39 protein-coding genes, 1 pseudogene and 2 riboswitches are annotated in these 40,587 nt (G+C 71.2%); of the genes and pseudogenes, 17 read left to right on the forward strand and 23 right to left on the reverse strand.

Translation table 11 applies throughout. The features are described 5' to 3' along the window. The 3 genes from CA984_RS14200 to CA984_RS14210 form a co-directional block, all read left to right on the forward strand. A partial coding sequence (locus tag CA984_RS14200; RefSeq protein ID WP_341351712.1) for an ABC transporter permease occupies positions 1-1,957 on the forward strand: 1,957 nt, incomplete at its 5' end. A 13-nt stretch (positions 1,958-1,970) separates the two neighbouring features. Next, a complete protein-coding gene (locus tag CA984_RS14205) occupies positions 1,971-2,963 on the forward strand; it encodes an ABC transporter substrate-binding protein (RefSeq protein WP_086572107.1) in 993 nt (330 codons plus the stop codon). Between the two features lie 16 nt (positions 2,964-2,979). Next, positions 2,980-3,906, forward strand: coding sequence for an ABC transporter substrate-binding protein (locus CA984_RS14210; RefSeq protein WP_086572109.1), 927 nt, complete (start codon positions 2,980-2,982; stop codon positions 3,904-3,906). 191 nt (positions 3,907-4,097) lie between these two features. On the opposite strand, the gene CA984_RS14215 is transcribed toward CA984_RS14210, so the two are convergent. The 7 genes from CA984_RS14215 to CA984_RS14245 form a co-directional block, all read right to left on the reverse strand. Then, a complete protein-coding gene (locus CA984_RS14215) occupies positions 4,098-4,685 on the reverse strand; it encodes a GTP-binding protein (protein WP_086572111.1) in 588 nt (195 codons plus the stop codon). Continuing rightward, positions 4,666-5,028: a DUF742 domain-containing protein gene (locus CA984_RS14220; RefSeq protein WP_031158931.1), complete on the reverse strand. Its 363-nt coding sequence runs from the start codon at positions 5,026-5,028 to the stop codon at positions 4,666-4,668. The genes CA984_RS14215 and CA984_RS14220 overlap by 20 nt, the downstream gene beginning before the upstream one ends. A 27-nt stretch (positions 5,029-5,055) precedes the next feature. Next, positions 5,056-5,478: a roadblock/LC7 domain-containing protein gene (locus tag CA984_RS14225; RefSeq protein ID WP_086572113.1), complete on the reverse strand. Its 423-nt coding sequence runs from the start codon at positions 5,476-5,478 to the stop codon at positions 5,056-5,058. Further along, on the reverse strand, positions 5,475-8,288 hold the full coding sequence (locus CA984_RS14230; protein ID WP_108724574.1) for a sensor histidine kinase: 2,814 nt from the start codon (positions 8,286-8,288) through the stop codon (positions 5,475-5,477). The genes CA984_RS14225 and CA984_RS14230 overlap by 4 nt, the downstream gene beginning before the upstream one ends. 221 nt (positions 8,289-8,509) lie before the next feature. Continuing rightward, positions 8,510-10,795, reverse strand: coding sequence for a [protein-PII] uridylyltransferase (locus tag CA984_RS14235; RefSeq protein WP_086572117.1), 2,286 nt, complete (start codon positions 10,793-10,795; stop codon positions 8,510-8,512). Between the two features lie 3 nt (positions 10,796-10,798). Continuing rightward, the gene (locus CA984_RS14240; protein WP_012888521.1) at positions 10,799-11,137 is read right to left on the reverse strand and encodes a P-II family nitrogen regulator; all 339 of its coding nucleotides are present in this window, start codon (positions 11,135-11,137) and stop codon (positions 10,799-10,801) included. Continuing rightward, the gene (locus CA984_RS14245) at positions 11,134-12,453 is read right to left on the reverse strand and encodes an ammonium transporter (protein WP_086572119.1); all 1,320 of its coding nucleotides are present in this window, start codon (positions 12,451-12,453) and stop codon (positions 11,134-11,136) included. Before CA984_RS14245 ends, CA984_RS14240 begins: the two co-directional genes overlap by 4 nt. 263 nt (positions 12,454-12,716) lie before the next feature. On the opposite strand from CA984_RS14245, the gene CA984_RS14250 reads away from it, so the two are divergent. Both CA984_RS14250 and CA984_RS14255 read left to right on the forward strand, forming a co-directional pair. After that, on the forward strand, positions 12,717-13,646 hold the full coding sequence (locus CA984_RS14250; RefSeq protein ID WP_086572121.1) for an ABC transporter substrate-binding protein: 930 nt from the start codon (positions 12,717-12,719) through the stop codon (positions 13,644-13,646). Positions 13,647-13,819: 173 nt separating this feature from the next. Next, positions 13,820-14,344, forward strand: coding sequence for an RICIN domain-containing protein (locus tag CA984_RS14255; protein ID WP_086572124.1), 525 nt, complete (start codon positions 13,820-13,822; stop codon positions 14,342-14,344). Between the two features lie 20 nt (positions 14,345-14,364). Here the strand turns inward: CA984_RS14255 and CA984_RS14260 are convergent, their stop codons facing one another. From CA984_RS14260 to CA984_RS14280, 5 genes are all read right to left on the reverse strand, one after another. Continuing rightward, complete coding sequence (locus CA984_RS14260; protein WP_086572126.1) at positions 14,365-15,303, reverse strand: sigma-70 family RNA polymerase sigma factor; 939 nt, start codon at positions 15,301-15,303, stop codon at positions 14,365-14,367. Positions 15,304-15,516: 213 nt separating this feature from the next. After that, complete coding sequence (gene hutI, locus CA984_RS14265) at positions 15,517-16,665, reverse strand: imidazolonepropionase (RefSeq protein ID WP_086572128.1); 1,149 nt, start codon at positions 16,663-16,665, stop codon at positions 15,517-15,519. A 32-nt stretch (positions 16,666-16,697) separates the two neighbouring features. Next, positions 16,698-18,056 carry a formimidoylglutamate deiminase gene (locus CA984_RS14270; RefSeq protein WP_207620863.1) on the reverse strand — a complete coding sequence of 453 codons (1,359 nt, stop codon included), beginning with the start codon at positions 18,054-18,056 and terminating at the stop codon, positions 16,698-16,700. Continuing rightward, entirely contained in the window at positions 18,044-19,207 is a 1,164-nt protein-coding gene (locus CA984_RS14275; protein WP_086572170.1) for an allantoate amidohydrolase, read from the reverse strand. The genes CA984_RS14270 and CA984_RS14275 overlap by 13 nt, the downstream gene beginning before the upstream one ends. Before the next feature lie 60 nt (positions 19,208-19,267). Next, a complete protein-coding gene (locus tag CA984_RS14280; RefSeq protein ID WP_086572172.1) occupies positions 19,268-19,954 on the reverse strand; it encodes an SDR family oxidoreductase in 687 nt (228 codons plus the stop codon). Positions 19,955-20,094: 140 nt separating this feature from the next. Between CA984_RS14280 and CA984_RS14285 the strand changes: the two genes are divergently transcribed. The 3 genes from CA984_RS14285 to CA984_RS14295 all read left to right on the forward strand — a co-directional run bounded on the left by CA984_RS14285 (position 20,095) and on the right by CA984_RS14295 (position 22,464). Further along, positions 20,095-20,625 (forward strand): PadR family transcriptional regulator, encoded by a 531-nt coding sequence (locus tag CA984_RS14285; RefSeq protein ID WP_086572132.1) that lies wholly within the window; start codon positions 20,095-20,097, stop codon positions 20,623-20,625. Between the two features lie 113 nt (positions 20,626-20,738). Continuing rightward, a complete protein-coding gene (locus tag CA984_RS14290) occupies positions 20,739-21,698 on the forward strand; it encodes an ATP-binding cassette domain-containing protein (RefSeq protein WP_207620864.1) in 960 nt (319 codons plus the stop codon). A 16-nt stretch (positions 21,699-21,714) separates the two neighbouring features. Next, on the forward strand, positions 21,715-22,464 hold the full coding sequence (locus CA984_RS14295) for an ABC transporter permease (protein ID WP_086572134.1): 750 nt from the start codon (positions 21,715-21,717) through the stop codon (positions 22,462-22,464). On the opposite strand, the gene CA984_RS14300 is transcribed toward CA984_RS14295, so the two are convergent. The 3 genes from CA984_RS14300 to CA984_RS14310 form a co-directional block, all read right to left on the reverse strand. Continuing rightward, positions 22,461-23,297: a MurR/RpiR family transcriptional regulator gene (locus tag CA984_RS14300; protein WP_242675943.1), complete on the reverse strand. Its 837-nt coding sequence runs from the start codon at positions 23,295-23,297 to the stop codon at positions 22,461-22,463. The genes CA984_RS14295 and CA984_RS14300 overlap by 4 nt on opposite strands. 106 nt (positions 23,298-23,403) lie before the next feature. Further along, a complete protein-coding gene (hutU, locus tag CA984_RS14305; protein ID WP_086572138.1) occupies positions 23,404-25,059 on the reverse strand; it encodes a urocanate hydratase in 1,656 nt (551 codons plus the stop codon). 340 nt (positions 25,060-25,399) lie between these two features. Beyond that, entirely contained in the window at positions 25,400-27,133 is a 1,734-nt protein-coding gene (locus CA984_RS14310) for an ABC transporter ATP-binding protein (RefSeq protein ID WP_207620865.1), read from the reverse strand. Positions 27,134-27,374: 241 nt separating this feature from the next. Here CA984_RS14310 and CA984_RS47875 point away from each other — a divergent pair. Further along, positions 27,375-27,527 (forward strand): annotated as a pseudogene (locus tag CA984_RS47875) (aminoglycoside phosphotransferase family protein); the annotation flags it as partial. A 65-nt stretch (positions 27,528-27,592) separates the two neighbouring features. Then, positions 27,593-27,715, forward strand: a complete 123-nt coding sequence (locus tag CA984_RS48675) for a hypothetical protein (RefSeq protein WP_278249017.1) — start codon at positions 27,593-27,595, stop codon at positions 27,713-27,715. Between the two features lie 77 nt (positions 27,716-27,792). On the opposite strand, the gene CA984_RS14320 is transcribed toward CA984_RS48675, so the two are convergent. The 8 genes from CA984_RS14320 to CA984_RS14355 all read right to left on the reverse strand — a co-directional run bounded on the left by CA984_RS14320 (position 27,793) and on the right by CA984_RS14355 (position 32,748). Next, a complete protein-coding gene (locus CA984_RS14320) occupies positions 27,793-29,007 on the reverse strand; it encodes a beta-ketoacyl-[acyl-carrier-protein] synthase family protein (protein WP_086572143.1) in 1,215 nt (404 codons plus the stop codon). Beyond that, a complete protein-coding gene (locus tag CA984_RS14325; RefSeq protein WP_165781251.1) occupies positions 29,004-29,192 on the reverse strand; it encodes an acyl carrier protein in 189 nt (62 codons plus the stop codon). The genes CA984_RS14320 and CA984_RS14325 overlap by 4 nt, the downstream gene beginning before the upstream one ends. Positions 29,193-29,624: 432 nt before the next feature. After that, on the reverse strand, positions 29,625-29,825 hold the full coding sequence (locus tag CA984_RS46125; protein WP_012888503.1) for a CsbD family protein: 201 nt from the start codon (positions 29,823-29,825) through the stop codon (positions 29,625-29,627). Between the two features lie 61 nt (positions 29,826-29,886). After that, positions 29,887-30,120, reverse strand: a complete 234-nt coding sequence (locus CA984_RS14335; protein ID WP_086572147.1) for a hypothetical protein — start codon at positions 30,118-30,120, stop codon at positions 29,887-29,889. A gap of 54 nt (positions 30,121-30,174) precedes the next feature. Then, complete coding sequence (locus CA984_RS14340; RefSeq protein ID WP_086572149.1) at positions 30,175-30,876, reverse strand: nucleotidyl transferase AbiEii/AbiGii toxin family protein; 702 nt, start codon at positions 30,874-30,876, stop codon at positions 30,175-30,177. Continuing rightward, positions 30,873-31,193 carry a hypothetical protein gene (locus CA984_RS14345; protein ID WP_086572151.1) on the reverse strand — a complete coding sequence of 107 codons (321 nt, stop codon included), beginning with the start codon at positions 31,191-31,193 and terminating at the stop codon, positions 30,873-30,875. Before CA984_RS14345 ends, CA984_RS14340 begins: the two co-directional genes overlap by 4 nt. Before the next feature lie 22 nt (positions 31,194-31,215). Next, positions 31,216-31,968 (reverse strand): hypothetical protein, encoded by a 753-nt coding sequence (locus CA984_RS14350; protein ID WP_242675944.1) that lies wholly within the window; start codon positions 31,966-31,968, stop codon positions 31,216-31,218. A 39-nt stretch (positions 31,969-32,007) separates the two neighbouring features. Then, positions 32,008-32,748, reverse strand: a complete 741-nt coding sequence (locus CA984_RS14355) for a FadR/GntR family transcriptional regulator (RefSeq protein ID WP_423229306.1) — start codon at positions 32,746-32,748, stop codon at positions 32,008-32,010. 64 nt (positions 32,749-32,812) lie between these two features. Here CA984_RS14355 and CA984_RS14360 point away from each other — a divergent pair, with 64 nt between their 5' ends. From CA984_RS14360 to CA984_RS14390, 7 genes are all read left to right on the forward strand, one after another. Beyond that, entirely contained in the window at positions 32,813-34,156 is a 1,344-nt protein-coding gene (locus tag CA984_RS14360) for a glutamine synthetase family protein (protein ID WP_207620866.1), read from the forward strand. Between the two features lie 2 nt (positions 34,157-34,158). Beyond that, positions 34,159-35,505, forward strand: coding sequence for an aldehyde dehydrogenase family protein (locus CA984_RS14365; RefSeq protein WP_086572155.1), 1,347 nt, complete (start codon positions 34,159-34,161; stop codon positions 35,503-35,505). Positions 35,506-35,510: 5 nt separating this feature from the next. Beyond that, positions 35,511-36,275, forward strand: coding sequence for a 3-oxoacyl-ACP reductase (locus CA984_RS14370; RefSeq protein WP_086572157.1), 765 nt, complete (start codon positions 35,511-35,513; stop codon positions 36,273-36,275). A gap of 156 nt (positions 36,276-36,431) precedes the next feature. After that, complete coding sequence (locus tag CA984_RS14375; RefSeq protein WP_086572159.1) at positions 36,432-37,127, forward strand: gamma-glutamyl-gamma-aminobutyrate hydrolase family protein; 696 nt, start codon at positions 36,432-36,434, stop codon at positions 37,125-37,127. 245 nt (positions 37,128-37,372) lie between these two features. Next, a riboswitch (glycine riboswitch) is annotated at positions 37,373-37,471 on the forward strand. Then, a riboswitch (glycine riboswitch) is annotated at positions 37,472-37,566 on the forward strand. A gap of 33 nt (positions 37,567-37,599) precedes the next feature. After that, the gene (gene gcvT, locus CA984_RS14380) at positions 37,600-38,688 is read left to right on the forward strand and encodes a glycine cleavage system aminomethyltransferase GcvT (protein ID WP_086572161.1); all 1,089 of its coding nucleotides are present in this window, start codon (positions 37,600-37,602) and stop codon (positions 38,686-38,688) included. Continuing rightward, positions 38,685-39,074, forward strand: a complete 390-nt coding sequence (gene gcvH, locus CA984_RS14385; RefSeq protein ID WP_031158983.1) for a glycine cleavage system protein GcvH — start codon at positions 38,685-38,687, stop codon at positions 39,072-39,074. The genes gcvT and gcvH overlap by 4 nt, the downstream gene beginning before the upstream one ends. Before the next feature lie 79 nt (positions 39,075-39,153). Beyond that, complete coding sequence (locus tag CA984_RS14390) at positions 39,154-40,530, forward strand: L-serine ammonia-lyase (protein WP_086572166.1); 1,377 nt, start codon at positions 39,154-39,156, stop codon at positions 40,528-40,530. Positions 40,531-40,587 lie beyond the last annotated feature (57 nt).

Genomic DNA, 40,587 nt, shown 5'->3' on the forward strand with positions numbered 1-40,587 from the left:
GAGCCGGCGCATGACCTCGCCGCCCGCCGCGCTCTCCCCCGCCCGGGCGGCCCCGCCCGCCCACCGCTCCCGGAGGCCGCTGCCGCCCTGGCTGGCGCCGCTCACCGGCGCGGCCGTGGCCGTGGCCGCCTACCTGCTCTTCCGGGGCACCGCGCCGCTGCCCCACGACGACGACGCCGCGCAGTTCGGGGCCGTCAACGACGTGCGGGACTGGGTGGACGCCAACCGCAACGAGAGCCCGGTCTTCCTGTTCTTCGTCAACTACGTGCGACTGGCCGTCGGCGGGCTCTACGACGTCCTCCACCTGGTGCTGGACGGCCTCGGCTGGGTGGGGCTGATCGGGGCCGCGGGCGCGCTGGGCCGGTTGGCGGGCGGCCGGCGGACCGCGCTGGTCGCCGTGCTGGGGACCGGTTCGTTCGGGGTGCTGGGGCTGTGGGAGGCGAGCGTCGACACGCTCGCGCTCGTGCTCGCGGCGGTCCTGCTCTCGCTGCTGATCGGCTTGCCCCTGGGCGTGGCCGCGGGCCGTTCGGTACGGCTGCGCCGCCTGCTCACCCCGGTCCTCGACGTCATGCAGATCATGCCGACGTTCGCCTACCTGGCGCCGATGGTGCTGTTCTTCCAGATCGGGCCCGCGTCGGCCGCGATCACCACGATGATCTACTCGATCCCTCCGGCGATCAGGATCACCGCGCTGGCCGTCGAGCAGGTCTCCCCGTCCGCCGTCGAGGCCTCCACCTCGCTCGGCGCCACCCGCCGGCAGACGCTGCGCAAGGTCCACCTCCCGATGGCGCGCGCCACGATCGCGCTGGCGATCAACCAGACGGTCATGATGGCGCTGTCCATGGTGGTGATCGCGGCGCTGATCGCCGCACCGGGGCTGGGCTCGGACATCATCCGCGGGCTCTCCCGGGCCGACGTGGGCGTCATGCTCCCGGCGGGCATCGCCATCGTGGTGATGGCCGTCGTGCTGGACCGGATCACCATGGCCGCCGCGGCGCGCGGGCCGGTGCCGCCCGGTGCCTCCTCCTTCCTGCCCCGGCTCGCCGTCCCGGCGGGGATCCTCCTGGTCACCGGGATCGCGGCCCGCCTCCTGCCCGCCGAGTTCCCCCGGGAGTGGGTGCTCCGCTTCGCCGGACCGGTGAACGAGGCCGTGAACTGGGCCAAGTTCTCCTGGTACGGCGCCACGGAGGCGATCAGGAACGGCGTCACCGAAGCGCTCCTCAACCCCCTGCAGACCGTGCTCACCACCGCCCCCTGGTGGCTGGTCGCGGCGGTCGTGCTCGCGGCCGGGTGGCGGGCCGCGGGGGCGCGCCCGGCGGCCGTCGCGGTGGGCTGCCTGCTCGCCACGGCCCTGCTCGGGCTCTGGCAGCACACCATGGAGACGCTCACCACCGTGCTGGCCGGGGTGGTGCCGGCCCTGGTCGCCGGGCTCGCGCTCGGCGTCGCGGCGGCCCGCTCCCCCCGGTTCGCCGCCGTGCAACGACCGCTGCTCGACACCGCGCAGACCATGCCCGCCTTCGTCTACCTGCTGCCCGCGCTGGCGCTGTTCGGCGCGACCCGGTTCACCGCGATCTTCGCCTCGGTGATCTACGCGGTGCCGCCGGTCGTCCGGCTGGTGGAGGACGGGATCAGGAACGTGTCGCCGGTCGCCGTGGAGGCCGCGCGCTCCTGCGGCTCCACCGACCGGCAGCTGCTGTGGAAGGTGCGGCTGCCGATGGCCCGCCGGGCGATCCTGCTCGCCGCCAACCAGGGAATCGTCATGACGCTCGCCATGGTCGTGGTCGGCGGGCTGGTCGGCGCGGGCGGCCTTGGCTACGACGTCGTCTCCGGATTCTCCCAGCGCACCGACTTCGGCATGGGCTTCGCGGCCGGGGTCGCCACGGTGCTGCTGGGGATCATGCTCGACCGGATCACGCAGGGCGCCGATGGGCGCCCTTCCCCCCGAAAGTCCCCCTAAAGAAGAGGATCGCATGAGGATCGGACGCAGGGTCCGCCTGCTCGCCGGCGTTCTGACACTTGGACTGGCCGCCGCGGGCTGCGGTGGCGCCAAGGTGGAGACCGGCACCGGCACGGCACGGACGTCCACGGGCGCCGCCGGATCATCGGCGCCCGCCGCGGGCGGCACCGTGAGGATCGCCATCAACCCGTGGGCCGGCTACGAGGCCAGCGCCGCGGTGCTCTCCTATCTGCTGGAGAAGGAGCTCGGCTACAAGGTCGAGAAGAAGGAGCTCGCCGAGCAGGTCTCCTGGGAGGGGTTCGAGAGCGGCGACGTCGACCTCATCGTGGAGAACTGGGGCCACGACGATCTGAAGAAGACCTTCATCGAGGAGAAGAAGGTCGCCGTGGAGGCCGGCTCCACCGGCAACAAGGGCGTCATCGGCTGGTACATCCCCAAGTGGATGACGGAGAAGTATCCCGGCATCACCGACTACAAGAACCTGAACAAGTACGCCGCCCTGTTCGCGACCTCGGAGTCGGGCGGCAAGGGTCAGCTTCTCTTCGGCGACCCGTCCTACGTCAGCAACGAAGAAGCGATCATCAAGAATCTGAAGCTGGACTACAAGGTGGTCGTGGGCGGCAGCGAGGCGGCGCTGATCGAGTCCGCCACCCAGGCCCAGCGGCAGAAGAAGCCGCTGCTCTTCTACTTCTGGGACCCGCACTGGCTGTTCGACCGGGTCGACCTGGTCCGCGTCAACCTGCCGCCCCACACCGACGGCTGTGACGCCGACCCCAAGAAGGTCGCCTGCGACTACGCCGAGCTGGATCTCGACAAGATCGCGAGCAAGCGGTTCGCCGACACCGGCGGCAAGGCCTACGAGCTGGTCAAGAACTTCTCCTGGACCAACGAGGCGCAGAACGCGGTGGCCAACGGCATCACCAACGAAGGGCTGAGCCCCGAGGACGCGGCCAGGAAGTGGGTCGAGGCCAACCCGGCCGTCTGGGCCTCCTGGATCCCCGCGTAAACGATCGGCCGATTCCGTGAGAAGACAACTCGCCGGGGTCGCCGCGGCGCTCCTCCTGCTCACCGCGTGCAGCGGTGAGCAGGAGGCGCCCCCGCAGACCGGCGGCACCGTGAAGATCGCCATCAACGGGTGGGCGGGCTACGAGGCCAGCGCGGCCGTCCTCGGCCGGCTCCTGGAACAGGAGCTCGGCTACGAGGTGCGGAGGGTGGAGCTCAACGAGGCCGAATCATGGGAGGGGCTCGAAAAGGGCACGGTGGACGTCATCGTCGAGAACTGGGGCCACGAGGCCGAGAAGAAGACCTACATCGAGGAGAGGAAAGTCGCCGTCTCCGCCGGAAGAAACGGAAACAAAGGGGTGATCGGATGGTATGTCCCTCAGTGGATGGCCGACCGGTACCCGGACATCACCGACTGGCGGAAGCTCAACAAGTATGCCCACCTATTTAAGACTGATAAATCAGGTAATTTCGGTCAGCTCCTCGACGGGGACGCCTCCTACGTCACCAACGACGAGGCGCTGGTCCGCAATCTCGGGCTCGACTACAAGGTCGTCTACGCGGGCAGCGAGAAAGCTCTGATAAGGGCCGCGAAACTGGCGACCCGGCGGCGTACTCCCCTGCTGATGTATTTCTACGAACCGCAGTGGCTGTTCACCCAGATCAAGCTGGCGAAGATCAATCTCCCTCCCTACGCGATCGGCTGCGACGCCGACGCCGCGAAGATCGCCTGCGACTACCCGCCCTACCTGCTCGACAAGATCGTGAGCCGGAGGTTCGCCGACACCGGTGGCAGGGCCTACGAGCTGGTGCGCAACTTCACCTGGACGAACGACCAGCAGAACGCGGTCGCGGACGACATGACCGGCGGCCTGAGTGCCGACCAGGCGGCCCGCAAGTGGATCGAGGCGAACAAGATCGTGTGGAAGGACTGGCTGCCCGCCTGACACCCGCCGGCTCCCCCGACGGACATGGGGTGCCGCAAATCTGCGGCACCCCGGAAATATCGCCCAGGGTGATCCGTGACTCCGGCCACCTGCACCGAGGCGGCCGACACGATCCGCAGGCTCCACTCAGGAGGCCGCCTGCGGGGAGCACGCCGTAGCCGGACGCCCCGGTCCCGATAGGACCCGGGGGCTCAGGCCGGCATGCCGGAGGCCGCGCGGACCCGCAGGACGTGCTCGACCAGCGTGATGAGCGTGCCCTTGACGGAGGGGCGGGAGCGGGCGTCGGTGCGCACGATGGGAACGTGCGGGCTGAGGGCCAGGGCCTCCCGCACCTCCTCCTCCGTGTGCTGGAACTGCCCGTCCCAGCCGTTGACGCCGACCACGAAGGGGAGCTTGGCCTCCTCGAAGTAGTCGATCGCCGGGAAGCCGTCGGCCAGCCGCCGGGTGTCGATCAGGACGACCGCGCCGAGCGCGCCGCGCACGAGGTCGTCCCACATGAACCAGAACCGGTGCTGGCCGGGCGTGCCGAACAGGTACAGGATCAGGTCCCGGTCCAGCGAGAGGCGCCCGAAGTCCATCGCGACCGTGGTCGTCGCCTTGTTCGGGGTGAGACCGAGGTCGTCGATGCCGGCGCTGGCGTCGGTCATCACCGCCTCCGTGGTCAGGGGGAGGATCTCCGACACGGCGCCCACGAACGTGGTCTTGCCGACGCCGAACCCGCCCGCCACGACGATCTTCGTCGATGTCAGGCCGCCATGGTTAGAGCCTGCGAAGTCCACTGAGAACCCTTTCGAGCATGTTGAGGTCCGGTTGTCCCTGGTCGAGACGTGGCTGGTGGAGACGGACGAGGCCTTCGTCGGCCATGTCCGCCACCAGCACACGGGCCACCCCGAGCGGGACCCTCAGCAGCGCCGAGATCTCGGCGACCGACCGGAACGAACGGCACAGCCTGATGATGGCGTCCTGCTCGGGGGTGAGCAGGGCCAGTTCCTCCTCCATGATGAACGAGGAGGAGACCAGCGTCTCCATCGCCATGTGATACCGGGGCTCGGATCGGCCGCCGGTGACCGCGTATGGACGGAACAGGGGCTCCTCGTCCCCGGTTCCGTCACTCCCGAGCACGTCCCTCTCCCGTGAAGAGCTCGGCCACTACCGCCCCCGGGAGGACTGCAGTTCGGCCCGGAGGGCCGGGGTGAGCACCTGGCCGGCCCGGTCGACGAGCAGGGTCATCTGGTAGGCCACCAGACCCATGTCGCACTCGGGAGAGGCCAGCACGGCGAGCACGGAGCCATCGCTGATCGCCATGACCAGCATCAGGCCGCGCTCCATCTCGACCACCGTCTGGGTGACTGCCCCGCCCTCGAACACGCGGGACGCACCCACGGTCAGGCTGAGCAGGCCCGCCGCGACGGCGGCGAGCTGGTCCGCGCGGTCGTTCGGGAACCCCTCCGAGCTGGCGATCCGCAACCCGTCCGCCGAGACGCACACCGCGTGCGCGACGCCGGGGGTGGCGCGGACGAACTCGGTGATCAGCCAGTCGAACCTGCGCGCCTCATGGCTCAGGGTCGTCACGAGCCCTCCTCCCTGTCCGCCAGGCTCCTGGCGGTGTCCTCGTTCAGTTCGGCACGGCCCCGCCGTACACCCTGTTGGAAACTCGACAAGCGGCTACGTACCCGTTCGGGTGAGAGAGAAGGCATCGGGCTGGACGGCACGGCGGCCGCGGCGCCGGGCACCAGGTTGGCTCTGGGAGTCCGCTTGGGCAGGCCCGCCGAGGTGATCCCGCCGAGGGTGGGGTCGCTCGCCGCCTGGGCCGCCTGCCAGCCGGCGTCGGCCGGGGTCTGCCAGCCGCCCGCCTCCCGGGCCTCCACCGGCTCCCCGGCCGGCTCGTGGACCGGCAGGCCGTCCGGAGGCGTGGGGGCCTCGATCTCGGAGCCGAGCGGATCGGTCAGCGGGGAGCCCGTGTGCCGCGCGGGCTCCCCGGCGACGACGGCGTGCTCACCGGTGTCCTCGGCCCGGCGGAACCAGGCCGACTCGATGGACGCGAAGATCGGCAGGAACTCCTCCTGCTCGGATTCGAGCGGGGAGACCCGTACGGCGGGCATCGACGCGGCCGCCGGGTCGTCCTGGGAGTTCTGCCCCCAGGAGGAGAAACCCGGAGCTGGAACGCTCCCGGCGGCGTTCGCCCCCGGGACCGGACGTTTGGGGAGGGGGTAGCCGGCGGCCGACGCCGGAGCGCCGGGCGGGCCCGCGGGGAGCGGCTGCCTGTGGCCCGGGACCGGCTGGTCGCCGGGGAACGACGTGGAGCCGGACGGGAAGGCCTGCGGGCCGGGAGTGCGCCCGAGCGAGGTCTGCCCGAACGAGGAGGCCGGGGGGATCGAGGCCTGCCCGAACGACGTCTGCCCGAACGACGTCTGGCCGAAGGAGGTCTGAGCGAAGGGGTTCTGGTCCGGGGAAGGCTGCGGGGCCCGCGGCTCGGCGCCCCACGACGGGGTGATGGACGGCGGCTGGATCGCCTCGACGATCAGCTCCGGCGGCAGGAGGACCATGGCGATGAGGCCGCTGGCCTCCTGCGGGCGGAGCTGGACGCGGATGCCGTGGCGCAGGGCCAGCCGGCCGACCACGAACAGTCCCATCCGCCGTGACACCGAGACGTCGACGACGGGCGGGTCGGCCAGGCGCCGGTTGGTCTCGATCAGCTCCTCGGTGGTCATGCCGATGCCGGCGTCGCTGACCGCGAGCAGCGCGCCGCCGCCCTCGATCATGCTGCTGGAGACCACGACCTGGCTGGCCCGGGGCGAGAACTGGATGGCGTTCTCCACCAGCTCGGCGACCAGGTGGACGATGTCGTTGGCGGCGCTCCCGGCGACCGAGATCGTGCGGTGCACCTTGACCTGGACCCGCTCGTAGTCCTCGACCTCCGACAGCGAGGCGCGCACGACGTCGACGAGCTTGGCCGGCTGGCTGCGCCTGCGGGGGGGCTCGTGACCGGCGAGGACCAGCAGGTTCTCGGAGTTGCGGCGCATGCGGGTGGCGAGGTGGTCGAGCTTGAACAGGTCCGACAGGCGGCCGCCGTCCTCCTCGCCCTTCTCCAGGCCGTCGATCAGTGAGATCTGCCGCTCGACCAGGGTCTGGGTGCGGCGCGACAGGTTGACGAACATCGCGCTGATGTTGGAGCGGAGCTCGGACTCCTCGGCGGCCAGCCGTACGGCCTGCCGGTGGACCTCGTCGAAGGCCTTGGCGACCTCCCCGATCTCGTCCTTGCCGTCGACCGAGATGGGGGCGATCTCGGGGGTCTGGGAGTCTCCGGAGACCCGGAGCCTGCGTACGGCCTCGGGCAGGGTGAATCCGGCGACGTCCAGTGCCTCGGCGCGCAGGCGGCGCAGCGGCAGGACCATCGAGCGGGCGATGAGGACGGTGAGACCGAGGACCAGGAGCAGCAGCAGGAGGATGAGCCCGGACGCGATGATCGCGTTGCGCTGCTCGGTGTCCTCCAGCACCCGGGCGCGGGTGATCACGTCACCGGCGACCTTGACCTCGACCTTCCTCATCCGGTCGATGATCGCGCCGTTGTCCGAGAACCACTGCTTGACCTCGTCGAAGTCCGAGAGCAGGCGCCCCTCGTTCCGCGGGTCGCTGGCCAGCACGATCGCCCTGGACTTGGTCAGCTCGGCGCGGTGCACCTTCTCGTCGATCATGGCCTTGACGAGCAGCTGGCCGTTCTCCGGGGTCGCCTCGACGCCGAAGTCCGCCTTGTACTCCTCCATGCGGGACCGGGAGGCGATGAACTTCTCGATCTCCTGGGCGTTGACCAGGGAGGGCACGTAGTAGCCGGCCAGCAGGCGGGCGCGCTGCTTGGAGACCTCCTCCTTGGCGTAGGCCAGCGCGCTGAGCGCGCGGGTGTTGCCGATGATCTCCGGGTCGTCGCTGACCAGCGTGAGCTCCTCGTGGAGCTGGAGCAGCGGGGCGATCAGGATGCCGTACCGTTCCGTACGGTTCGTCCCGGGTATCTGGCGCAGTTCCTTCAGGCCGGAGAGCTGGTAGCCCACGTCTCTGGCGGCCTCGGCCGTCCGGACGCCGTAGGAGTCGTCGATCGCCTGCAGGTCGAGCCGGACCTTGCCGACCAGCGCGTCGACCGTCTTCTTCTGCGCCTCGGCGCTGTCCTTCAGTCCCTTGTTCGAGGTCTGGAAGGAGGACCACGCGCTCCGGTCACGTTCCAGACCGAGGGCCTGGGCCAGGTCGCGGATGTCGCCGGAGTACTCGGCCGCCGAGGCGGTCCGCTGGTAGCCCGCCACGCTGTCGACGGAGGCGACCACGCGGGTGCCCGCGAGCACGACGCCCACCGCGGTCGGTACCAGGATCAGAGCCGTGAGGCGCGACCGCACACGCCAGTTCCGCAAGCCGAACCGGGCGGCAGGCCGCTTGCCGCGGTCGCGTGCCGAAGCACCGCCGCCCTCGGATGTCGCCGTCGTCACCGCTCTCGCTACCCCTCACCATCACGACATAAGTGGTCAACATCAGACCACAAGGTCACGGGACATAATCGGCATAACCGACAAACCGGACTTAATCGTTACGAAGGTGACAAGAGAACGATGGTCGATGGTTATCGCAGAGCGGCGAGCACCTGGTCCCGCACCTGTGCCCGCTGGGCCTCGTCGGTCAGAGGACGTCCGGCCCTGTCGACAACATAGAAGACGTCCACCGCCTCTGCGCCGAGAGTCTCCACACGCGCGGCGCGTACGTCAAGACCACAGTCCCCAAAAGCTCTGCCGATCCGCCACAGCAGTCCGGGGCGATCGTGCGCGCGCACCTCCACGACGGTCGCCGTGTTGGACGCGTCGTCCACCAGGGTGACCCGCGGCGGCGCCACCGGCACCCGGGCGGGGCGCAGCGACCGGGTCCTTCTGGCCAGGCGTTGCTCGATGTCGAGCCGGCCGGCCAGGACCAGCCGCAGATCCGCTTCCAGCGTCGCCGGATCGGGCGGCGAACCGTACTCGGGCACGACCGAGAACTCGATGACGGCGGTCGATCCCGCCGAGGCGGCCGAGGCCGCGCGGACCACCATCCGGTGCGCGGCGAGCACCCCGGCCGCGCGCCAGAGCAGCCCCGACCTGTCCGGCGCGACCACGGTGACCGCTCCCCCGTTGACCCGTACGGCGCCGCCGCCGTGCCGGGCCAGGGACGCCTGCGCGGCCGAGAGCGCCGGCGCGGGCGGCAGCGGGGTGCCGGACAGCACCGAGCGCACCCGGCGCACGAGGTCGGTGACCAGAGAGGCCTTCCAGGAGTTCCAGGCGGCCGGCCCGGTCGCGTTGCCGTCGGCCACGGCGAGGGCCGCCAGCAGTTCGAGGACCTCGCGCGAGCCGACGGCCTCGGCCACCCGGGAGATCGTCACCGGGTCGTCCAGGTCGCGGCGGGTCGCCGTCTCCGGCAGCAGCAGGTGGTGGCGGACCACGGTCTCCAGGGTGTCCACGTCCGCCGGGGACAGGCCGATCCGGGCGCCGATGTCGCGGGCCACGACCGCGCCGGTGGTCGAGTGGTCGCCGGGCCAGCCCTTGCCGATGTCGTGCAGGAGCGCGGAGATGAGCAGCAGGTCGGGCCGGGACACCTCGCGGGTGAAGGAGGCGGCTCCGGCGGCGGCCTCGATCAGGTGCCGATCCACGGTGTAGCGGTGCACGGGGTTGCGCTGCGGGCGGTGCCGTACCCGCTCCCAGTCGGGCAGGAGCCGGACCAGCACCCCCGCCTGGTCCAGTTCCTCCCAGACCGGCACCGCCGCGCGTCCCGCGCCGAGCAGGGCGACCAGCGCGTCGCGGGCGTCGTCCGGCCACGGGACCGGGAGCGGCGGGGACTGGGCGGCCAGCGCGTTCACGGTGGCGGGCGCGAGGGGCAGCCCCGCCTCGGCGGCGGCCGCGGCGGCGCGGAGCACGAGCACGGGGTCCTTGCGCGGGTCGGCCCCGCGGGCGAGCACGACCTCGCCGCCGTGCTCGACGACGCCGTCGGCGAGCGGTCGGCGGCCCCTCGGGGCGGGACCCGACAGCAGCCGGTCGACGGTGCGCCAGGTGGCGTCGAAGGCGTGCGCGACGGTACGGCCCGCCTCGGCGAGCCTGCGCATCAGCGCCTCGGCGTCGAGCAGGCCCAGCGTCCCGGCGACCGCGTCCTGTTCCTGGAGCACCAGCCGGTCGGCGCCCCGGGCGGTCACCAGGTGCAGGCCGTGCCGTACGTCGAGCAGAAGTTCGTAGGCCTCGCGGACGCGGGGGCCCGGGGCCGAGGCGACCCAGGCCGCGGCCACGGCCTGCATCGCCTGCACGTCGCGGATCCCGCCGCGTGAGTCCCTGAGGTCGGGTTCGAGCAGGAAGGCCAGCTCGCCGCTCGCCTCCGCACGCTTGTCGGCGGCGTCGCGCAGCTCGCCCAGGCGGCGCCTGGAGTCGGCCCGCCATTCGGAGAGCACGCTCTCGCGTGCCGCGCGCGTCAGCTCGGGGTCCCCCGCCACGTGCCGGGCCTGGATCAGCCCGAGCACCGCCTTGAGGTCGTCCCGCGCGACCATGGCGGCCTCTTCCACGGTCCGCACCGAGTGGTCGAGGCCGACGCCGGAGTCCCAGACGGGATACCAGACGCGGTCGGCGATGCGCGCCACGTCGTCACGGCCGTCGTGCAGCAGGACCAGGTCCAGGTCGCTGCCCGGGGCCAGCTCCGCGCGGCCCAGGCTCCCCACCGCGACGAGCGCGACGCCGCTGAGTGCGCCGCGCTCGTCGGTGTTCCTGTGCTCCCCGTTCTTCCCGGTGCGCCCGTACGGCGTGCCGCAGGCGGTCCTGAGCAGGTCCGTCAGCCACCGGTCGATGTCCGCGGCCCGTTCCTTACGGGCCGCGGCGTACGAGCGAGTGTCGCCTCTCACCGGTTAGAGCGCCTCGGGTCCGCGTTCTCCGGTGCGGACCCGGACGACCGTGTCCACCGGAACGGACCAGACCTTGCCGTCGCCGATCTTGCCGGTCTGCGCGGCCTTGACGATGACGTCGATGACGTCCTCGGCGTCGTCCTCCTCGGCGAGCACCTCCAGCCGGACCTTGGGCACCAGGTCCACCTGGTACTCGGCGCCCCGGTAGACCTCGGTGTGACCGCGCTGGCGGCCGTACCCGCTGGCCTCGCTGACCGTCATGCCCTTGACGCCGAACTGCTCCAGGGCTGCCTTCACGTCATCGAGTTTGAAGGGCTTGATGACCGCGGTGATGAGTCTCATGCGCCGACCTTCTTGGACGCCGGGACGGCGGCCGTACCGTTGACGGCGGCCACGCCCGAGGAGTGGATGGTGCCGAGGTCGTAACCGGTCTCGGCGTGGGAGGTGATGTCGATGCCGGCGATCTCTTCCTCGGTGCCGATCCTGAAGCCCATCGTCTTGTCGATGACCTTGGCGATGACCCACGACACGACGAAGGAGTAGAGGCCGACCGCGACCGGCCCCAGCACCTGCACGCCGAGCTGGGAGAGCGGGCCCCCGAGGAGGATCCCCTTCTCCTGGCCGTCGGCGAACGGGTAGGCCGCGACGAAACCGAGCGCCACCGCGCCGACGACACCGCCGACCAGGTGGACGCCGACCACGTCGAGGGAGTCGTCGTAACCGAGCCTGTACTTCAGGCCGACCGCGTAGGCGCAGGCGACACCGGCGATCGCGCCGATGACGAACGCCGCCCAGGGGTCGACGAAGCCACAGGCCGGGGTGATGGCGACCAGACCGGCGACGGCGCCCGAGGCCACACCGAGGCTGGTGGAGTGACCGTCACGGAGCTTCTCCACCAGGAGCCACGCACCGGCGGCGACCGCGGTGGCGATCTGGGTGTTGATGAACGCCAGGCCGGTCGTCCCGTCCACGGCGAGCTCGGAGCCGGCGTTGAAACCGAACCAGCCGAACCACAGCAGACCGGCGCCCAGCAGGACGAGCGTGAGGTTGTGGGGCCGCATCGGGTCCTTGCCCCAGCCGACGCGCTTGCCGATCACGAGCGCGACCGCCAGGGCGGCGGCGCCTGCGTTGATGTGGACGACCGTGCCTCCGGCGAAGTCCTCGATGCCGAGGCTGCTCAGCCAGCCGCCGCCCCACACCCAGTGGGCCACGGGGAAGTAGACGAGGCTCACCCAGACGATCCCGAAGACGACCCAGGCGCCGAACTTGACGCGGTCGGCGAGCGCGCCGCTGATCAGGGCCACCGTGATGATCGCGAAGGTCATCTGGAACATGGAGAAGACCAGGCTCGGCATGCCCGTGCCGTCATCCTTCGTGGCGGTCTCCACCATCCCGGCCAGGCCGATGTTGTCAAGACCGCCGATGAACTTGTTGACGATGCCCGTGCCGTCGCCGACGGCGTCGAAGGCCAGCGAGTGGCCGTAGAGGACCCAGGTGATCGTCACGACGATGATGCTGACCCACGACATCATCATCATGTTGAGAACACTCTTGGCCCTGGTCATGCCCCCGTAGAAGAACGCGAGCCCAGGAGTCATCAGCAACACCAGCGCGGTGGCTGTGAGCATCCAGGCAGTGGTGCCGCCATCGATCTTCATTCGACGCGACCCTCCCTTACAAATGGCGTGTGGCCGATTTCACTGTCGCAGTGAACGCTTCCTGGGCTCCGTCGACCGGCCGCGCACTGACGTTGCGCCAAAGCGTGTTCTTCCGCCGTTTCAGGTCTCAACCGTGCGTGTTTCGCATCTGTGAATCTCGGCGACGTGGTGTTTCGAGGGTGTTTCGGACGGGGCGGGTCTTGGCCTGAAGATGACCATAACTATGCTTAGGCATGCCTTACCTAAACCTCTAAGGGGATTCGATGACCATCCGCCTGGCCAAGGCCGCGGCCGCCGTTCTGCTGTCCACCGTCGCCCTCGCGGCCTGCGGCTCCTCCGGCGATGACCAGGCCGCCGCAGGTCCGACCCGGACGATCAAGCACGCGATGGGCGAGACGAAGGTGCCCGAATCTCCCAAGCGGGTCATCGTTCTCGACACCGACAAGCTCGACACCATGGCCTCACTGGGCCTCACACCGGTCGGCGCGGCACAGGCGGCCGAAAACCAGGCCTGGCCGAAATACCTGGGTTCCGCGCTGGACGCCACCAAGCCGGTGGGCACCCTCCAGGCCCCCAACCTTGAGGCCATCACCGCGCTCAAGCCGGACCTGATCCTCGGCACGAAGTTCCGGCAGGAGCAGTTCTACGACAAGCTCAACCAGATCGCGCCCACCGTGTTCACCGAGAAGGTCGGGATCACCTGGAAGGAGAACCTCCTGCTCGACGCCGACGCGCTGGGCAAGAAGGCGCAGGCGGAGAAGCTTCTCGCCGACTACCAGACCCGGGCGCGGTCGCTGGGCGGATCCGACGCGGTCGAGGTCAGCATCGTGCGCTTCATGCCCACCCAGATCCGGATGTACGGCCCCGATTCGTTCAGCGGCATCGTCGTCGGCGACGCCGGTTTCGGCCGCCCCGAACCCCAGCGGCTGGCGGACGCCCAGGACAAGCGCTTCGGCGAGCTGAGCCAGGAGAACCTCTCCCAGGCGGACGGCGACGTGCTCTTCTACAGCGCCTACGGCGACCAGGCGGCGCAGAGCCAGGCCACGGTCACCGGGGGCCCGCTCTGGAAGAACCTGCCGGCGGTCAAGGACGGCAAGGCCCACGGCGTGGACGACGAGACCTGGATGCTCGGCATCGGCGTCACCGCCGCCGGCAAGATCCTCGACGACCTGGAGAAGTTCGCCAAGCCGTGACGTCCGGCACGGCTCCGGGCCGCAGGGGGCGCGGAGACCGGCCGCGGAGACGGCGGACGGCCACGCGGCGGCAATCATCACTCAGAGCTCTCACATCACTACTATGAGTGACGGTGGCGTGGGCCTCACCACGCCACTCTCCGTGCCCGCGCCCCCACCGACCAGGAAGAGCGATGATCCGTTCCCTGCGTGCCGCCGTGCCGCTCGCCGCCGCCGGCCTCCTGCTGCCCGCCGTCCCCGCCCACGCCGGGGCCCTGCCCGCCGGGCAGTTCCAGATCTTCCTGTCGACGGACCCCACCCGCTGCGTGGGCTGGTCCCAGGACAGCCCGGTCACCCCGCTGTCCACTCCCAAGAACCGGGCGTGCGACAGCGATCCCACGACCGTGTGGCGCTACGACGCCCTCGCCCGGCACCTCGTCACCGGCGACGGGCGGTGCCTGGACGTCCGGGACGGTGCCGGGATACTGGAGATCCAGCCCTGCGACGCCGGCCGCGCCACCCAGATGTGGGAGGCGAGCCCCACCCGCGTCAGCTGGAACAGCCTCCCCGACGGCTACAACAGCATCCACCACCCCGGCCGGCCCGACCGCAACCTGCAGCTCTACGCGGGCGAGGGCAACAGCCTGGTGATCAGTGAGGGCGACGCCGGCGCCCCGGGCGAGGGCGACCGGCGTTTCGGATTCCGCGTGCTGCAGTAGGCCCCGGGCGCGATGACCGGTCAGGCCGCCGTGGCCATCTTCCGCAGCCGGGCCAGCGCGTCGCGCTCGATGCGCCGGGCACGGTCACGGCCGATGCCGTAGCGCTCGCCGACCTCGGTCAGCGTGTGCTCGCGGCCGTCCATCAGGCCGTAGCGCCAGCGGAGCATCTCCCGGGTCTGGCCCTCCAGGCCGGTCAGCCACTGCTCCAGGCGCTCGCGCTCCAGGATGTCCATGGCCTGCTGCTCGGGATCGGCCCACGTCTCGTCGGCGATCATGTCGCCGAGCTCGGTCTCGTCCTCGTCGCCCACGCCGAGCTGGAGGGAGACGGGGTCGGAGGCCCAGCGGCGGAGCTCGCGGACCCGCTCGATCGGCAGCTCCAGCACCGCGGCCAGATCCGCGTCCGTCGGCTCCTGGTCGAACTCGGCCAGCATGTCGCGCCGGACCCGCATCAGCCGGGTCATCTGCTCACCGGCGTGGGTGGGCAGCCGGACCGGCCGGGCCTGCTCGTGGATCGCCCGCCCCACCGACTGGCGGATCCACCAGGTGGCATATGTGGAGAACTTGTAACCGCGCCGGTAATCGAATTTCTCGACCGCCCGGACCAGGCCCAGGTTTCCTTCCTGGACCAGATCGATCAACGGCATTCCCCTGCCGGAGTATTTGCGCGCGACCGCCACCACAAGACGTAGATTGGCCTGGATGAATTCATCCTTGGCCCGCTGCCCCGAAACAGCAAGCCGTTCGAGCTCCTCGTCGGCGGCGTCCGCGATCCGCGGCTCCGTCAGCCCGCCGTCCAGCAACTGCTCCGCGAAGAGGCCCGCCTCGATCCGCTTGGCGAGCTCGACCTCCTCCTCCGCGGTGAGCAGGGGGACCCGCCCGATCTCAGCCAGGTAGGTCCCGAGCAGGTCTCGATCCGAGACGTGCTGATCCTGCGTCCGATTCCCCGTCGGCCTTGCCATCCGATGGCACCTCGCTCCGCCTGCTTATGGCATGCCCGCACGCTCGCCCGAAGCCCCGCGCGTGCGGACATGTCGCTTGCCTAATCAACGCTCGGATCAGGGCAAAGATTCCCTAAAAAAGTACGCCCGGAGAAGGGTTTGAATTTCCTCCCTGAGGAGGATGTCTCCGAACGTGACGCCACAGGCATTGCGGCTGCCCCCGTTCTCGGGGTTTCAAACCAGGCGCCGTCCCTCCTTCCACACCTGCGCCACCAGCGGTACCCCCGGCCGGTAGGCCAGATGGACGTAGGAGGGGGCGTCCAGGATCACCAGATCGCCGCGGGCCCCCGCCCTCAGCGTGCCGACGTCGTCACGGCGCAGTGCCGTGGCTCCGCCGTACGTGGCGGCCCTGACCGCCTCCAGCGGTGTCATCCGCATCTCCCGGACGGCCAGCGCCAGGCAGAACGGCATGGACGAGGTGAAGGAGGAGCCGGGATTGCAGTCGGTGGCCAGCGCGACGGTCACCCCGGCGTCCAGCAGCCGGCGCGCGTCCGGGTACGGCGAGCGGGTGGAGAACTCCGCGCCGGGCAGCAGGGTGGCCACCACCCCGGCCGAGGACAGCGCGGAGACGTCCTCGTCGGTCAGGTGGGTGCAGTGGTCGGCGGAGGCGGCGCCCATCTCGGCGGCGATCCGCGCGCCCGGCCCTTCGCCCAGCTGGTTGGCGTGGATCCGGGGCAGCAGCCCGGCCTTGGTCCCGGCGAGCAGGATCTCCCTGGTCTGGTCGGCGTCGAACGCTCCGCGCTCGCAGAACACGTCCACCCACCTGGCGTACGGCGCGCAGGCCTCCAGCATCTCCCCGGTGACCGTGCGGACGTAGTCGTCGGCGGAGGGGGCGTCCGGCGGGACGATGTGCGCGCCCAGGTAGGTGGTCTCCCGGGTGAACCGCCGGGCGATCTCCAGGGACCGGCGCTCGTCCTCGACCGTGAGGCCGTAGCCGCTCTTGATCTCGACGGTGGTGGTCCCCTGGGCGAGCATCTCGGCGACCAGGGCGGCGGTCCGCTCCGCGAGGAGGGCGTCGCCGGCCGCGCGGGTGGCCGCGACCGTGGTGCGGATCCCGCCGGCGGTGTAGGGCCGCCCCGACATGCGGGCGGTGAACTCCGCGGTGCGGTCGCCGGCGAAGACCAGGTGGGCGTGGCTGTCCACGAAACCGGGGATCACGCACCGGCCGTCCACGTCCACGCGCTCGTCGGCGCCCGGGTCCGCGCCGGCGGCCCCGGCCCACACCACCCGGCCGTCCTCGACGACGACGGCGGCGTCCTCGATCTCCTCCCGCTCCGGATCGCCGGTGTAGAGCAGTCCGATCCGGTCGAAGAGCGTGCTCACCGCTCCCTCACCCCTCCCTGTCCGCCGCGTGCTCACGCGCTCTCCCCACGGGCCTCGGCGATCGCCTCGCCGAGCATCGCGCCCACGTCGCCGAGGACGTGCCGGCCCTCGGCGACCACATGGCGGCCGCCCGACACCACCGAGTGCACGTCGGCGGCCGTCGCGGCGAAGACCACCGTCTCCGCGGCTCCGCTCCGGGACGCGCCCGCCGTACGGACCGAGTCCAGGCGCACCGACACCAGGTCGGCCCACGCGCCCGGCACGAGCGTGCCCGCGTCGGGGAAGCCCAGGCAGGCGTGCCCGGCCGCGGTGGCGGCCTGGAGCAGCTCGGCGGCCGTCCAGTGGCCGCGCCGCTCGGTGGCCAGCCGCTCGTCCAGCTCGACCGCGCGGGCCTCCTCGAACAGGTCGATGACCGCGTGGCTGTCGGAGCCGAGCGTGATCGGCGAGCCCGCCTCGGCCATCGTCCTGGCCTGGCCGATGCCGTCGGCCAGGTCGCGTTCGGTCGTCGGGCACATGCAGACGCGGGTGCCCGACTGGCCGAGCAGCGCGATGTCCACGTCGGACACGTGCGTGGCGTGCACGGCGGTGGAGCGGGGACCGAGCACGTCGTGCTCGTTCAGCACCTGGACCGGGCTGGCGGCGTACATCTCCACGCAGGCCGCGTTCTCGGCGCGCTGCTCGGACACGTGAACGTGCATCGGGAGCGCGTGGTGATGGGAGAACCTGCTGACCGTCGGCATCTGCTCGGAGGGGACCGCGCGGACCGAATGGACGGCCACGCCGATCTCCACGTCCTGCGCGCCACGGTAGGCGGCCGCGAGGGCCTCGACCCGCACGGCCCACCTGTCGGCGTCGCCGTCGCCGAAGCGGAGCTGGGTGCCGGCCAGCGGGGTGCCGAAGCCGCCGCTCAGGTAGCAGGCGTCCAGCAGCGCGATGCGCAGGCCGGCCTCCCGCGCGGCCTGGACGAGCGCGTGCCCCATGACGTTCGGGTCGTCGTACGGCCTGCCACCCGGACCGTGGTGAAGGTAGTGGAACTCCCCGACGCTGGTGACCCCCGCCAGCGCCATCTCGGCGAACGTGGCCCTGGCCAGCCTGAGGTAGGAGTCGGGGTCCAGAGTCGCGGCCACGCCGTACATCTGCTCGCGCCAGGTCCAGAAACTGCCCTTCTCCCGCTGCGTCACCCCGCGCAGGGCCCGGTGGAAGGCGTGGGAGTGCGCGTTGGCCAGTCCGGGGACGGTCAGCCCGTCGAGCCGGACGGCCCCAGCGGGCGGCTCGGCCATGCCGGGGGTTATCTCCGCGAAGCGGGAGCCCGAGACCCGGACGAGCACTCCCGCGACGACCTCGCCGGGCGGTAACCAGGCCAGCTCGCACCAGTAGTTCAGCTCCGGCACAGCTCCTCCAGGGCGGTGGCGAGGGCGGCGACCCCCGCGTGACAGTCGGACATCTCAGCGTGTTCGTCCGGGGAGTGTGAGATTCCCGTTGGATTGCGGACGAACACCATCGCGCTGGGTACACCTGCGGAGGCCAGGATTCCGGCGTCGTGGCCGGCCCCCGTCGGCAGGACGGGCACTCCCCCCAGGACCGCGGCGAGCCGCTCCCGCAGGACCTCGTCGAAGTCGACGACGGGGGTCCACGACTCGGCGCTGACCTCGGCCCCGGAGAACTCGGTCAGCTCGGCGACCAGCGCCCGGACCGCGTGCTCGTCGCCGCCCCGGGCGTCCAGCCAGGCGCTGACCAGGCCGGGGATGGCGTTGGCGTTGTTGGGCGACACGCGGAGCCTGCCGAAGGTGGCCACCACGCCGCCCCGCTCGGCGGCCTGCCGGGCGTGCAGCACGGTCCGGGCGAAGGGCAGCATCGGGTCGTCGCGGTCTTCCAGCCGGGTGGTGCCCGCGTGGTTGGCCTGGCCGCGGAAGTCGAACCGCCAGCGGCCGTGCGGCCAGATGGCGGCGGCCACGCCGACCGGGGCGTCCCGGTGGACCAGGTCCTGGCCCTGCTCGACGTGGAGCTCCACGAAGACGCCGACGTGCTTGAGGGTCTCGTCGTCACGGCCCAGCTCGCCGGGGTCGCGTCCGGCCCGGCGCAGCACCTCGGCCATCGAGTCGCCCCCGTCGTCGGTCAGGCCGCGGGCCCGGTCGGGGTCGAGCGCGCCGGTGAGCAGCCGGGAGCCCATGCAGGGGACCCCGAACCTGGCGCCCTCCTCGTCGGTGAAACAGGCCACCCCCAACGGGCGGGGAGGCTCGAAGCCCCTGGCCCGCAGCGTGTCGAGGGCGGCGAAGGCGGACACGACCCCGAGGGGGCCGTCGAAGGCGCCGCCCTGCCGTACCGAGTCCAGATGGCTGCCCGTGACGACGCCCGGCCTGTCCGACGGGTCGCCCCACCAGGCCCACAGGTTGCCGTTCCGGTCTTCACGCAGGTCGAGGCCCCGTCTGGCGGCCTCCTGGCGGAACCACTGACGGAGCTCCAGATCGGCGGGCGACCACGCGTCGCGCAGGTAGCCCCGGGTCCGGCCGTCACGTCCGAGGTGCGCGATGGCACCCCACATCTCGTCGAACACCCCTCCATTATGTGAATGGAGTCATTCATTGGCGAACCCGCGCCACCGTCAGCTCGCGGGCCCGCCCACCGGACGGACGGTGATATCGGTGACGTGCGCGTCGGGGGATGCCGTCACGGCCGCCAGCACCGCGCGGGCCACCGAGTCGGGGGCCAGGTATCTCTCCGGCTCGTAGGAGCCGTTCTCCTGGGCCCGCACCCCGCGCTGCATGTCGGTGTCGACCCGCCCCGGGTAGACCGTGGTCACCCTGAGGCCGGGCTCCTCCAGCCGGAGGGCGTCGGCGAGGGCCCGCAGCGCGAACTTGCTGGCCGCGTAGGAGCCCCAGGCCGGGTTGGCCCGCTGCCCGGCCCCCGAGTTGATCATCACTACCTGGCCGTGGGCCGCGCGCAGGGCGGGCAGCAGCAGCCGGGTCAGCTCGGCCACCGCGATCACGTTGACGTCCATCGTCCGCCGCCAGACCTCGGCGGGGGTCTCGGCGATCCGCCCCAGGGTCACCGTGCCCGCGCTGTGCACGAGCACGTCGAGCCGGTCGATCCCGGCGACGTCGGCCTCGGTGACGGCGGTGAGCTCCACCGGCCAGGGACGCGCGCCGGGAAGGCCGGCGGCCACCTTGGCCAGGGCCTCGGCGTCCCGGCCGCCGAGCAGCAGGTCGTGGGTGGGGGCCAGGGCGTGCGCGACGGCGGCCCCCACCCCTCGGGAGGCTCCGGTGACCAGTGCGGTCGGTCGTGCGGACATGCGGATCACCTTACTCCGGACCGCTCCAGCCGGAACGTGGCGGGCCCCGGGCCCAGGAAGCCCGGCGGGGCGCCGTCGTCGTCGCGTCCGGATCTCTCACATGATTGACATCGTATACAAATTTTAATAAAAATTTGCACATGTCTTCCACTCGTGTTCTGCTTCTCGGCGTGCTGCTCGACGGCCCGCTCCACGGCTACGAGGTACGGCGCCGCCTCGAACTCATGGGCACCCAGCACTGGGCCAACGTGGCCTACGGCTCGATCTACCACGGGCTGGGCAAGATGGCCGACGAGGGCCTGCTGGAACGGATGGAGGAAGGCAAAGGTGGCAAGACCCTCTACGCGATCACCGAGGTCGGCCGGGCCGAGTTCGGGCGGCACCTGCTCAGCCACTGGTGGGAGATCAAGCCGATCGTGGACCCGTTCCAGGTGGCGATCACCTTCATGGACCGGCTCTCGGCCGCCGAGCTGGCCTCGGCGATGGAGGCCAGGGCCGCCCAGCTCCAGTTCGCCATCGGGATGACCGAGCGCGCCATCGGCGGCAAGCAGGCCTACGGCGCCCCCCGGCACATCGACGAATGCCTGCGGCTCAACATCCTCCAGCTCAAGGCCCAGCTGACCTGGGTCGGCGAGGCCGCCGAGAAGGTCAAGAACGGCGACCTCCCCTGAAAACCGGTTGCCCTTCCCCCTGCGGAAGGGCTCAGCCTCTCCTCCTGGACGCCCCTCTCGGAGCACACCCGAACTCGTCGGGCTCCCGGACCCACCCCCCGAAACGGAGAATCATGATCATCGAAGCGCACGGGCTGCGCAAGACCTTCACCGCCAGACGTGGACGAGGCAAGACGGAGGAGGTCGAGGCCGTACGGGGCATCGACCTGAGCGTCGGGGAGGGCGAGATCTTCGCCGTCCTCGGCCCGAACGGCGCGGGCAAGACCACCACCGTCCGGATGCTGGCCACCTTCACCGCCCCCACCTCCGGCACCGCCCGGGTGGCCGGGCACGACGTGGTGAAGGAGGCCGCGAAGGTCCGGGAGAGGATCGGCTACGTCAGCCAGGCCGGAGGCGTGGACGACAACGCCCCCGGCCGCGAGAGCCTGCTGCTGTCGGCGCGCCTGTCCGGGCTCTCCCGGAGCCAGGCGCACACCCGTGCGGACGAGCTGCTGGAGACCTTCAGCCTCACCGAGATCGCCGACCGTCCGGTGAGGTCGCTGTCCGGTGGTCAGAAGCGGCGGTTCGCGCTGGCCATCGGCCTGGTGAACCGGCCGCCGCTGGTCTTCCTGGACGAGCCGACCACCGGCCTGGACCCGCAGAACCGGGCCAATCTCTGGGACGAGGTCCGCAGCCTGCGCGACCAGGGCACCAGCGTGCTGCTGACCACCCACTACCTGGACGAGGCCGACGCGCTCTGCGACCGGCTGGTCATCGTCGACCACGGCCTGATCGTCGCCGAGGGCACCCCCGAGGAGCTCAAGAAGGAGGTCGCGGGCGACGTCGTCACGCTCAGGCTCGACGACCTGGCCGCCGCCGGGGAGCTCCTGAACGCCCAGCCGTACATCAAGGAGACCCGGCCGGAGGACGACTGCCTGCGCGCCTACCTCGACGACGGCGAGCACAACCTGCCCGCGCTGCTCCGCGCCCTGGAGGCCGGCGGCCTGGCGATCCGGTCGATCTCCCTCGACCGGGCCACGCTCGACGACGTCTTCCTGCGGCACACCGGCCGCTCCCTCCGCGACGCCGCCTGACCCCTGAGGACCCCCCATGTTCCGACACACCATGCTGTTCCTCGGCTACGAGCTCGGCAACGTCCGCCGCAACCCGGTCTGGCCGCTGTTCGGCATCCTGCAACCCGTGCTCTACCTGCTGCTGTTCGCCCCGCTGCTGACCGGGATGGTCCCGGGCGGGACGCTGGTCGACGCGCTGAGGATCTTCACGCCCGGCGCGATGATGATGATCGCCCTGTTCGGCTCGCTGTTCACCGGCTTCAGCATGATCAACGAGACCCGCAACGGAGTGCTGGAGCGGCTCGCGGTCAGCCAGGCCTGGCGTCCGGCGATCATCCTCGGCCGCGTGATGAAGGACATGCTCGTCCTCGTCCTGCAGGCGCTCCTGGTGATGGGGGTGGCCGTGCTGATGGGCCTGCGGCTGCCGCTGCCGGCCCTGGGCCTGATGCTGCTGCTCATGGCCGCGACCGGCCTGTTCGCCGCCAGCCTCTCCTACGGCCTGGCGCTGGCGATCCGCGACGAGAACGGCATGTCGCAGCTCGTCCAGTTCTTCGCGCTGCCGCTGACCCTGCTCGCCGGAATGATGCTGCCGGTCTCGCTCGGGCCGGAGTGGCTGCAGACGGCCGCCCGGTTCAACCCGCTCTACTACTCGGTCGAGGCGGGCCGCTCCCTGTTCGCCGGCGACCTGTCCGACGGCACGGTCCCGGTGGCCTTCGGCGTCTTCCTCGTGCTCGGCGCGCTCTCCCTGGCCTGGTCGGTCCGCTCGCTGCGCAAGCTCGCCGGCTAGCCCGCCGGCGCGCCCGGCCGGTCGACGAAGACCCCGGCCTGGTCGATCATCCGTTCGTACTCCTCCAGCCGGGCCTGCGTCCGCAGCGGCGCCGCGTCCGCCATGGCCTCCACCAGCACCATGGCCAGGGCGAGCGGCGCCGCGTGCGAGTCGAACACCAGCCGCTCGCCGACCGGGGCGTCCAGGATCACGTCGGCCTCGAACGGCACGTCCGGCCGGTCGGTGATCACCGCCGTCCGCAGGCCCAGCTCCCCGGCGCTCCGCAGGGCCTGTACGGCTTCGGCCGGGTAGCGGGGCAGGATCACCGCGACCAGCCAGCCCGCTCCCGCCCGCCGGGCGGCGTGCAGGCCGTCGGCCAGTTCGGAGCCGCCGTGGGTCAGCAGGCGGACGTCGGGGTGGATCCGGCGCGCGAAGTAGGCGAACGTGGTGGCCAGCCCGCTCGACACCCGCAGCCCGAGCACCGGCAGCGGCTCGCACCCGGCCAGCCTGGCGCCCAGCTCCGCGACGGTCGAGGGGTCGGCCAGGCCGTCGCGGACCTTCCGCAGGTTCTCGACCTCCACGTCGATCGCGGTCTGCAGGTCGTTGGCCCGCGACGGGCTCCGGTCGCCCACGACGAAGGGCCGCAGCGCCTGCCTGAGCTCGGGGTATCCCGCGAAACCGAGCACCATGGCGAACCTGGTCACCGACGGCTGGCTCACCCCGGCCCGGTCGGCCAGCTCCACACTGGACAGGAAGATGGCCTCGGCGAGGTTGTCGTCGAGGTAACGCGCGATCCGCCGCTGCACCGGCGACAGCCGCCGGCCCTCCACAAGTCGATCGAGTGCGTCCCCCACGTCACCTCCAACCGCCTGATCGTCCACGGGCATTCCCGTCCCCCGCCACCCGGCCCGGCGCGCCGTCCGCGTGAGGACGGGCGCGCCGGGGCGGGACAGGCGCTTTTCAGGACTCGCGCATCGGGACGCGGACGCCGCGCTCCTGCGCCACGGTGACGGCCCCGTCGTAGCCTGCGTCGACGTGACGGATCACGCCCGTGCCCGGGTCGTTGGTGAGGACCCGGTTGAGCTTCTCGGCGCTGAGCCTGGTGCCGTCGGCGACGGTGACCTGGCCGGCGTGGATGGAGCGGCCGATGCCGACGCCGCCGCCGTGGTGGATGGAGACCCAGGCGGCGCCGGAGGCCACGTTGAGCATGGCGTTCAGCAGCGGCCAGTCGGCGATCGCGTCGGAGCCGTCGGCCATCCCCTCGGTCTCCCGGTACGGCGAGGCGACCGAACCGCAGTCGAGGTGGTCGCGGCCGATCACCAGCGGGGCCTCGATCTCGCCGGAGGCCACCATGTCGTTGAACCGCTCACCGGCCAGGTGGCGCTCGCCGTACCCGAGCCAGCAGATCCGCGCGGGCAGGCCCTGGAAGTGGACCCGCTCCCGGGCCATCCGGATCCACCGGGCCAGCGGCTCGTTGTCGGGGAACAGCTCCAGGATGGCCCGGTCGGTCCTGGCGATGTCCTGGGCGGACCCGGACAGCGCGGCCCAGCGGAACGGGCCCTTGCCCTCGCAGAACAGCGGCCGGATGTAGGCGGGCACGAAGCCGGGGAAGTCGAACGCGCGGGCGTAGCCGGCGAGCTGCGCCTCGCCCCGGATGGAGTTGCCGTAGTCGAAGACCTCGGCGCCCGCGTCCTGGAAGCCGACCATGGCCTCGACGTGCCTGGCCATGGCCTCGCGCGCCTTCGTCGTGAACCCGGCCGGGTCCTTCTCCCGCTCGGCGGCCATGTCCTCGAAGGCCACGCCGATCGGCAGGTACATCAGCGGGTCGTGCGCCGACGTCTGGTCGGTGACGATGTCGATCTCGGCGCCCCGGCGGAGCAGCTCGGGCACCGCCTCGGCGGCGTTGGCCTCGACGCCGATGCTCAGCGGTCTGCGCAGGTCACGAGCCTCGTAGGCCAGACGCAGCGCCTCGTCGAGGTCCTTGGCCCTGACGTCCAGGTAGCGGTGCTCGATCCGCCGGTCGATCGACCTGGGGTCGCAGTCGACGCAGATCACCACGCCGTCGTTCATGGTGACGGCGAGCGGCTGGGCGCCGCCCATGCCGCCGAGCCCGGCGGTCAGGGTGATCGTCCCGGCCAGGGTGCCGCCGAACCGCTTGGCGGCGACGGCCGCGAAGGTCTCGTAGGTCCCCTGCAGGATGCCCTGGGTGCCGATGTAGATCCAGGACCCGGCCGTCATCTGCCCGTACATGGTCAGGCCCGCGGCCTCCAGGCGGCGGAACTCCTCCCAGTTCGCCCAGTCGGGCACGAGGTTGGAGTTGGCGATGAGCACCCGCGGCGCCCACTCGTGCGTGCGGAAGACCCCCACCGGCCGGCCGGACTGCACCAGCAGCGTCTCGTCGCCCTCCAGCGTGGTCAGGGTGCGGGTGATCGCGTCGAAGGAACGCCAGTCGCGCGCCGCCCTGCCCGAACCGCCGTAGACGACGAGCTGCTCCGGATGCTCGGCCACCTCGGGATCCAGATTGTTCTGGATCATGCGGAGCGCGGCCTCCTGCGGCCACCCCTTGGCGGTGAGCGTGGTGCCGCGCGGTGCGCGCACGATCCGGCTGCCGGTCATGACCGAGCCTCCCCATCAGGACTGAATGAATGCATTCATATTTGTCACCTGGAGGCTACCGGTCAACCCGGTGGAGGAGGGCATCCCGGACAGTACGTCCGGGATGCCCGTTTTCCGGTTGCCGGTCCGACCCTCGCCCTGGCCCTCGTCCCGCACGGACTGGACCGGAGATCGGATCCGGCGAGCGCCCGACGGACGCTCCCAAACGAAGGAGAGGCTTCGTACAGGCCGGGATGCCCGGTTTCCTGGACGGCCAACCAGCCGACAGAGCCCGTGTCCGAATTATCCCATTACGTTCCATGCGAATTTGCGTCCGGAGGCACAGACCGCGAGCTCGGATCTACGTCGGCAGCAGGAACTGGGTTGCGGCGAGCTCACGGTAGAGATCGTCGTCGTCGAGGAGCTCCCGGTGGGTCCCGACGGCCCGCACCCGGCCCGCCTCCATCACCACGATCCGGTCGGCGGTGGTCACCGTGGAGAGGCGATGGGCGATCACCAGCACGGTCGTCTCCCTGGCCACCTCGGCGATCACCTCGCGGAGCCGCAGCTCGTTGACCGCGTCGAGCTGGGAGGTGGCCTCGTCGAGCAGGAGCAGCCGGGGACGGCGCAGCAGGGCGCGCGCGATGGCGACCCGCTGGCGCTCACCGCCGGAGAGCATGATCCCGCGATGGCCGACCTTGGTCTCCAGGCCTTCGGGGAGCCGGGCGACCAGGTCCTCCAGCCGGGTCAGCGCGAGCACCCGCCGGATGTCGGCCTCGCCCACCCCCGGCGCCGCGAAGACGAGGTTCTCCCTGAGCGAGCCGTCCAGCACCGGCGCGTCCTGCTCGACATAGCCGAGGGAGGCGCGCAGCTCGCCCAGCGGCCACTGCCCGATGTCACGGCCGTCGACGGAGATCGTCCCGGACTGCTGCTCGTAGAACCGTTCGAGCAGGGCGAAGACCGTGGACTTGCCCGCCCCCGACGGGCCGACGAGCGCGGTCATGCCGCCCGCCGGGACCGTGAAGGAGACGTCGTGGTGGACGACCGGCCGGTCGTCGCCGTAGCGGAAGGCCACGCCCTCGAAGCTCACCCCCGCCGGAGCCGTGCCGACCGCGCCGACCGCGCCGGCGGCCTCCTCGGCGGGGAGCTCCTCGATCTCGCGGATCCGCTTCACCGCCGCCAGGCCGTTCTGCATCTGGGTGACGCCCTGGACCATCTGTCCTATCGGGGCGACCAGGTAGAACAGGTACAGCAGGAAGGCGATCAGCGAGGAGACCTCCAGCGCGCCGGAGGCGACCCGCGCGCCGCCCACGCCGAGCACGGCCACGAAGGCGAGCTGCGCGGAGACCCAGGCGGAGATGCCGGCGATCGAGGTCCACCAGGCGACCGCGACGCCCCGGTCCCGCGCCTCGCGGGCTGCCGCTCCCACCGTGGCGATCTCGCGGTCCTCGGCGCCGCTGGCCTTGACCGTGCGGAAGGCCTGCAGGACCCGGTCGAGCACCGCGCCCATCTCGCCCACCGCGACCTGCGCCTGCGTCGAGGCCCGCCGGATGCGCGGCATGACCAGGCTCACGAGGGAGCCGACCAGGATCAGGACCGCCAGCGTGATGAGCAGCAGCGGCCCATCCATGATCGCCATCATCACCACGGCGCCCACGAGCATGAACACCGCGCTGACCGTCTCGACGACACCATCGGTGAACACGGCCCGGAGCAGGGTGGTGTCCGAGGTCACCCGCGACAGCAGGTCGCCGGGCTTGAGCCGGTCCACCTCCGAGACCCGCAGCCGCAGCAGCCGGTCCACCAGGCTCCGCCGGGCGGAGAACACGACGCCCTCGCCCATGCGCTCCAGCACGTATCTGCCGAGCGCGCCGACGGCCGCGCCCAGGAGCACGGCGGCCGTCAGGCCGAGCACCGGCCCGACCAGGGATCGCTGCTCGCCGAAGGCGTCGATGACCACCTTCGCGAGAAGCGGCATCGCGAGCCCGGCCAGCGAACCGACGAGGCTGAGGACACCACCGAGGAGCAGGGCCCGTCTGTGCGGGCGGACGTAGGCGACCAGAAGTCGCCAGGAGGCGGTCTCGGGCAATTTCATCTCCTATGAGCTGACGTGACCGGCCCCCGGTCGCCGTCCTTCCTATCTACCGCGCGCGCGCTCGCGCCGAGCGCCCCACCGGAATCCGTGGACGCAAGTCGATGACGTCAACATAAGTTGACAACAAGGCGCCTGTCAACCTGAGTTGACCCCAAAGGAGGCTCGGTGAACCCTCCGGGACACCTCGAAGAGAGTCCGGCGAGCCCGCCAGGACACCTCGAAAGGGTCCGGCGAGCCCTCCGTGACACGCGGTCCCACCCCACCCCGGCCTCCGGCGGCCGGCCCGGCCGGCCTGGTCCACGGCGACCTGCATCCCGGCAACGTCCTCGACGGCGGCCCTCGGGGCCTGGTGGTCATCGACCCGCGACCCTGCGTCGGCGATCCCGCCTTCGACGCCGTCGACTGGGTCCTCGGCACCGGCGCCCCGGCCTGCTCCACGACCGCGTCGCCCAGCTCGGCGTGGACCCCGAGCGCCTCATGCGCTGGTGCCGGGCCCTCGCGGTCGTCGTCGCGATCCCCCGCCTCAACCGGGGCCCGCGCGACGCCGGGACCGAGTTCCTCCTACGGCTGGCGGCCCTTTGAGGACGGCCCCGCGGAGACCCCGCGGCAGCGGGGCCGCCGTGACGGGCCCCTGGGCGGAGGTCAGGACCGGGCAGGCGCTACACGGGGGTCAGGACCAGGCACGCGTTGCTGCCGCCGAAGCCGAAGGAGTTGGACAGGACGGGGGCGGCTGCGATGGGGCGGGGCTCGCCGTGGACGATGTCGACCAGCTCGGCGGCCGGGCCCCCGGTGAAGTTGGCGGTCGGGGGGACGAGACCCCGGCGGGCCGACAGCAGCGCGATGACCGCCTCCAGCGCCCCGGCGCCGCCGACCAGGTGGCCGGTCACACCCTTGGTGGAGGTCACCGGGGGCGTGCGACCGCCGAAGCAGTCGTGCAGGGCGACGGCCTCGGCGCTGTCGTTGTGCGGGGTGGAGGTGCCGTGCGCGTTGACGTGGCCGACCTCTCCGGGGGTGAGTCCCGCGTCGAGCAGGGCGGCGCGCATGCAGTCGGCCGCGACGGAGCCGTCCCTGAGCGGCGCCACGATGTGGTTGGCGTCGCAGTTGGCCGCGTAGCCGCTGACCTCGCCGTAGACGCGGGCTCCCCGCGCCTCCGCGAGGTCGGCGCGCTCCAGGACGAGGAAGGCGGCGCCCTCTCCCATGACGAAGCCGTCCCGCTCCTCGTCGAAGGGCCGGCACGCCTCCGCGGGCGAGTCCATCCGCTCCGACAGCGCCCCGACCCGGGCGAAGGCGCACATGGCCAGCGGGGAGAGCAGCGCGTCCAGGCCGCCGGCCACCGCGGAGCCGACCAGGCCGGAGCGGATCGCGCGCAGCGCCTCCCCGATCGCCGTGGCCCCGCTCGCGCAGGCGGTGTTGAAGGTCAGGCAGGGGCCGCGGCAGCCGTACCGGATGGCGATGCGCGCGGCCGTCGAGCTGGACATCAGCGTCGGCACGGCGTGGACGGGCACCTTCTCCCTGCCGAGCGTGTGGCCCACGATCAGGCTCTCCAGCGCGGCGAACCCGCCGCCGCCCGTCCCCACGTAGACGCCGCTGCCCTCCTCCGCGGGCAGGCCGCCCGCGTCGGTGACGGCGTCGGCCGCCGCCGCGAGGCCGATCTGGGAGGTGCGGTCGAGCGTCCTGAGCTCGCGTCCGGTGAAGTAGTCGAGCGGCTCGAACGGGGCCAGCGGGCAGCCGATCGACACCGGCGTCTCCTCCACGGCGAGTGCCGGGATCACGGTCGCGAGCGACTTGCCCGCCAGGACCGTGGCGAACGCGTCCCGGACCGTGTTGCCCGCCGGGCTCTTGACTCCCAGACCGGTGACGACGACGCGCGTCACCGGGTCGCCAGCGCGGCGTGCAGGATTCCCGCCATGTCGGCGACGGTCCGCGCCCCTGCGAAATCGCTGGGTTCGAGCTGGACGCCCAGCTTCTCCTCGATGATGACGGCGATCTCCACCCATTCCAGGCTGTCGATCTGGTGGTCGGCGATGCTGGCGCTGGGCTTCACCTGATCGCTGGGCACGCTGAGCACCTCGGCGATCGCGGACCGGACTACGGATGTGGCTGAATCGAGGGTTGCCATTCGCCCGCCTTTAAAAGTAAAGGGATCGATCCATTCGGGTCCCCGCAATGCTCGGACTATAGCGAAACAGACACAAGTTCTGTCTATGTCCTACCAGGCTAAATTCTCGAAATTTCCGCTCATTTAGCGATGGTTCATTGCTCGAAAAACCCGCCGATCCGGCGGCGTCCGGCTGTCGTCCCTCGCTCCGATCGGCACCGCCGCCGTCGCGCTCGGCCTGGGCCTGGCCGTACGGGGCTTGGCGGTACGGGGCTTGGCCGTACGGGGCCTGGCCGGTGCCGTGGGAGGAACGGTCTCCACCGGGCGCCCCTGTCGCGCGGATCGGCTCGCCGTACATCCGCGCGGCACCGGCGCCCGGGAGACCCCGGCGGGTCAGCCGCGGCGGCGGACGCCGTACTCCCTGCGCATCTCGGCCACGGTGTCCAGGATCTCGTCCTGGGTCCTGAGCAGCTTCGCCTCGGCCTCCTCGGTCCGCCCCTCGGCCACCAGCCGGCGGTTGCCGGTCCGGCTGCCCAGCTTCCGCTTGGCCCTTGCCTTCATCTCACGCAGATTGAGCTTCTCGATGAGACCCACGATCCACACTCCTTCGGCAGGCAGGACCCTCGACTGCCCGGCAGGCCGCCGAATATGCGCCTCAGGACTTTCCCGGTCCCTCTTGAGCCCCCAGCCTCATCGGAGGAGCGACCCTGTTCTCGTGGTCCTCCACGATCTCCTGGGCTTTCAGAAGCGCGAGTCCGTACTCGACCGCCTGATCGACGAAGTGGGAGAAACCGCGAGGGCCTGTCCGGCTCTCGACCTCCTCAGCCACAGATCGGCGCAGAGTCACCGACTTCTTGATCGTTAGATCTGCGGGCTGAGGTACGGCCATGTCCCAACTATGCCACCACCAGTGGCATAGCCGGCGTCTGTTGCCGGTCCTCCGTCAGTCGGGGTCGGGGACGTCGTCGTAGTCGGCGCCGTAGTCGGCGTCGCCCTCGTCGGCCCGGCGGAGCTTGATGTCCTCCACCCAGGCGTAGGAGAACCGCCTGATCTCGGCGATCCGATCCTCGTCCACCCCGTAGGCCTCGAACTCCTCGTCCGCGATCAGGTCGACGAACTCCAGCCGCATCACCAGCTCGGCGAGGGAGAACTCCTCGTTGTGCAGGCGGGCGAGATGCTCGAACTCGCGGAAGCCGTACAGGTGGGAGACCGACGCGATGTCGATGACGTCGCGGGCGAGGCTGCGCTCGTGCAGGGCCCGCATCTTCAGTCCCACCGCGTCGTCCAGGGAGACGACGGACAGGTCTCCGACGATCACGGGCTGCTGCTGGAAGGCCTCCCGCAGCAGGTCGAACTCGCAGCTCTGCTCGGTCACCGGATCGCTGACCACCAGGCGGCCCATCCGCGGCGTGACCTCGACCACGGTGACCTCCAGCCCGGCCGCCCCCAGTGCCTCGGCGACCCCGTCGGCGACCTCGGGCAGCGGCGTCTCGGCCGCGGTGGCGAAGTCGAGGTCGTTGCTGGGGCGGTGGGTGAAGCCGTGGGCGTTCATGGCGTAGCCGCCGGCCAGGACCAGGCCGAACCGGGCGCAGACCGGCAGTACGGCCTGGAGCATCCGCTGCTGGAGGGGAGGCAGGAGCATCATTCCCACCCCAGCGCGGCGATCTTGCCTTCCCAGGCTCTGCGGTACCCCGGACCGAGGCCCCGGCGCAGGGTGGGCCAGTCGGCGACCAGGAGCCCGGCGTTCAGATAGGACTCGGCGTCCCTCCGGCCGCCGCCGGTGATGACCGTGCGGTACAGGCTCATCCGCAGCAGCGGGTCCAGCAGGTCGAACTCGACGAGCCCCGACCAGCCGAGGTGGACGGGCAGGGCGACCACTCCCGTGGCCGGGCCGCGCAGGTCCGCCAGGGAGTCCGGGACCCGCCGCTCGACACCGTCCCAGCGGGATGGAAGGGCACTCACGCCTCCCAGTATGCCTGTCCGCTCACCGCCGGATCCTGCGCCGGGTGGAGGGCAGGTCGTGGCGTCCGGAGACGAACTCCTGGAAGGCGATCTTGGCGCGGATCACCGGGCGGCGCCAGCGCTCCTCGCGGCGCTCGGCCCTGGCCATCTGGCGTGGCCGGGGGCGCCGGGCGCCGGGCGCCATGAACCAGTGGGCCCAGGGCGATCCCGGGCGGGCCAGCCGCAGGGCGCCGGGGATCAGCAGGACGGGGACGAACAGGCCCGCCAGGCCGGTCCAGATCTTCCCCTTGAGCAGGGTGACCACCGCGAGCGCGAGGTTGAGCACGATGACCCCGGCCGTGAGCCACGTCCCCTGCGGCGTGCCGTCGGAGCGTTCCCAGCCGAGCGGGCGCAGGCCGAGCAGGAGCAGGCCGGTGATCGCGATCGCGATGAACACCGCGTCGACCGACGTGCGGCCCTCCGCCTCCCAGTAGACGTCGTGCAGGTGCAGGATCAGCGCGAACTCGTCCAGGATCAGGGCGGCGCCGATGCCGAAGACGGCCGCCGTCACGGCGTACCAGGTCTGCGAGATGCCCGACACGATCAGCCCCGACACCCCGCCGAGCATGGTCAGCACCACGCCGAACACCACGTGGTGGATGTGCATCTCACCGACGTTGACGTTGCGGAACCAGCCGATCTTGGCGCGGATGAGCCGGACGTTGATCCGGGTGAACACGAAGGCGCCGATCAACGCGACGAAGAAACAGAACAGCGGAAGCCGCCCTGTGTCCACGATTCTTTGCCGTAACAGATCCCCCACTGTTCCACCAGATTATGCGAGAAACCCTCTCAACAAGGCTGCTGTCCCCTCAAGATGTTCGGCGACCGCCCGTCGCGCGGCCTCGGGGTCCCCGGCCAGGATGGCCGTGACGATCGCCTCGTGCTGGGCGGCGGCGTGCTCGATGTTGCGCTGCAGGACGGGGATCGCGTTGAGCAGGTCGGTGACCCGGAGTCTGGCGTCGGCGCAGGTCGCGGCGAGCAGCGGGGAGCCGGTCAGCTCGGCGATGGCCAGGTGGAAGGCTGTGTCGAGGCGGCGGTAGTCGTCGGGCCCGGCCGAGTTGACCTCGCGCAGGCGCTGCCGCAGCGCGTCGCGCTGCGCCCCGCCCAGCTCCGCGGTGGCCAGCACCTGGGCGGCGCCGCACTCCACGGCCATCCGGAAGGTGAGCGCGTCGGCCAGGTCGTCGTCGCCCATGTCGGCCACGGCCCTGCGCAGGTCTCCCTGGCGCGGGCGGGGCGGGGCGTAGGTGACGAAGGCCCCGCCGTACCTGCCGCGCCGCACGGTGAGGTAGCCCGCCTCCTGCAGCGCGCGGATGGCCTCGCGCAGCGTGACCCTGCTGATCCCGAGCTGCACCGCCAGCTCCCGCTCCGGCGGCAGCTTCTCGGTCACCACCCCGAGTTTGATCGCCTGGAGCAGGCGTTCCACGGTCTCCTCGAACGCGTTCCCCGCACGCACCGGCCGCAGCACGGTCGTCAGTCGCGGCGACTCGTCCAATCTCACCTCCACCCTTGACAAGCGATCCTCACATAGAACTCAATGGTCTGACACTAGCCCAATAAGGCTCCGGCGAGGAGGCGGCGTGGACGTCAGCGAGCTCCGCGACGAGGTGGGGGCGGGACGGATCGACACCGTGCTGCTGGCGATCGTCGACATGCAGGGCCGCCTTCAGGGGAAACGGCTGTCCGCGCGCTATTTCCTGGAGGAGGTGCTGCACCACGCCTCCGAGGGGTGCAACTACCTGCTCGCGGTGGACGTCGACATGAACACCGTGGACGGCTACGCGATGTCGTCGTGGGAGCGGGGATACGGCGACTTCGTGATGCGACCCGACCTGTCCACCCTGCGCCGGGTGCCGTGGCAGGAGGGCACCGCCATGGTGATGGCCGACCTGGGGTGGGAGGACGGCTCGGACGTGGCCGCCTCGCCGAGGCAGATCCTGCGCCGGCAGCTCGCCAGGCTGGACGGGCGGGGCTGGGGCGCGTTCGTCGGGACCGAGCTGGAGTTCGTGGTCCACAACGACACCTACGAGGAGGCCTGGCGGCGCGCGTACCGGGACCTGACCCCGGCCAACCTCTACAACGTCGACTACTCCCTCCTCGGCACCTCCAGGATCGAGCCGCTGCTGCGCAGGATCCGGCTCGGCATGGAGGGCGCCGGGATGTACGTCGAGTCGGTCAAGGGCGAGTGCAACCTCGGCCAGCACGAGATCGCCTTCCGCTTCGCAGACGCCCTCACCAGCTGCGACAACCACGCCGTGTACAAGAACGGCGCCAAGGAGATCGCCTCCCAGGAGGGCATGTCGATCACCTTCATGGCCAAGCCGAACCCGCGCGAGGGCAACTCCTGCCACATCCACATCTCCCTCCGCGACGGAGCCGGGAAGCCGGTCATGGCCGGGGCCGGGCCGTACGGGCTGTCGAAGACCGGCGAGCACTTCATCGCCGGTCAGCTCGCCCGCATGCGCGAGCTGACCCTGCTCTACGCCCCCAACATCAACTCCTACAAGCGGTACGTGCCGGGCAGCTTCGCCCCCACCGCGGTCAAGTGGGGCGTGGACAACCGCACCTGCGCGCTGCGGCTGGTCGGCCACGGGCCGTCGCTGCGGATCGAGAACCGCGTGCCCGGCGGCGACGTCAACCCCTACCTGGCGGTCTCGGCACTGGTCGCGGCCGGGCTGTACGGCATCGAGAACGAGCTGCCGCTTGAGGAGCCGCTCACCGGGAACGCCTACACCTCGGGCGCGGAGACCGTGCCGCACACGCTCCGCGACGCGCTGGAGCTCTGGGAGGGCTCCGAGACGGCCCGCGACGCCTTCGGCGAGGACGTCGTGGCTCACTACGCGAACAACGCCCGGGTCGAGCTGACCGCCTTCGACGCGGCGGTCACCGACTGGGAGCTGTTCCGGGGATTCGAACGGATGTGAGCATGAAGATCATCAATCCGACGACCGAAGAGGTGCTCGCCGAGGTCGCGTCCGCGGACGCCGCCGAGGTGGACCGGGCGGTGGAGCGCGCCAGGCGCGCCTTCGCCACCTGGCGGAACGTCGGCCCGGGGGACCGGGCCCGGCTGCTGCGCGCCTTCGCCTCCCTGGTGGAGGAGCACGCCGAGGAGCTGGCCCAGCTGGAGATCGCCAACTCCGGGCACACGGTCGGCAACGCCCGCTGGGAGGCGGGCAACGTCCGCGACGTGCTGAACTTCTACGCCGGGGCGCCCGAGCGCAACCACGGCAGGCAGATCCCGGTGTCCGGCGGGCTGGACGTCACCTTCCGGGAACCGCTGGGCGTCGTCGGCGTCATCGTGCCGTGGAACTTCCCGATGGTCATCATGACCTGGGGGGTGGCCCCCGCGCTGGCCGCGGGGAACACGGTGATCGTCAAGCCCGCCGAGTGGACGCCGCTGACCGCGCTGCGGCTGGCGGAGCTGGCCCTCGCGGCCGGCCTCCCCGAGGGGGTGCTCCAGGTCCTGCCCGGCGCCGGGGAGGTCGCCGGGGCCCGGCTGGTCGACCACCCCGACGTGGCGAAGATCGTGTTCACCGGCTCGACCGAGGTCGGCAAGGAGATCGCCGCCAAGTGCGCCGCGCAGGTCAAGCGGATCACGCTGGAGCTGGGCGGCAAGAGCGCCAACGTGGTCTTCGCCGACGCCGACCTGGAGAAGGCCGCGGCCACCGCGCCGTACGCGGTGTTCGACAACGCGGGCCAGGACTGCTGCGCGCGCTCCCGCATCCTGGTCGAGCGGCCGGTGTACGACGACTTCCTGGAACGGCTCGCGGCGGCGGTGCTGAAGGTCAGGGTCGGCGACCCGCGCGAGGAGGGCACCGAGATGGGCCCGCTGATCAGCGCCGAGCACCGGGACCGGGTCGCCTCCTTCGTCACCGGGCCGGTCCACCTGCAGGGGCCGTGCCCGCCGGGTCCGGGCTTCTGGTTCCCGGCGACGGTCCTGACCCCCGGCCGCCTCGACGACCCGGCGTTCACCGAGGAGATCTTCGGCCCGGTGGTGTCGGTGGTCCCGTTCGACGGCGAGGCCGACGCCGTACGGATCGCCAACGACACCAGGTACGGCCTCAGCGGGTCCATCTGGACCAGGGACGTCGGCCGCGCGCTGCGGGTGGCGCGGGCGGTCGAGGCGGGCAACCTCAGCGTGAACTCCCATTCGAGCGTCCGCTACTGGACGCCGTTCGGCGGATTCAAGCAGTCCGGGCGCGGCCGCGAGCTGGGCCCCGACGCCCTGTCCGCGTTCACCGAGACCAAGAACGTCTTCATTTCGGAGGATTGACAGCCATGCAGCGTTTGCAGGACCGGGTCGCCGTCATCACCGGCGCGGGCAGCGGGATCGGCCTGGCCACCGCCCGCCGGTTCGCCGAGGAGGGGGCCCGCGTCGTGTGCGTGGACCTGGACGAGGCGAGCGGGTCGGCGGCCGCGGCCGAGGTGGGCGGCCTGTACGTCAAGGCCGACGTCACCGTCGAGGAAGACGTCGTCCGGGCGTTCCGGACGGCGTTCGACACCTACGGCAGCGTGGACGTCGCCTTCAACAACGCGGGCATCTCACCGCCCGAGGACGACTCGATCCTGGAGACCGGCATCGACGCCTGGCGCAGGGTGCAGGAGGTCAACCTCACCTCGGTCTACCTGTGCTGCAAGCACGCCATCCCCTACATGCGGCGCCAGGGCAAGGGGTCGATCATCAACACCGCGTCCTTCGTGGCCGTGATGGGCTCGGCCACCAGCCAGATCTCCTACACCGCGTCCAAGGGCGGGGTGCTGGCCATGTCCCGCGAGCTCGGCGTGCAGTTCGCCCGCGAGGGCATCCGGGTCAACGCCCTGTGCCCGGGACCGGTCAACACGCCGCTGCTGCGGGAGCTGTTCGCCAAGGACCCCGAGCGGGCGCAGCGCCGCCTGGTGCACATCCCGGTCGGCCGGTTCGCCGAGGCCTCCGAGATCGCCGCCGCGGTGGCGTTCCTGGCCTCCGACGACGCGAGCTTCGTCACCGGGTCGGAGTTCCTGGTGGACGGCGGCATCTCGGGCGCCTACGTCACCCCCCTGTGATCGCCCCCGGGCGGGCCGGCGGCGTCCGGGCTCACGCCCCCCGGTCGCCGTCGCGGCGGGCGGTCCCCGGGTTTGCCCGCCCCATACCTCCTCCTCGATAACGTGCCGGGAGGCGGTCACGGACCCCGCGTCCCGGCATCCGGCAAGAAAGAGATCATGTCCCGCCCCGTCATCGGCATCACCTGCTACGTCGAGCCCGCGAAGTTCACCGTCTGGGAGATGACCACCGCGCTCCTGCCGTACGGCTACGTCGACCACGTGGTCCGCGCGGGCGGGCAGCCGGTGATCCTGCCTCCGGCGGGCGACCCCGCCGCGCTGGCGGGACGGCTGGACGGGCTGATCCTGGCCGGCGGCGGGGACGTCGACCCGGCCCGGTACGGCGAGGCCGCGCACGAGCGGACCGGCCACGTCCGGGGTTTCCGGGACGACGCCGAGTTCGGGCTGGTACGGGCGGCCCTGGAGCGGGGCATCCCGTTCCTGGGGGTCTGCCGGGGCCTGCAGGTCCTGAACGTCGCCCTCGGCGGCAGCCTCCGCCAGCACCTGCCCGACGTGGTCGGCCACCACGGGCACGCCCCCGCCCCCGGCGCCTTCGGCCGGATGCCGGTACGGCCGGCGCCCGGCAGCCGGCTCGCCAAGATCCTCGACGTCGAGACCGCGGACGTGGCCCACTACCACCACCAGGCCGCCGACCGGCTGGGCGCGGGCCTGACCGCGACCGCGCACGCCGACGACGGCACGGTCGAGGCGGTGGAGCTGGAGGACCACCCGTTCGCCCTCGCGGTCCAGTGGCATCCCGAGGCCGACGACGAGAGCCCGCTGTTCGAGGAGCTGGTACGGCGGAGCCGCCCCTGAACGGCCCGGCCGCCTGCGGCCCGCCTCCCTGCCGCCTGCCGGCCGCCTGCGGCCCGCCTGCCTGCCGCCTGCTTGCCGCCCCGGAAATCCCCCGAGCCGCCCAGAACCGCTCCGCACCGCAGAAACACTCCGAACCGCTACCAAACCGCCCCGAACTGCCTCGAACCGCTCCGAACGGCGAGAACACGCCGTCCGGGGGATTTCGCTCGGCCGGTGCGGACGGTTAGGCTGGCCACGACACCGATGAATCCCGTGCGGGAGAGCGTCCTGACATCCAGACCAGGACCCCTGAAGGAGCAAGCCCTCCCCGCGAACCTCTCAAGGCAAAGGACCGTACGGGTAGGTGCCCTCTGGAAAGCAGGCCTGGCGGCCTCGCCGAAGGTGAAAGTCCGGCAAAAACCGGGCGAAGCTCTCAGGCATCGATGACAGAGGGGGAGGATGCTCTCATCTGTCCCCTGCCTGAGGTGCGAACATGTCCCGACCTACGCCGCTGCGCGGTGTCCACGAGACCCTCGGCGCGACGCTGACCGACTTCGCGGGCTGGCTGATGCCGCTGCGCTACGGCAGCGAGTCCACCGAGCACAACGCGGTCCGCCAGGCGGCGGGCCTGTTCGACCTGTCCCACATGGGCGAGATCTTCGTGACCGGCCCGCAGGCCGGCGAGGCCCTCGACTACGCGCTGGTGGGCCACCTCTCCGTTCTCGAACCGGGCCGCGCCCGCTACACGATGATCGTCGCCCCCTCCGGCGGCGTGCTCGACGACCTGATCGTCTACCGCCTGGCGGACGAGGAGTTCATGGTCGTCGCCAACGCCTCCAACTACCCGAGGGTCGCCGCTGAGCTCACCGAGCGCGCCAAGGCCTTCGACGCCGCCGTGGAGGACCGCTCCGAGCAGTACGCGCTGGTCGCCGTCCAGGGCCCGCACTCCCGCGCCATCCTGGGCAAGCTGACCGACGCCGACCTCGACGGCCTCAAGTACTACGCCGGCCTGCCCGCCACGGTGGCCGGCCGCGAGGCCCTCCTCGCCCGCACCGGATACACCGGCGAGGACGGCTTCGAGCTGTTCGTCGCGGCCGGCGACGCCGAACCGCTCTGGGCCGCGCTCACCGAGGCGGGCGAGCCGTACGGACTGGTCCCTGCCGGGCTGTCCGCGCGTGACACCCTCCGCCTGGAAGCGGGCATGCCGCTGTACGGCAACGAGCTGTCGGCCGACCTGACTCCGTTCGACGCGGGGCTCGGCCGTGTGGTGAGGTTTGACAAGCCGGGTGACTTCGTCGGCCGGGCCGCCCTGGAGCCTCTCAAGGACGTCCCACCGAGCCGTCGCCTGGTCGGACTGGTCGCGACAGGCCGCCGGGTCCCCCGGCACGGCTATCCGGTGGTCTCCGCCGACGGCGCCGTCGTCGGCGAGGTCACCAGCGGAGCGCCCTCCCAGTCCCTGGGCAGGCCCATCGCCATGGCCTACGTGGACGACGGGCTGTCCACCGGCCTGGCCGTGGACATCCGGGGCAGTCGTGAGCCGGTCGATGTGGTCGAACTGCCTTTCTACAGGAGGAAAAAATGAGCAGCATTCCCGATGACCTGCACTACACCAAGGAGCACGAGTGGATCTCGGGCATCGATGACGGTCTGACCCTCACCGTGGGAATCACCGCCTACGCCGCCGAGGCGCTGGGTGACGTGGTCTACGTGCAGGTCCCCGAGGTCGGCACGGCGGTCAGCCCCGGTGACGCCGTCGGCGAGGTCGAGTCGACCAAGTCGGTGAGCGACATCTTCGCCCCCGTGGGCGGTGAGATCGTCGAGGTCAACCAGGCGGTCGTGGACGACCCCTCCCTGGTCAACAGCGACTCCTACGGGGAGGGCTGGCTGTTCCGCGTCCGTCTTGAGGGCGACGCCGACGACCTGCTGTCCGCCGAGGAGTACACCGCTCTCACTTCAGGCGAGTCCTGAAATTTTTCCTCTTGCGCCGTGATCATGCGCGCCACCGGGCGCGCATGATCACGGCGATGTGAAGGCAGGGACCAGATCAATGGCGATCAGCGTCTTCGATCTCTTCAAGATCGGAATCGGCCCGTCCAGCTCGCACACCGGCGGGCCGATGGCCGCCGCGCACAAATTCGCCCGCGGCCTCGACCAGGACGGGCTCCTGGAGAAGACCGCCGGAGTCGAGGTGATCCTGTACGGCTCACTCGGACTGACCGGCAAGGGCCACGGCAGTGACAAGGCCGTCCTCCTCGGCCTGTCCGGCGAGAAGCCGGAGCTCGTGGACGTCGACACCGTCGACGACCGGCTGGCCGCCATGCGCGACTCCGGGACGATCTCTCTGTACGGCACGCGCGAGATCCCCTTCGTGGTCGGCGAGCATCTCGTCTTCGAACGCAAGATCTCGCTGCCGCACCACCCCAACGGCATGCGATTCACCGCCCTGTCCGAGGCCGGAGAGCCGCTCCGCGAGAAGGTCTACTACTCGGTGGGCGGCGGCTTCGTCGTGGACGAGAACGCCACCGGCGCCGACCGGATCAAACCCGACGACACCGTCCTGCCGCACCCCTTCACGACAGCCGCCGAACTGCTCGCCCACTGCGCGGAGACCGGCCTGTCGATCTCCGGGCTGATGATGGAGAACGAGAAGGCCTTCGGCCGCTCGGAGCAGGAGATCCGCGACCAGTTGCTGACCCTGTGGCAGGTCATGTCCGAGTGCGTCCGGCGCGGCACCGCCAAGGAGGGCGTGCTACCCGGCGGGCTGAAGGTCAGGCGCCGGGCCCACCAGCTCTACCGGCGGCTGCAGAGCGAGTCCCCCGAGAAGGACCCGCTCCAGGCCATGGACTGGGTCTCGCTGTACGCCCTCGCGGTGAACGAGGAGAACGCGGCGGGCGGCCGGATCGTCACCGCCCCGACCAACGGCGCCGCGGGCATCATCCCGGCCGTGCTCACCTACTACGACCGCTTCACCCCCAAGTCCGACGACGACGGCGTGGTCCGCTTCCTGCTCACCGCCGGGGCGATCGGCGTGCTGTTCAAGGAGAACGCCTCCATCTCCGGCGCCGAGGTCGGCTGCCAGGGCGAGGTCGGCTCGGCCTGCTCGATGGCCGCCGCCGGGCTCACCGAGGTGCTGGGCGGCACCCCGGAGCAGGTCGAGAACGCCGCCGAGATCGGCATCGAACACAACCTGGGCCTGACCTGCGACCCCATCGGGGGCCTGGTCCAGATCCCGTGCATCGAGCGCAACGCGGTGGCCTCGATCAAGGCCATCGCCGCCGCCCGGATCGCGCTGCGCGGCGACGGCCGCCACTTCGTCTCCCTGGACAAGGCCATCAAGACGATGCGCGACACCGGCCGCGACATGCTCGACAAGTACAAGGAGACCAGCCGGGGCGGCCTGGCCGTCAACGTCATCGAGTGCTGAACGGGGCGCCCGGCACCGGGCGCCCCGCTCCGCAGGCCCCTCGACGCTCTGCAGGCC

It is taken from the genome of Streptosporangium minutum (genome assembly GCF_002149035.1).
Taxonomy (GTDB): Bacteria; Actinomycetota; Actinomycetes; order Streptosporangiales; family Streptosporangiaceae; genus Streptosporangium; species Streptosporangium minutum.

Bases quoted from the DNA above. Each gene is read 5' to 3' on its own strand.
- CA984_RS14205 (WP_086572107.1), top strand. From the start codon at position 1,971: ATGAGGATCGGACGCAGGGTCCGCCTGCTCGCCGGCGTTCTGACACTT.
- CA984_RS14240 (WP_012888521.1), bottom strand. From the start codon at position 11,137: ATGAGACTCATCACCGCGGTCATCAAGCCCTTCAAACTCGATGACGTG.
- CA984_RS14245 (WP_086572119.1), bottom strand. From the start codon at position 12,453: ATGAAGATCGATGGCGGCACCACTGCCTGGATGCTCACAGCCACCGCG.
- CA984_RS14250 (WP_086572121.1), top strand. From the start codon at position 12,717: ATGACCATCCGCCTGGCCAAGGCCGCGGCCGCCGTTCTGCTGTCCACC.
- CA984_RS14255 (WP_086572124.1), top strand. From the start codon at position 13,820: ATGATCCGTTCCCTGCGTGCCGCCGTGCCGCTCGCCGCCGCCGGCCTC.
- CA984_RS14260 (WP_086572126.1), bottom strand. From the start codon at position 15,303: ATGGCAAGGCCGACGGGGAATCGGACGCAGGATCAGCACGTCTCGGAT.
- CA984_RS14275 (WP_086572170.1), bottom strand. From the start codon at position 19,207: ATGTGGGGTGCCATCGCGCACCTCGGACGTGACGGCCGGACCCGGGGC.
- CA984_RS14280 (WP_086572172.1), bottom strand. From the start codon at position 19,954: ATGTCCGCACGACCGACCGCACTGGTCACCGGAGCCTCCCGAGGGGTG.
- CA984_RS14285 (WP_086572132.1), top strand. From the start codon at position 20,095: ATGTCTTCCACTCGTGTTCTGCTTCTCGGCGTGCTGCTCGACGGCCCG.
- CA984_RS14290 (WP_207620864.1), top strand. From the start codon at position 20,739: ATGATCATCGAAGCGCACGGGCTGCGCAAGACCTTCACCGCCAGACGT.
- CA984_RS14295 (WP_086572134.1), top strand. From the start codon at position 21,715: ATGTTCCGACACACCATGCTGTTCCTCGGCTACGAGCTCGGCAACGTC.
- hutU (WP_086572138.1), bottom strand. From the start codon at position 25,059: ATGACCGGCAGCCGGATCGTGCGCGCACCGCGCGGCACCACGCTCACC.
- CA984_RS14310 (WP_207620865.1), bottom strand. From the start codon at position 27,133: ATGAAATTGCCCGAGACCGCCTCCTGGCGACTTCTGGTCGCCTACGTC.
- CA984_RS14335 (WP_086572147.1), bottom strand. From the start codon at position 30,120: ATGGCCGTACCTCAGCCCGCAGATCTAACGATCAAGAAGTCGGTGACT.
- CA984_RS14340 (WP_086572149.1), bottom strand. From the start codon at position 30,876: ATGATGCTCCTGCCTCCCCTCCAGCAGCGGATGCTCCAGGCCGTACTG.
- CA984_RS14365 (WP_086572155.1), top strand. From the start codon at position 34,159: ATGAAGATCATCAATCCGACGACCGAAGAGGTGCTCGCCGAGGTCGCG.
- CA984_RS14370 (WP_086572157.1), top strand. From the start codon at position 35,511: ATGCAGCGTTTGCAGGACCGGGTCGCCGTCATCACCGGCGCGGGCAGC.
- CA984_RS14375 (WP_086572159.1), top strand. From the start codon at position 36,432: ATGTCCCGCCCCGTCATCGGCATCACCTGCTACGTCGAGCCCGCGAAG.
- gcvT (WP_086572161.1), top strand. From the start codon at position 37,600: ATGTCCCGACCTACGCCGCTGCGCGGTGTCCACGAGACCCTCGGCGCG.
- gcvH (WP_031158983.1), top strand. From the start codon at position 38,685: ATGAGCAGCATTCCCGATGACCTGCACTACACCAAGGAGCACGAGTGG.
- CA984_RS14390 (WP_086572166.1), top strand. From the start codon at position 39,154: ATGGCGATCAGCGTCTTCGATCTCTTCAAGATCGGAATCGGCCCGTCC.